The organism is Paenibacillus allorhizoplanae (genome assembly GCF_927798215.1).
Lineage (GTDB): Bacteria > Bacillota > Bacilli > Paenibacillales > NBRC-103111 > Paenibacillus_E > Paenibacillus_E allorhizoplanae.
The window spans coordinates 1-57,671 of record NZ_CAKMMW010000002.1 but is presented as its reverse complement, the minus strand read 5'-3'; the positions used below and the strand labels follow the sequence as shown (position 1 = coordinate 57,671).

The 57,671-nt window shown below is 43.6% G+C and carries 48 protein-coding genes and 1 riboswitch; of the genes, 38 read left to right on the top strand and 10 right to left on the bottom strand.

Annotation, left to right across the window (positions count from 1 at the left end; genetic code table 11):
- Nucleotides 1–196 precede the first annotated feature (196 nt).
- The 7 genes from L6I86_RS02805 (at nucleotide 197) to L6I86_RS02775 (ending at nucleotide 6,924) form a co-directional block, all read left to right on the top strand.
- Nucleotides 197–1,591, top strand: coding sequence for a spore germination protein (locus L6I86_RS02805; RefSeq protein WP_236284411.1), 1,395 nt, complete (start codon nucleotides 197–199; stop codon nucleotides 1,589–1,591).
- The gene (locus tag L6I86_RS02800) at nucleotides 1,588–2,751 is read left to right on the top strand and encodes a Ger(x)C family spore germination protein (protein ID WP_236284410.1); all 1,164 of its coding nucleotides are present in this window, start codon (nucleotides 1,588–1,590) and stop codon (nucleotides 2,749–2,751) included. The genes L6I86_RS02805 and L6I86_RS02800 overlap by 4 nt, the downstream gene beginning before the upstream one ends.
- Complete coding sequence (locus tag L6I86_RS02795) at nucleotides 2,748–3,839, top strand: GerAB/ArcD/ProY family transporter (protein ID WP_236284409.1); 1,092 nt, start codon at nucleotides 2,748–2,750, stop codon at nucleotides 3,837–3,839. Before L6I86_RS02800 ends, L6I86_RS02795 begins: the two co-directional genes overlap by 4 nt.
- A 116-nt stretch (nucleotides 3,840–3,955) precedes the next feature.
- Nucleotides 3,956–4,633, top strand: coding sequence for a Crp/Fnr family transcriptional regulator (locus tag L6I86_RS02790; RefSeq protein WP_236284408.1), 678 nt, complete (start codon nucleotides 3,956–3,958; stop codon nucleotides 4,631–4,633).
- Between the two features lie 155 nt (nucleotides 4,634–4,788).
- Complete coding sequence (locus L6I86_RS02785) at nucleotides 4,789–4,980, top strand: YgaP family membrane protein (protein ID WP_236284407.1); 192 nt, start codon at nucleotides 4,789–4,791, stop codon at nucleotides 4,978–4,980.
- 177 nt (nucleotides 4,981–5,157) lie between these two features.
- Complete coding sequence (locus tag L6I86_RS02780) at nucleotides 5,158–5,661, top strand: hypothetical protein (protein WP_236284406.1); 504 nt, start codon at nucleotides 5,158–5,160, stop codon at nucleotides 5,659–5,661.
- Between the two features lie 138 nt (nucleotides 5,662–5,799).
- Nucleotides 5,800–6,924, top strand: a complete 1,125-nt coding sequence (locus L6I86_RS02775; protein ID WP_236284405.1) for an HD-GYP domain-containing protein — start codon at nucleotides 5,800–5,802, stop codon at nucleotides 6,922–6,924.
- Between the two features lie 76 nt (nucleotides 6,925–7,000).
- On the opposite strand, the gene L6I86_RS02770 is transcribed toward L6I86_RS02775, so the two are convergent.
- Nucleotides 7,001–7,405, bottom strand: coding sequence for a CBS domain-containing protein (locus L6I86_RS02770; RefSeq protein ID WP_056621611.1), 405 nt, complete (start codon nucleotides 7,403–7,405; stop codon nucleotides 7,001–7,003).
- Between the two features lie 383 nt (nucleotides 7,406–7,788).
- On the opposite strand from L6I86_RS02770, the gene L6I86_RS02765 reads away from it, so the two are divergent.
- Both L6I86_RS02765 and L6I86_RS02760 read left to right on the top strand, forming a co-directional pair.
- On the top strand, nucleotides 7,789–9,087 hold the full coding sequence (locus L6I86_RS02765; protein ID WP_236284404.1) for a DUF4309 domain-containing protein: 1,299 nt from the start codon (nucleotides 7,789–7,791) through the stop codon (nucleotides 9,085–9,087).
- A gap of 53 nt (nucleotides 9,088–9,140) precedes the next feature.
- Nucleotides 9,141–10,100 carry an NAD(P)-dependent alcohol dehydrogenase gene (locus L6I86_RS02760; protein ID WP_338113362.1) on the top strand — a complete coding sequence of 320 codons (960 nt, stop codon included), beginning with the start codon at nucleotides 9,141–9,143 and terminating at the stop codon, nucleotides 10,098–10,100.
- Nucleotides 10,101–10,199: 99 nt separating this feature from the next.
- Here the strand turns inward: L6I86_RS02760 and L6I86_RS02755 are convergent, their stop codons facing one another.
- Both L6I86_RS02755 and L6I86_RS02750 read right to left on the bottom strand, forming a co-directional pair.
- Entirely contained in the window at nucleotides 10,200–11,012 is an 813-nt protein-coding gene (locus L6I86_RS02755) for an ABC transporter permease (RefSeq protein ID WP_236284402.1), read from the bottom strand.
- On the bottom strand, nucleotides 11,009–12,031 hold the full coding sequence (locus tag L6I86_RS02750; protein WP_236284401.1) for an ATP-binding cassette domain-containing protein: 1,023 nt from the start codon (nucleotides 12,029–12,031) through the stop codon (nucleotides 11,009–11,011). Before L6I86_RS02750 ends, L6I86_RS02755 begins: the two co-directional genes overlap by 4 nt.
- 186 nt (nucleotides 12,032–12,217) lie before the next feature.
- On the opposite strand from L6I86_RS02750, the gene L6I86_RS02745 reads away from it, so the two are divergent.
- The 3 genes from L6I86_RS02745 (at nucleotide 12,218) to L6I86_RS02735 (ending at nucleotide 15,321) form a co-directional block, all read left to right on the top strand.
- The gene (locus L6I86_RS02745; RefSeq protein ID WP_236284400.1) at nucleotides 12,218–12,862 is read left to right on the top strand and encodes a peroxiredoxin-like family protein; all 645 of its coding nucleotides are present in this window, start codon (nucleotides 12,218–12,220) and stop codon (nucleotides 12,860–12,862) included.
- Between the two features lie 103 nt (nucleotides 12,863–12,965).
- Nucleotides 12,966–14,444: an Lsa family ABC-F type ribosomal protection protein gene (locus L6I86_RS02740; protein ID WP_236284399.1), complete on the top strand. Its 1,479-nt coding sequence runs from the start codon at nucleotides 12,966–12,968 to the stop codon at nucleotides 14,442–14,444.
- Nucleotides 14,445–14,610: 166 nt separating this feature from the next.
- Nucleotides 14,611–15,321: an AAA family ATPase gene (locus L6I86_RS02735; protein WP_236284398.1), complete on the top strand. Its 711-nt coding sequence runs from the start codon at nucleotides 14,611–14,613 to the stop codon at nucleotides 15,319–15,321.
- Between the two features lie 25 nt (nucleotides 15,322–15,346).
- On the opposite strand, the gene L6I86_RS02730 is transcribed toward L6I86_RS02735, so the two are convergent.
- Both L6I86_RS02730 and L6I86_RS02725 read right to left on the bottom strand, forming a co-directional pair.
- Complete coding sequence (locus L6I86_RS02730) at nucleotides 15,347–16,303, bottom strand: TIGR03943 family putative permease subunit (RefSeq protein WP_236285636.1); 957 nt, start codon at nucleotides 16,301–16,303, stop codon at nucleotides 15,347–15,349.
- A gap of 30 nt (nucleotides 16,304–16,333) precedes the next feature.
- Nucleotides 16,334–17,296 (bottom strand): permease, encoded by a 963-nt coding sequence (locus L6I86_RS02725; protein WP_236284397.1) that lies wholly within the window; start codon nucleotides 17,294–17,296, stop codon nucleotides 16,334–16,336.
- A gap of 264 nt (nucleotides 17,297–17,560) precedes the next feature.
- Here L6I86_RS02725 and L6I86_RS02720 point away from each other — a divergent pair, with 264 nt between their 5' ends.
- The 4 genes from L6I86_RS02720 (at nucleotide 17,561) to L6I86_RS02705 (ending at nucleotide 21,365) form a co-directional block, all read left to right on the top strand.
- Nucleotides 17,561–18,268 (top strand): metal ABC transporter ATP-binding protein, encoded by a 708-nt coding sequence (locus tag L6I86_RS02720; RefSeq protein ID WP_236284396.1) that lies wholly within the window; start codon nucleotides 17,561–17,563, stop codon nucleotides 18,266–18,268.
- Nucleotides 18,214–19,095: a metal ABC transporter permease gene (locus L6I86_RS02715; RefSeq protein WP_236284395.1), complete on the top strand. Its 882-nt coding sequence runs from the start codon at nucleotides 18,214–18,216 to the stop codon at nucleotides 19,093–19,095. The genes L6I86_RS02720 and L6I86_RS02715 overlap by 55 nt, the downstream gene beginning before the upstream one ends.
- Nucleotides 19,096–20,031 carry a metal ABC transporter substrate-binding protein gene (locus L6I86_RS02710; protein ID WP_236284394.1) on the top strand — a complete coding sequence of 312 codons (936 nt, stop codon included), beginning with the start codon at nucleotides 19,096–19,098 and terminating at the stop codon, nucleotides 20,029–20,031.
- 125 nt (nucleotides 20,032–20,156) lie between these two features.
- Nucleotides 20,157–21,365, top strand: coding sequence for a GTP-binding protein (locus L6I86_RS02705; protein WP_236284393.1), 1,209 nt, complete (start codon nucleotides 20,157–20,159; stop codon nucleotides 21,363–21,365).
- A gap of 216 nt (nucleotides 21,366–21,581) precedes the next feature.
- Here L6I86_RS02705 and L6I86_RS02700 read toward each other — a convergent pair whose 3' ends face one another.
- Complete coding sequence (locus L6I86_RS02700; protein WP_236284392.1) at nucleotides 21,582–22,619, bottom strand: stalk domain-containing protein; 1,038 nt, start codon at nucleotides 22,617–22,619, stop codon at nucleotides 21,582–21,584.
- 458 nt (nucleotides 22,620–23,077) lie between these two features.
- Between L6I86_RS02700 and rpoN the strand changes: the two genes are divergently transcribed.
- On the top strand, nucleotides 23,078–24,403 hold the full coding sequence (rpoN, locus tag L6I86_RS02695; RefSeq protein WP_236284391.1) for an RNA polymerase factor sigma-54: 1,326 nt from the start codon (nucleotides 23,078–23,080) through the stop codon (nucleotides 24,401–24,403).
- 29 nt (nucleotides 24,404–24,432) lie between these two features.
- On the opposite strand, the gene ablB is transcribed toward rpoN, so the two are convergent.
- Nucleotides 24,433–25,344, bottom strand: coding sequence for a putative beta-lysine N-acetyltransferase (gene ablB / locus L6I86_RS02690; RefSeq protein WP_236284390.1), 912 nt, complete (start codon nucleotides 25,342–25,344; stop codon nucleotides 24,433–24,435).
- A gap of 132 nt (nucleotides 25,345–25,476) precedes the next feature.
- Here ablB and L6I86_RS02685 point away from each other — a divergent pair, with 132 nt between their 5' ends.
- From L6I86_RS02685 to L6I86_RS02665, 5 genes are read left to right on the top strand one after another with little or no spacing between them, the layout of a single operon-like run.
- Complete coding sequence (locus tag L6I86_RS02685; protein ID WP_236284389.1) at nucleotides 25,477–25,740, top strand: YokU family protein; 264 nt, start codon at nucleotides 25,477–25,479, stop codon at nucleotides 25,738–25,740.
- Between the two features lie 30 nt (nucleotides 25,741–25,770).
- The gene (locus tag L6I86_RS02680) at nucleotides 25,771–27,123 is read left to right on the top strand and encodes an aspartate aminotransferase family protein (protein ID WP_236284388.1); all 1,353 of its coding nucleotides are present in this window, start codon (nucleotides 25,771–25,773) and stop codon (nucleotides 27,121–27,123) included.
- Nucleotides 27,123–27,854, top strand: coding sequence for a CoA transferase subunit A (locus L6I86_RS02675; RefSeq protein ID WP_236284387.1), 732 nt, complete (start codon nucleotides 27,123–27,125; stop codon nucleotides 27,852–27,854). Before L6I86_RS02680 ends, L6I86_RS02675 begins: the two co-directional genes overlap by 1 nt.
- Nucleotides 27,821–28,483, top strand: a complete 663-nt coding sequence (locus tag L6I86_RS02670) for a 3-oxoacid CoA-transferase subunit B (protein WP_236284386.1) — start codon at nucleotides 27,821–27,823, stop codon at nucleotides 28,481–28,483. The genes L6I86_RS02675 and L6I86_RS02670 overlap by 34 nt, the downstream gene beginning before the upstream one ends.
- A gap of 34 nt (nucleotides 28,484–28,517) precedes the next feature.
- Nucleotides 28,518–29,807 carry a peptidase gene (locus L6I86_RS02665; RefSeq protein WP_420851836.1) on the top strand — a complete coding sequence of 430 codons (1,290 nt, stop codon included), beginning with the start codon at nucleotides 28,518–28,520 and terminating at the stop codon, nucleotides 29,805–29,807.
- Nucleotides 29,808–29,955: 148 nt separating this feature from the next.
- Here L6I86_RS02665 and kamA read toward each other — a convergent pair whose 3' ends face one another.
- Nucleotides 29,956–31,350 (bottom strand): lysine 2,3-aminomutase, encoded by a 1,395-nt coding sequence (gene kamA / locus L6I86_RS02660; protein ID WP_236284385.1) that lies wholly within the window; start codon nucleotides 31,348–31,350, stop codon nucleotides 29,956–29,958.
- A 121-nt stretch (nucleotides 31,351–31,471) separates the two neighbouring features.
- Nucleotides 31,472–32,911 carry a sigma-54 interaction domain-containing protein gene (locus tag L6I86_RS02655; protein WP_236284384.1) on the bottom strand — a complete coding sequence of 480 codons (1,440 nt, stop codon included), beginning with the start codon at nucleotides 32,909–32,911 and terminating at the stop codon, nucleotides 31,472–31,474.
- Between the two features lie 175 nt (nucleotides 32,912–33,086).
- Here L6I86_RS02655 and icmF point away from each other — a divergent pair, with 175 nt between their 5' ends.
- The 7 genes from icmF (at nucleotide 33,087) to L6I86_RS02620 (ending at nucleotide 44,582) form a co-directional block, all read left to right on the top strand.
- Nucleotides 33,087–36,365 (top strand): fused isobutyryl-CoA mutase/GTPase IcmF, encoded by a 3,279-nt coding sequence (gene icmF, locus L6I86_RS02650; RefSeq protein WP_236284383.1) that lies wholly within the window; start codon nucleotides 33,087–33,089, stop codon nucleotides 36,363–36,365.
- 89 nt (nucleotides 36,366–36,454) lie between these two features.
- A complete protein-coding gene (locus L6I86_RS02645) occupies nucleotides 36,455–37,222 on the top strand; it encodes a sugar phosphate isomerase/epimerase family protein (RefSeq protein ID WP_236284382.1) in 768 nt (255 codons plus the stop codon).
- A 404-nt stretch (nucleotides 37,223–37,626) separates the two neighbouring features.
- The gene (locus L6I86_RS02640; protein WP_236284381.1) at nucleotides 37,627–38,709 is read left to right on the top strand and encodes an acyltransferase family protein; all 1,083 of its coding nucleotides are present in this window, start codon (nucleotides 37,627–37,629) and stop codon (nucleotides 38,707–38,709) included.
- A 265-nt stretch (nucleotides 38,710–38,974) separates the two neighbouring features.
- On the top strand, nucleotides 38,975–39,874 hold the full coding sequence (locus L6I86_RS02635) for a polysaccharide deacetylase family protein (RefSeq protein ID WP_236284380.1): 900 nt from the start codon (nucleotides 38,975–38,977) through the stop codon (nucleotides 39,872–39,874).
- Nucleotides 39,875–40,004: 130 nt separating this feature from the next.
- Nucleotides 40,005–40,102: riboswitch (guanidine-I (ykkC/yxkD leader) on the top strand.
- Between the two features lie 68 nt (nucleotides 40,103–40,170).
- On the top strand, nucleotides 40,171–41,859 hold the full coding sequence (locus L6I86_RS02630) for a methyl-accepting chemotaxis protein (protein ID WP_236284379.1): 1,689 nt from the start codon (nucleotides 40,171–40,173) through the stop codon (nucleotides 41,857–41,859).
- 147 nt (nucleotides 41,860–42,006) lie between these two features.
- Nucleotides 42,007–42,963: a sensor domain-containing protein gene (locus tag L6I86_RS02625; RefSeq protein ID WP_338113349.1), complete on the top strand. Its 957-nt coding sequence runs from the start codon at nucleotides 42,007–42,009 to the stop codon at nucleotides 42,961–42,963.
- Nucleotides 42,964–43,301: 338 nt separating this feature from the next.
- The gene (locus L6I86_RS02620; protein WP_236284378.1) at nucleotides 43,302–44,582 is read left to right on the top strand and encodes a sensor histidine kinase; all 1,281 of its coding nucleotides are present in this window, start codon (nucleotides 43,302–43,304) and stop codon (nucleotides 44,580–44,582) included.
- A 49-nt stretch (nucleotides 44,583–44,631) separates the two neighbouring features.
- On the opposite strand, the gene mreB is transcribed toward L6I86_RS02620, so the two are convergent.
- The gene (gene mreB / locus L6I86_RS02615; RefSeq protein WP_236284377.1) at nucleotides 44,632–45,678 is read right to left on the bottom strand and encodes a rod shape-determining protein; all 1,047 of its coding nucleotides are present in this window, start codon (nucleotides 45,676–45,678) and stop codon (nucleotides 44,632–44,634) included.
- Nucleotides 45,679–46,039: 361 nt separating this feature from the next.
- On the opposite strand from mreB, the gene L6I86_RS02610 reads away from it, so the two are divergent.
- From L6I86_RS02610 to L6I86_RS02570, 9 genes are all read left to right on the top strand, one after another.
- The gene (locus L6I86_RS02610; protein WP_236284376.1) at nucleotides 46,040–46,834 is read left to right on the top strand and encodes a Nif3-like dinuclear metal center hexameric protein; all 795 of its coding nucleotides are present in this window, start codon (nucleotides 46,040–46,042) and stop codon (nucleotides 46,832–46,834) included.
- A gap of 36 nt (nucleotides 46,835–46,870) precedes the next feature.
- Nucleotides 46,871–47,386 (top strand): GrpB family protein, encoded by a 516-nt coding sequence (locus tag L6I86_RS02605; RefSeq protein ID WP_236284375.1) that lies wholly within the window; start codon nucleotides 46,871–46,873, stop codon nucleotides 47,384–47,386.
- Between the two features lie 45 nt (nucleotides 47,387–47,431).
- The gene (locus L6I86_RS02600) at nucleotides 47,432–48,415 is read left to right on the top strand and encodes a glycoside hydrolase family 43 protein (protein ID WP_236284374.1); all 984 of its coding nucleotides are present in this window, start codon (nucleotides 47,432–47,434) and stop codon (nucleotides 48,413–48,415) included.
- Nucleotides 48,416–48,433: 18 nt separating this feature from the next.
- Nucleotides 48,434–49,393: a D-2-hydroxyacid dehydrogenase family protein gene (locus tag L6I86_RS02595; RefSeq protein WP_236284373.1), complete on the top strand. Its 960-nt coding sequence runs from the start codon at nucleotides 48,434–48,436 to the stop codon at nucleotides 49,391–49,393.
- A gap of 163 nt (nucleotides 49,394–49,556) precedes the next feature.
- A complete protein-coding gene (locus L6I86_RS02590; protein WP_236284372.1) occupies nucleotides 49,557–50,993 on the top strand; it encodes an SWIM zinc finger family protein in 1,437 nt (478 codons plus the stop codon).
- A 24-nt stretch (nucleotides 50,994–51,017) separates the two neighbouring features.
- Nucleotides 51,018–52,856, top strand: coding sequence for a HEAT repeat domain-containing protein (locus L6I86_RS02585; RefSeq protein WP_236284371.1), 1,839 nt, complete (start codon nucleotides 51,018–51,020; stop codon nucleotides 52,854–52,856).
- A complete protein-coding gene (locus tag L6I86_RS02580; protein WP_236285624.1) occupies nucleotides 52,832–53,923 on the top strand; it encodes an ATP-binding protein in 1,092 nt (363 codons plus the stop codon). The genes L6I86_RS02585 and L6I86_RS02580 overlap by 25 nt, the downstream gene beginning before the upstream one ends.
- Complete coding sequence (locus tag L6I86_RS02575) at nucleotides 53,881–56,247, top strand: DUF5682 family protein (protein ID WP_236284370.1); 2,367 nt, start codon at nucleotides 53,881–53,883, stop codon at nucleotides 56,245–56,247. Before L6I86_RS02580 ends, L6I86_RS02575 begins: the two co-directional genes overlap by 43 nt.
- 3 nt (nucleotides 56,248–56,250) lie before the next feature.
- Complete coding sequence (locus L6I86_RS02570) at nucleotides 56,251–57,462, top strand: VWA domain-containing protein (protein ID WP_236284369.1); 1,212 nt, start codon at nucleotides 56,251–56,253, stop codon at nucleotides 57,460–57,462.
- The last annotated feature ends 209 nt before the right edge of the window (nucleotides 57,463–57,671 follow it).

The following is a 57,671-nucleotide window of genomic DNA, read 5'->3' as shown; positions in this document are numbered from 1 at the left end:
GTTTAATATTATATTATTGTTGTTATTGAAATATTATTTTGTTTTTTACAAAGAAAAAACATTTCTCATTACTAAGAAATACGCTTCCTAGGAAGCACAGTCGCGCGCAGTGCTTCTACTCGTTCTTAGTCGAATAAGGCAATACCTAATCGCACATAATATGCAATGAAATTTATGGAAAGGGGGAGACGAAGAGATGCCAAGTATTCCTGTTAGTGTGAGCGAGTGCCTTCAAATCAATCATAATGCGATGCAAGACGTTTTCCATAACTGCGCAGATGTTGTATTTAGACCGCTAAACTTATCTGATCACGCCAACATTTTACTTGTTTATATTGAAGCATTAACGGATTCTAGCAAATTAGAACAGATTATTACAGCATGTATGATAAGTCGAGATGTTGGTCGACTGACACAGTATGAAATCGCTATAAACTTCTCGGAAATCGTAGCAAAAGTCCTCAAAGGATGTACGGCCATCTTTTTAGACGGTGAGCCATTTGCCTACTTGGCAGATATTACTGCATTTAAACAACGTGCGATCAATGAACCTTCAAATGAGGCATCTATTCGCGGCCCGCGTGAAGGATTCACCGAAGATTTGAAGACGAATTTAAGTATGATTCGAAGAAAAATAAGCAATTCGAAACTTAAATTTGAATATCATCAAGCAGGAGAGATGACCAATACATCTTTTGTCGTAGCGTACATTGAAGATATAGTCAAGCCAGAGTTGCTTGAAGAAGTTAGGGCAAGACTTCAATCTTTCAAAACAGATCAACTACTGGATTCAGGTTATATTGAGGAATTTATTGAGGATAAGTCATTTTCTCTCTTTCCGCAAATTCAAAATTCAGAACGTCCAGATAGTGTATCCGCCAGCTTATTATCAGGTAGAGTGGCCATTATTGTCGACGGATCCCCGAATGCACTACTGTTACCAATGACATTCTGGGCAGGCTTTCAAGCAGCAGAAGACCATTATGAACGCTTTTTATATGTTTCATCAGTTAGGCTTTTACGTTTCCTACTAGCCATTATGTCTTGTCTAGTTCCGTCCATCTATGTTGCGCTAACGACGTTCCATCCACAGATGATTCCACTTGCGCTGATGCTTAGCATTTCAGCGGCTAGAGAAGGAATTCCGTTTCCATCGGTAATTGAAACTTTATTGATGGAACTTATGTTCGAAGGTTTAAGAGAAGCCGGTCTTCGATTACCTAAAGCCATCGGGTCAGCAGTAAGTATCGTAGGTGCACTGGTTATTGGGGAAGCTGCTGTCCAAGCCGGATTTATCTCTGCTCCCATCGTAATGATTGTGGCAGGTACTGGGATTGCCTCGTTCGCTTTTCCTAGCTATAGTCTTGCATTACCTTTTCGTATGCTGCGGTTTCCGCTGCTAATCTTAGGCGGAGTCCTCGGCCTGTATGGTATTGCAATTGGCATTATATTTATCATGATTCATCTTGTGACACTCAAATCGTTCGGATTACCGTATTTATCACCGTTAGCGCCAATCGGGCCAAATTTCTGGAAGGATACGCTTGTACGAATGAATAAACGGTACGTATCAGCAATACGAAAACAATGAAAAAAAAACGGAATTCCATCATTTGTTTGATACTGGTACTGATCCTCTCTGGATGCTGGGACAGAAATGAAATTAACGATTATGCATTCTGGATTGGAACAGCCTTAGATATAGCGGAAAACGGTAAACTTCAAAAAAGCGCCCAAATCGCGGTTCCCGCTGATTTCAGGAGTATCCGAGGCGGTGGGGGAAAGAGTGAAAGAGCAAACATTGTATTAACGGTTACGGGATTATCAATGGTAGATTTGACGCAACAAATTCAAGACAAGCTACCCCGTAAAGTTTTCCTAGGGCATCGTAGATCCATATTTATCGGAGAAAAGCTAGCGCGCCAAGGGCTAATCGATATCATGGATCAATTCACAAGAAATACGGATACGCGTCTGCGGACAGATATTTTTGTTGTGAATAACGCTGAAGGAAAGGAAGTATTGAATATTAACTCTCCGTTCAATCAATTTTCAGCGATTGTGGCTGTTGATCAAGACCGTTATTGTCGATTAGGAGACACTGCTTTACGAGATGTCTTAATTGATGCGCGGCGGGATGGTATTCGCCCTGCTATGCCAATGGTTGAGATTTCACCAATGAATAAGCAAGAGAAAGACAAAGTATTTAATGTCAGATCAGTTGCCATATTCAATAAAAATTTGGAAATGGTTGGAGAAGTGAGTGGTAGAGAATCTCTAGAATTATTTTGGGTGAAAGGTGTATTGAAAAATCAATTCGTGACGGAAGAGTTAGAGGAAGGAAGCATAGCTTTATATGAATCTAATTTAAAACAAACCATCCGAACTAGATATGATGGTAATAAACTAAAGGCTTATATAAAACTAATGGGAACAGGAAGAGTGCTTGAAAATAACACGGATATTGATCTTTCTGAATCTGCTGAACGCATACACGTAGAAAAAAAATTAAACACAATTAAAGCAAAGAGAGTAGAAGAAACAATAAAGAATATTCAGTCTCAGTTTGGACAGGACGTTTTCGGAATCGGCGAAGAATTTCATAGAGAACATCCGTATCAATGGAAAGAAATACGAGATCGGTGGGATGACATATTCCCGACCATTGAAGTAACCGTTGATGTCAAGTTGAATATTCAGAGTACGGGAGATATCCGCAAGCGAATCATTAGGAAAGGAGGGAAAGAATGAAAATTTCAACATGGCAGTTATTTTGGATGTTTACAACATTAGAAATCTCGATGTCGATCTGGTTAACCATATCACCAACGATTGAAATCGCGAAACAAGACGCTTGGATCTCACTTGCAGTAGCGGGTTTGATTGGTCTGGTCGTAACGTTTGTTTTAGTTCGAGTGAGTCAGCGACATGCTTCCCAAACGCTGGTAGAGTTTGCTCAAAAGCTTTTCGGAAAGTGGGTTGGAAAGTTAATTGGTCTGTTGTATATTCTGGTATGGTATTCTGTATCTGCCGATATTTTACGAATATTCTCATTGTTTATTAAGCAAATTCTTTTTCACGATACACCGGTCTGGAGTATCTCGGCTTTAATGATGGCGGCAATGATTTACATAACCATTGCTGGCAGCGTTGAAGCCATTGCGCGGTTCAGTGAATTGGCTGGTCCTTTAATTCTTATTGGCATTTTGATTACTTTTGCATTAAATATACCCAATTTACATCTAGCGCTCATTCTTCCGATTTACGCTGATTCAGGTGTCATACCAATAGTAAAGGGATCATTGGTAAATGCTTCCTTTCTTGGTGAATCCATGATGATCATGATGTTAACGCCATTCATCGCCAAGCCGGAAAAGCTGCTTAAACCGATTCTATTGTCAATATGCATTCCATCCTTGCTAGCCATTATTGCGACGATGATGGTTATTTCAACATTCGGCATACATATCGGATCTAGCATGTACTTTCCCTATTTTGCTATGGTACGATTTATTAATTATTTAGATTTTGTACAAAATATGGATGTCTGGATCGTGTTCATCTGGATTTTTTGCGTATTAGTAAAGTTATCTATGTACTTGTTCATCAATAGTTATGGAACAGCACAATTATTTGGGGTCAAGAAATGGCGGGGAATGATCGCAATAACTGCACCCGTCATTTTCGCTATTTCCTTAATACCTGCAAACATTTTTGGGATATTGGATTATGCCAACCTAGTCTGGACTGCGTATATTTTCCCGATTTTCATCGTCGGTATTCCATTAGTTCTTCTTCTTGTTAGTTTTATTAGAGGAAAACATGTGCAAGAGGCGTGACTGCTGCAATTGATAACAAAGACAACTCGGAATGCGTCTGTGACTTTATCACAGATTTCCATTAGCTTTTGTGCTAAGATGTTACGGAAAAAGCATTTTCTAAGGAGCTGAATCCGTTGATTCTCGCTGAACATCTAGCACGAATCATTACAATATTTCCTAGTTTGACAGACATCTCCGAACAGGATTGGAATCAGGATGGCATAAAGGTCATTGAAATGGTACCTAATTATATCATTGAAGAAGGACATTTTCTGGAGCACGTCGTGTTGATTTTGGATGGTACAGTCAGAATGTATAAAATAAGCACGAGCGGTCGGGAAATCACGATGTACAGGATTCAGAGCGGTGAATGTTGTCCATTGATGACCTCAAGTATTTTAGGTGAGAGTGAATATGAAGCTACCGCCTGCGTGGAAACAGCTGGTTCGGTGCTCATCATTCCTTCGGTGATATTTCGCGAATGGGTAGATCGCTATCGGAATTTCCGACAATTCATCTTTAAATCATTCGCCCAACGGATTGTTGTTATGTCCAATTTGTTGGACAGCGTCAACTTTAAATCCATTCGGGGACGAATTTCAGAATTCTTGATTCACATGACAGAAAAAAACGGGAACACCGATACTTTATATATCACCCATGACAGCTTATCAGTTGAGCTCGGCACAGCTAGAGAAGTGATCAGCAGAACGTTGAAAGGGCTTGAGAAGGAAGAAATTATTAAACTTAAGCGCGGAAAGATTACGATTACAAATCGAGGGGCTCTTCAACGATATATTGAATTCAATTGAAATTTTATTGATAAACCAAACCACCCATTGGGTGGTTTTTTCATTGAATGTTTACTATGTGACAAAGTTACGGTTCGATTTCAGTAACCCTGATATCATCGTACTTGTAAGAAAGAAATAACAACAGCTTAGATCAAAAAAAGGAGAGATATATGATGAAAAACGTTGGAGGTACAGACCGCGCCATCCGCATTATTTTAGGAATCGCATTATTATCTTTGTTCTTCCTGCTTCCAGGGTATTGGAAATTAGTCGGACTGTTTGCCTTGCCATTTTTAATAACAGGTTTGGCACAGAAATGTGGTATCAATAAATTATTGGGTCGTAATACATGCAGGCTTAGGTAAATATGGTTTGAACAATATAAAGAGTGGGGTGGCCTAGAGCTGCCCCTTTCTTGTTTTATGATGATATAGTTGAAATTACGTGGATCAGTTTATGAATATTTAAGAATTGTTTTAGAAGGAGTTAACTTCAATTGATTATCTTAGAGGTAAGAAGATATCAAGGGAGATACTAACAGAATGAAAAACTTTTCGATGACCAAGAAAAAATGGATGCTGAGCTTACATATCTTATTCGCAGCCATCATGTTAGGGACAAGTGTGACGTTTCTCATTCTGAGCATTACAGTCGCGAGCACAAATGATTCGGGGTTAATACTCTCGTGTTACAAAGCCATGCACGTATTAGCCGGAACTTCTGTACGAGCATCAGTAATCGGAACCATCGTGACAGGAGTGCTATTATCGCTGGGGACTCACTGGGGTTTGGTAAAATACTATTGGATCATCGCCAAAGAAGTGCTTACAGTTGTCGCGGTTATCGTAGGTCCCATAGGTATGTACATTTGGACGTTGAAAGGAATATCCATGTTAACTGAAGTTGGAGGACAGAGTGCAAACCAAGGTGCATACGTTTCCAACATGCTATGGTTATTTATAGGCATAGGACTTCAGTTACTCTCATTAATCGCGATGTATCTACTATCGGTATTTAAGCCTTGGGGGAAGCGGAAAAGAAGTTAGAAATAAAGTTTTAAAATGGATAGGACTTTGAGAATATTTTTTTCAAAACTTGCAGTGTTCGACAGTTTATTTATGATTGACTCCGTATACTAAAAAAGAATACAGATAAATATGTATCTTTTGGCGGAGGTAATATTCATGATTATAGTTCCTACGGCCCTATGCCAACCGGGTATGCGGATTGGTAAAGCCGTTATGTCCGAACATGGACGAGTCATGCTTGGACATCGCGTTGAACTTACACAATTTATGATAAAAAAATTAGTCCAAATGGGACTTGATTTCTTGTATATCGAAGATAGGGAAACGGAAGATATCCCCATTGAAGATTCGATTCATGAGGATACCCGCGCTTTGCTGCGGATGGCGTTGTCTAAAATTTATACAAAATTCAGCGCAACCTCAACATTGGGAGGAATGACAAACGCCGCAGAAATATCGCGGCTACTATTCGAGGGTATTTCAAGAGTGCTTGATGATATGAATAAAGGGAGAAAAGATCTCGTCTCCATCACCACATTAAATATGGCTCCAGCAACTACGTTGGAACAGCACTTCTGCCAGAATGCGATCAATGTCTGTGTCTATGCGACTAAACTTGGCATGCTTCAGGGGTACTCACACAAAGAGTTAATTGAATTAGGATTAGGAGCATTGCTCCATGATGTAGGGAACATCCAGATTCCTTCCAAGTTATTATTAAGTAGTTCAAAACTGTCTGCGAGCGAGTATATAGAAATTCAGCGACATACAGAATTAGGATTTAACATGCTCAAGCAGGATATAGGGATTCCTTTGCTGAGTGCCATCTGTGCGTTACAGCATCACGAGCGGATTGATGGGAGCGGTTATCCTAACCATCTCAAGGGGGCGGAGATACATGAGTATGCTCGGTGGATTGGCATGCTCGATTCGTATGATGCCATGACCCATCCAAGGGCTTATCGGAATTCTATTGCACCTCACTATGCTTTGGAAATTCTTTATGCGAATGCCGGAAGTTTATATGATATTAAAAAAGTAACCCAATTTCGAAATAAGGTGGCCATATTCCCGGTAGGACAAGGTGTGAAGTTAAGCACAGGAGAAATTGGCGTCGTATGTCGACAAAATTCCTTCATACCATCTAGACCTGTGGTCAGGGTCCTTAAAAATGAGCGTGGAGAAAAGTTGAAAACACATTATGAAATTGATTTATCGCTTGCACTTCATGTAATGATCGATAATTGTAGTGAGCGTGCCATATACTCTCGGGATAAATGACTGCGGATATATGAAAAAGCAGAGGATAGGAAAGGGATACGTCCCTAATCCTACCTCTGCTTTTTGGTATAACCGATTAATCCGTAATATTTCTCGTATAGTATTCAATAATGTCCTTGCGTCGAATGATACCTAAGAAAACGCGATCCTTATCTACAACGGGAACAAAGTTCTGGTCAGCAGCTAGTGCTAACATATCTTCCATATGCGCATCGATGGCGACGCACTCGTTATAAATTCGTTTTCGAATGTTGGTGACAGATACTTCATCCATGTTAACGAAGGACAGGCCGGGCGTGCACTTCAGTTTCCATAATAAATCTCCTTCGGATAAAGTGCCCACATATTTCCCTTCCTCATCGATAATTGGAATCGCTGTATAATGGCAAGCTTCCAGCCGCTCCATCGCTTCTTTCATCGAAGCCGACGTCGTCAGGTAAGATACTTTGTCTTTAGGTAGTAAAAACGATTTAATTTCCACTTTGTTTCGCTCCTTTTCATCCCGAATTAGTTTCACTATTTAATTAAAACATAAATCCGACCAAAAGAGTGAACAATTGACGAGTGTAATAAATGGAAATATGAGAATATTTGATATTTTGTAACATTGATGATCTTCGATTTGAGTCAAATTTTATGAAAAATGGGAAGGGGCTACCCAGCGACAATTGAATTCGAAATAAATAGTAAATGACATTAAAAAGGAAGCTAACTAAATAGAATTAATTTCCAAAAAATCCAATTCACACAGAACATTCTAAAGCTGCACACGTCTAATTGAATAGGAATGAGCTAGGGGATGAATTGAGAAAATGGTGACTAATCACAACCCCGTAGAATGAATGTAACCATGAGGAGTGAGAAATGAATCCGATGACCCCAAAATATGTAGTGATCCTTATCAGTGTGTTGATCGTAGGTTTAGGGTGTGGTTATTCAATAGCTAGTTCCACGACAAAGCCTGATACAGAGATAAGTCTGGAACCGACCCCCACTCCTAAAGAAGAGAGTAAACCTACGCCAAATGTTGCACAAATAAGTGCGAATTTAAAGGATAGGGATACCTTATTGCGCATATTATCAAGAGTTCATGATAGCACAGAAGGATTCGAATATACGGAGAATCAGCTAAAGGAGCTTCAGGCAAATCCCGAAAACAAGGTGTACAGCAAGGTTCTGCAGAAGTTCGTCCAATCAAGACTAAACCAAGAAGTCGCGTCATTTCAAACGATCAGTGACTCCGTAAATCCCCGTTCATTGCTCATAACGACTGACGATCAACATGCATACATGGTTTATATGAAAAAAGATTATTCTCATGATGGGATTTGGATTGTTAGTGGTTTTATGGATTATATGCCACAAGAGAATCAAATTAATGAGGTCTATACCTCAATCCCCCTAACGGAAGCGCCTGGCGATGTAAAGGAGTGGGCACAATCCTTATTGAAACAGCCAGAGTGGAGAAAAGAATTTCGCACATTCGGAGATCGCACATATGCATTGATCAAGTCATCCTCGTCTTTTTCTGATTCGGTGGAGTTGGAGGAAGTCATGAATTCGGCCGGTGAAGTGTATATTTCTTACCAGTCGTATCAATATGCCGCGAATAGTAATATGGATCTGATCAATGATTATTTGTTGTTGGAATTAAAAGGACCAGGTATAAGGGACGTTATCTTTCAGAATACCTATTCCAATTTCCCGCTTTTGGAGGGTAAGGAGCCTGTGCCTGGCGATGAGGGAACGATCTCACATTTGAAGGACAGTATTGTGTTGGATCAGAAATTCATGGAACTAGCTGCAATGGGTAAAATTCGCGGAGTCGAATATGGCATCGGTGCCCCTGAGGCTGAAGTAGTCGCAAAATGGGGGAAGCCTCATGAAGTCGGTTCTAGGCAAGTCGAATTCCAACGATGGTATAATTATCAATTAAGCTTTTGGCCGCCAGACCACAAGATCGGTGCCATACGTATTCTAGGAGCTTCGGTGCCTTACACGTTGGCCCAAATTAAGAAGACACTAGGAAACCCAAAAAGTGAAGTGAATGGCGTAGATGGCGTTTGGAGCTTATTGTACCAAGCAGGTGATTATGAATTGTATGTTAATGCTTCAACCCCAACTGGGCAAATTGAATCCGTGATGTTAAAAAAGAAAGAGTAGCTGAACTGAATAGAAAAGAGTTAGAACCGTGAGGAGGTGCATCCTTGAAGGCAGTGATCTACACGAAATACGGTAGTCCGAATGAACTAATTTATACAGAAGTGGAAAAACCACAGCCAAAAGATCACGAAGTATTAATTAACGTACATGCGGCATCCATCAATTCATGGGACTGGGATCTGCTGCGAGGCACTCCGTTCTTAGTGCGAATCGGAGGCGTTCTAAAGCCCAAATACACGATACTTGGAGCAGATATTGCGGGGCGTGTCGAAGCGGTGGGCAAAGAAGTAAAGCAGTTTGTTCCAGGAGATCACGTATTCGGAGATATTTCCGGCTGTAGTTGGGGCGGATTTGCGGAGTATGTGTGTGCTTCAGAAAAGGCATTGTCGCTGAAACCAGCTACGATCACCTTTGAAGATGCCGCGGCTATACCCCAAGCAGCTGTCCTCGCCTTGCAGGGTTTACAGGTCAAAGGACTTATACGGAATGGCAATAAGGTATTAATCAATGGTGCGGGTGGCGGTGTGGGGACATTTGCGATACAATTAGCCAAATTATTTGGAGCAGAAGTGACTGCAGTCGACAGTGTCACGAAACTGCCAAAACTTCAAGCACTTGGTGCAGATTATGTGATGGATTATAGGAAAGAGGATTACACCATAAGTGGGAAAAAGTATGACGTTATTCTTGATGTTGTGGGTAATCGGTCGATATTCGACTGTAAACGTGCCTTAAGCTCGGATGGACGTTATGTGATGGTGGGAGGCACCATGCCTCGGATTTTTCAAATGATGTTCCTTGGATCCCTGATTTCATGGATAGGAACGAAGAAAATGGGACTTTTAATGCATAAACCAAATCATACAGATCAAAATGAATTGATGGCGCTCTGGGAGACCGGCAAACTAGTACCTGTGATTGATCGTCAATATCCATTAGGTGATGTTGCAGAAGCTTTAAGATACTTTGGAGAAGGGCAGCACACCGGGAAAGTTATGATTCGTGTACAATGAATAGACAATTGTTTAGCTTGCAATAATCCTATGATTCATGAGAAAAAGGCTGATCTCAGTAGATACCCTACTTGAGAACAGCCTCTTTATGTTGGAATGTTACGTACGGCGCATATAAGCAATAACCGTAATGGGTGCAAATATAGCCACAATGACGATAGCCCCGAAGAGTGAAATGGTGAGATCCCAACCTACCGTACCTTGATTCGCAAGCTGACGAACGGCAGAGACGAGGTGTGAGATGGGATTGATTTTAACAAACCATTGAAGCCAGTTCGGCATGGTATCAACCGGAACGAACGCATTAGAAAGGAACGTAAGAGGGAACAGGACGAGCATCGAGATCCCTTGAACACTGGATGCTGTGCGAGCAATAACGCCGAAGAAAGCAAAGATCCAGCTGATCGCCCATGAGCAGAAAATGACAAGCAACGCGGCTATTGCGACATTGGCCAAGCCGCCTTCAGGTCGGTATCCCATGATGAATCCCATGGAGAACGTTAGTACGGTTGCAATGGTATACCGAATGGTATCGGCCAATAAGGCCCCTGCAAGTGGTGCTATACGCGCAATTGGCAGCGATTTGAACCGGTCGAAGACGCCTTTATCCATATCCTCTCGTAATTGGACGCCAGTCACGATGGAGGTTGTTATTACGGTCTGAACCAGAATACCTGGAATAATAACGGGTAAGTAACTTACGACATCACCTGATATGGCTCCGCCGAAAATATAAGTAAACATCAGGGTGAAGATGATCGGTTGAAGTGTAACATCGAACAATTGCTCTGGTGTACGTCGAATCTTCAGGAGACCGCGATAAGCCATTGTAAGGGAATTGCGTACGGACTGACGAAAGCTTGTGTGGTTTCTCAGATGGCGTTCGGAAACGGGTTTAATCGATGCACTCATACTCTTGCCTCCTGCTTGTTACTTGTTGGCGTAGACGTCTCTGTATCGTTCTCTTGTACGCCATGACCTGTAATCGTTAAAAATACTTCATCCAATGTTGGCTTCTGTACACTCATCTCAGCCAAGTGAATGCCTGCTTCGCGCAGGGAGATAAGAAGGTCAGTCACACGATCTGCATTCGCCATCGGAGCGGAGATCTTACCAGCAACAACTGTTGAAGCTGCATTCAGCACTTGCTCAACGGTTCTGCGAGCTTGTTCTATATCTAACGGATTTTGGACGCTAAGCTGCAAGGAGGAGGTACCGACAGAAGCTTTAAGCTCATCTACAGTTCCCTCAGCGACGACGCGCCCACGATCGATGACGGCGATTCGGTCTGCGAGTTGGTCAGCCTCTTCCAGGTATTGTGTTGTAAGCAATATTGTTGATCCTGTGTCGACCAGTCGACGGATTGTATCCCACATCTGAGAACGTGTCCGAGGGTCTAACCCCGTCGTAGGTTCGTCTAAGAAGATGAGTGGAGGCTGTGCAATAAGACTCGCGGCAAGATCTAATCGGCGTCTCATACCGCCCGAGAAATTTTTCAATGGCCGTTTCGCAGCTTCAGTTAGTCCAAATTCTTCTAGTAATTCGTCTGACTTTTGACGCGCCTCTTTGCGGCTTAACCCAAGAAGACGGGAGAAGATTATTAAGTTCTCAGTTGCGCTTAACGATTCATCGACAGATGCGTATTGTCCAGTCACCCCGATCAATTGACGAACGATCTGTGACTCTTTCACAACATCGTAGCCGAAGATTTTGGCTGAACCTGCATCAGGTCTGAGAAGGGTTGCTAGCATATTGATTGTCGTCGTTTTCCCAGCACCATTCGGGCCTAGAACACCGTAAATTGTTCCTGCCTTCACATTCAAATTGACACCATCTACCGCGCGATTTTCTCCAAAAGTTTTGACAAGCCCATGCGCTTCAACGGCCCAATCACCTTGTTGCGCTAATCCTTTTCTTTGCAAAGAATCCAAAGCAATACCTCCTAAATAACAATTGATGACGTGATTGTATCGCACATTTTTAAACTGAATGTAAACAAATGTATGTAAGGAAAATCCGCCTCATTTTTTGCATGCTCACTTGTAAATAATTGGCTATATGCTACAATTAAAGATACCAATCGGTATCTTTTTGACCAAAAAAAGGAGAGATGCAGCATGTCAATGAAAGAGCAATTGGAACAAGCCAAGTCGGGATTTATAGCTAGGGTGCCTGTTGAAGCACAGTCACAAATTTTCCGTCACATAGCAGAGCAACAGCAATCTGGGCGTGTTTACGGATTAAAAGTAGGAGACATCGCTCCGAATTTTGTTTTGACCAACCCGCTAGGCGAGCAAATAACATTATACGATGAGCTGATCAAAGGTCCAGTAATCCTCACCTTTTACCGCGGCAGTTGGTGTCCTTATTGCAATATTCAGTTAAGAGCTTATCAAGAAATTATGCCAAAGATTCATGAGTATGGTGCCCAGTTGCTAGCGATTACCCCGCAAAGTCCTGACAATTCGTTAACGCAGAAAGAGAAAGAACAGTTAACTTTCCAGGTGCTGAGCGATCCACATGGACTTGTCGCTGAGCGTTATCACCTGTTATTCGAAATGCCTGACTATCTTCAACATACATTCAAACATATCCTCGGTAGAGATCTCACAGCGTTCAATAAGACTGATCGTTGGATATTGCCGATTCCGGGTATTTATTTGTTAGATAGGGAGAGGGTAGTCCGTTTCACTCATGCAAACCCCGATTTCATGACACGAATGGAGCCACAGGATCTCATCACACAATTGAAAAAGCTATAAAGGACAGGAGAATTTATCTATAGTTATCCTTTCCTTCGAATTGGTAAATCCTAATATGCTATGATGAGTTCATGCATTGCGCATGGTATAGGAGGATCCCAACATGTCATTAATCAATGTTTCAAACCTAACGTTTGCCTATGATGGCAGCTATGATCATATATTCGAGGACGTTAATTTTCAAATCGATACCGATTGGAAGTTAGGTTTTACAGGAAGAAACGGGAGAGGGAAGACAACTTTTCTCAGCTTGCTGCTAGGTAAATACGAATATAGCGGACATATTTCTGCGAATGTCAGCTTTGAATATTTCCCTTTTCAAGTCAACAACAAACAAGAACAAACGCTTGATATCATCAATACGATTTTGCCAGATTATCAACATTGGGAATTAATGCGCGAGCTCACCTTACTTAAGGTTACTGAGGACGTTCTTTATCGACCCTTCGAGTCATTGTCAAACGGTGAGCAAACGAAAGTATTGTTAGCTGCTTTATTTCTGAAGGAAAATAGCTTCTTGTTAATTGATGAACCCACCAATCATCTCGACATGAATGCAAGAAAGCTGGTCAGTGAGTATCTTAATACGAAGAAGGGCTATATCTTAGTGTCTCACGACAGATCATTTCTGGATCATTGTGTAGACCACATCCTATCCATTAATAAGACCAATATCGAAATTCAAAAGGGTAATTTCTCCGATTGGTGGGAAAATAAACAAAAGCAAGATCACTATGAGCTCGCTGAGAATGAGAAGCTGAGGAAGGATATCAAACGATTATCCGATGCGGCTAAACGAACGAGCAATTGGTCTCACGAAGTCGAGAAAACGAAGAACGGCACTAGAAATTCGGGTTCCAAGGTAGATAAGGGGTATATTGGTCACAAGGCTGCGAAGATGATGAAACGTTCTAAATCCATTGAGCAAAGACAAGAATCTGCCATCGACGAAAGGTCTAAGCTGCTCAAAAATATTGAAAGTGCTGAAGACCTCAAGATAACCCAACTTGCCTACCACAAAAACCAGCTTGCTGCACTTGAACATGTCTCGATACATTACGGCGAGAAAATAGTATGCCAAGATGTTAGTTTTACGATCGAACAAGGTGAACGCATTGCGCTTTCAGGTAAAAATGGTTCTGGCAAATCAAGTATAATCAAGCTGCTATGTGGTGAGCATATCGACTATACAGGAACTTTCCGAAAGGGAAGCCAACTTCAAATATCCTATGTTTCCCAGGATACCTCGCATTTACATGGTAATTTAACCGACTACGCGAAGAACAATGGAATTGATGAGAGCCTGTTTAAGGCGATATTAAGGAAGCTGGATTTTGCTAGAGTGCAATTTGAAAAAGATATATCTTCCTTTAGCGGCGGCCAGAAGAAGAAAGTGCTGATCGCCAAAAGTTTGAGCGAGAAAGTACATCTGCATATTTGGGATGAACCGCTTAACTTTATTGATGTGATCTCAAGAATGCAGATCGAAGAACTATTGCTTGAACATGCACCAACTCTTCTATTTGTAGAGCATGACAGGGAATTTTGCGATAATGTAGCGACGAAGATTATTGAGCTTTAAGGAGATATAAGAATGTGGAGGAGCCTGAGAAATCAGGCTTTTTTCGTATTTAATGCAATGAATGATTAATGTCATTAATTATTGTGATTTCCCGTGAAACTTTACTTCGACTTAGAAACACTTAGAATAGAAGTATACTTAATAATTCTAATGGAGTTGACGTTTTATGTATCTGAGAAAACTGGAAATTCAAAAGCAAGGGACTATCGACGCTGAGAAATATCCGTTTACGATCCCATCTATCCAATCATTGACTTCCATTACTTTCGAGAAAAATGTCACTTTCCTGGTCGGAGAGAATGGTTCAGGCAAATCAACCATCCTTGAAGCCATCGCTTACCAATGTGGGTTTAACACAGCGAGTGGTGGGAGAAACAATGTGTATGACGTCGACGCAGCGCATTCCATTCTGGGGGAGCACTTACGGCTTTCATGGATGCCGAAGATTACGAATGGGTTCTTTCTCCGAGCAGAGACTTTTTATAACTTTGCTAGCTATTTAGATACGGTGCCTGAAAGTTTACCCTATTACGGTGGCCGCTCCTTACACGAGCAATCGCACGGTGAAGCATTTCTCTCTCTTTTTAAACATCGATTCGGTAAAAAAGCAATATATCTCCTAGATGAACCAGAAGCAGCCTTATCGCCAGCAAGACAATTGGCCTTAATGCGTGTTATCAAAGATTTGGAGAAGGAAGCTCAATTCATTATTGCTACGCATTCTCCCATACTGCTTGGATATCCCGATGCCCAGATTCTTACTTTTGATGATCAACCTATAAGTGACATCCAATACGAGGAAACGCTCCACTACATGATTACCAAACGGTTTCTAGACAATAGAAAAATGATTCTAGATGAGCTGTTCAAAGATTGATTTTGATCAGCTCATTGTCATTTAACTATTTTAGAATGGTCAGTGGTTCGAAATTCGGATAGACATACGGCGAACTTGGAGCTTCGATTTTTTCGATTTTAGTGGCGTCTATTTTGAAAATATCGTTTCCATTGTAATGAGCATTTTGAATGGTTCCAGTGACTTTAACCCACATATCTTGGGGGTAATTTGACGCTGTGGGGAACTCCACCAAGACCCCGTAAGGAGAAGCATCCGCTGAGCAGCAACTAACCGCGAATCGGCCAACAACCAATTGATTCATCCTCATTTTGTCCTCCTCACGATACACAAAGCCTGTTAACTCTATTTCCTTGCCTATAAAGATATCCTTGAATAGGTCAATCGTCGACAATATCTCCATGTAAATTTCTGGCTGTACGAGAATACGATCCTTTTTATAAAGAATGACTCCCATCTTGGCAAAGTCTTCGTTCCACTCATCAGGGGACTGAAATAGTTGCTCGATATCAGTTTCTGGCTGAGCAGCTTGTGCAGCTTCAGGCTGACTAGCTCGCAAAGTTTGACTGCTTGTGGCTGGTTTAGGGAAGCTAGGTAAATTATATGATTCAGGACGGGGAGTCGTCATATTGGTTGTGGCAGCAGAAAGATTTATCCCTTTGGCAGCAACCAGCGTGCTATTTAAGGCGGTATCTGGTAGCAGGAAGCCGATCATCAGTGGTAGGATGAGTAGCCCATATGCCCCGATATTTTGCAGGAAGGGACGCGGAGCTGGCTGACCACAGTCGCAGGCTACTGGTTTCCCCCAATAGGATCGTAGCGCCATGAAACCTTGAAAACATGCGATGATATACAATACGACAGCAGCTATTTTAACGTAAATCATCATACGCGGGGCGATATAGAACTGTAGTGAATCTGATTTCGTTAGGATAACTATATAGCTAGAGAACCCAAGTAAAATCAGTGTGCGAAGAAAATGATGGTAGCTTGTTTTACGCATGTGATTCAAACGAATCCCTCCTAAAATGAATTAGATAATTTGTTCCCAAAGCAGTGAGCAGATAAGAACTGTGCATGAGATTAATAGTACCAGAAGTAAGACGAATCTGATCTTAAACACCGAAAGCAACATTAGCGTACTTTTGAAATCCAACATAGGTCCGAAGACAAGGAAAGTTAGTAAGGAACCGGATGTAAATGAGGTTTGGAAAGAGGAAGCTACGAAAGCGTCTGATGTCGAACAAATGGAAAGAATATACGCTAAGCCCATCATAAAGAAGTGAGATGAGAGCGGGCCTTGCCCAATGGCAAGCAGGCTCTCGCGTTGCATAAACACTTGAATGAGTGCGGTGAGTAGTGCGCCAAAGACAAGAAATTTCCCCATTTCAAAAAACTCGCTTGAACTATGTACGAAAAATGTCATTACTTTATTGGGGTTATCACTATGGTGGTAATGATGATTATCGTGGAGGTGATGTACGTCATGCAGAGGCGACTTAGACTCATGATTTTGACCTAGTCTTAATGGGCTTCTTTTTACTAGTCGATAGAGTATCAGTCCAATAATGATGACGACGATGAAGGCAAGTACCATCCGAGAGTAGGCGATGGAAGGATGATTGCGAAACGCCATAAGGGTAGCCGCGAAGACAATTGGATTAAGGATGGGGCCAGCGATAATAAAAACGACAGCGATATAAACGGGCATTCCTTTTAAGATGAGTCTACGAACGATTGGAATCATACCACATTCACACATGGGGAAAAGTATACCTAGTAGGCAAGCGAATAGAATGCCAAGAACGGGGTTCCGAGGTGTGAACCGACGTATCGTGGACTCGGGCACGAATGTTTGCAGTAAGGACGAAAGCAGGACACCAAGTAAAATAAACGGTAAAGCTTCAAGGATCAGGCTGATGAAAATCGTTTTAAAGGATTGCAAATGGTCAATTGTAAAAAAACTGTTTAGGAAGATAACTGAATTACTTTGCATGTTGTAGACTCCTTCATTTACTTATACTTGCCTTTAAATGTAATCTTTACGAATAAAATCATAAGCGAATTAGGTATATCTTGCAAGCACGATATTGACAGCGCAGGAAAAGCAAGATATATTACTCGTTGTAATACGTAAACTTTACGATTAGTTGAACGGTTTGTTTAGGAATTGGTGGAGTTCCTAGCAGGCGAACGGACTTCCATTCATTCCATGATGTATTCGTAAAAATTACGCATAAAATTCGAGGAGTTGAGAGGAATGCTAATTGCCTCTATGCAGCAGGTGGAGTTTGGATATGCGGATATTCCTTGTATTCAAGATGCACAATTGGACATTCAGTCTGGCGAATTCGTCGCTGTCATCGGACCCAATGGTGCGGCAAAATCAACTTTACTTAAGCTCATGTTGGGTTTAATTGTGCCATGGAAAGGTCAGCTGTTCTTATCACAGACGAATTCGAGAGGAGAGAAGCTGCGAGTAGGCTACGTATCCCAGCAGATCGCGGGTTTCAACAGCGGGTTTCCGAGTAACATTTGGGAGTTTGTACGCTCGGGTAGATTTTCTCGGGTTCCTTTATTTAGCAAACTTCGCAAAGAGGATGAAGACGTAACCGAAACCGCCCTTCGGCAACTGGGAATGTGGGAGTTGCGCAAACGTAGAATCGGCGATTTATCGGGAGGTCAGAAGCAGCGGATTTGCATAGCTAGAGCGCTAGCGCAAGAGCCAGATCTGCTTGTATTGGATGAACCAACGACAGGTATGGATGATGAAAGCCGAATTGGATTTTATGAACTGATGCATGATCAAGCCAAGACGCTCGGAAGAACAGTTGTCATGGTCACACATAATCTGGAAGAGGTCTCTCCGTACATAGACAGAGTCATTGCATTAGAAAGAAAGGAGGAAGGCGGATGGAAATGCTGCACTACGACTTCATGCAACGGGCATTTTGTGCCGGTGGGCTAATTGCGATCATCGCTTCGTTATTAGGTATGTATCTTATGCTTCGCCGACAAGCGTTAATGGCCGATATGCTCTCTCACGTTTCGTTAGCTGGTGTAGCTGGTGGCGCTTTTATCCATATTCATCCAACATTAGGTGGCTTTGTCGTAGCAACGGTAGGTGCCGTCCTTGTGGAATATGTCAGACGGTCGTATAAATCCTTTAGTGAAATTTCAGTCGCCATTATTATGATTGGGGGGCTATCTTCAGCCGTTATTATCATGAGCTTCAGTCCCAGTATGAATAAGGGTTTGTCTGCCTATTTATTCGGGTCAGTTGTGGCTGTGAATGAAACAGAACTTTCACTCATGCTTATCGTGGCAGCCATCGGCGGTTTATTTTTCTTCCTGTTCCGTCGGCAACTGTACCAAATCACCTTTGATGAAGAAACCGCGAGAACGAATGGAATCCCTGTGAAATGGATTTCACTTGGATTCAGCGTCTTAACAGGGATGATAGTTTCGGCCGCAATGCCAATCGTTGGGGTGCTGCTTGTTTCATCACTCATTGTTCTTCCGGCTGCCTTAGCCATACGGATTGCGCACAGTTTTACAGCTTCACTTTTAATCGCAATGGGAGTGGGGTTACTAGGGGTGTTTTCAGGTCTTACAGCTTCCTATTCCTTCAGTACACCACCGGGTGGAACGATCGCGATCTTACTTTTGCTCTTACTTATCTTAGGCTTAGGTATCCAGAAGGCTGTGGTGCGATTTCGTAAGACGACTAACAAAAATATCATGGAAGATAAGGTTCCCGTACCTTTCATTCAAACCATTAGGAGGAATTTTTAAATGAAAACGTTATGGATGACAAAATCACTGATGCTTACTGGACTATCAACTATCCTGTTGACAGGATGCGCAACTGACACGGTCTCAAGCGATGGTAAACTTGATGTCGTTACAAGCTTTTATCCGATGTATGAATTCACCAAGCAAGTTGCTGGCGAGCATGCGAATGTTATCGCGTTAATACCAGTGGGTTCAGAGCCACATGATTGGGAGCCGAGTGCCAAAGATATGAAAAAAGTGAAGGAGGCTGATGTATTTATTTACAATGGCATCGTAGAAGGGTGGGCTGAGCAAGCCTTGCAAAGCACTGCGAATACGAAGCGTGTTGTCGTTGAGGCAAGTAACGGAATAGATCTCATAGAAGGTTTACATCAAGAAGAGGAAGAGGAGGAAGAAGAAGGTCATAGTCATGAGTTGGATCCTCACGTATGGTTATCACCGGTGTTAGCTCAACGTGAAGTAGAAGCGATCGCACAAGGATTGATAGCGGTTGATCCCACACATAAAGATGATTATCGGAATAACGCGGATAGGTATATCGCTAAGCTCAAAGCGCTGGATGGAACGTTCCGAGAAGCACTTGCATCTGTGAAACATAAAGAGTTCGTAACCCAACATGCGGCATTTGGTTATTTGGCCAAGGAATACGGGTTAACACAAGTTCCCATCGCTGGTCTTTCACCGGAAGAAGAGCCTGCACCAGACAAAATGGCGGATATCATTGAGTTTGTGAAGGAGAAGCAAGTCAAAACGATCTTTTTTGAAACGTTAGTGGATCCTAAGGTTGCAACAACGATTGCCAAGGAAATCAATGCACATACAGATGTCCTTAATCCGCTTGAAGGTTTAACTGCTGAGGATAAGAAGAATAACCTGGATTACATAAGTATCATGACGAACAATCTCCATGCATTGAAGAAAGCGTTAGATGAATAACAATTCAGGGTTAGCGAGTTTAGCGAGATTAGCAAGAATAGCGAGATGTGATGCAAACTGAAGTTTGCTTTTTATTTGTGGTGTATACGTAAAATTTACGATTAAATAAAAGGGGGACATTGTCCATGCAGACAATACCTGTGACAGTACTGAGCGGTTATTTGGGAGCCGGTAAAACAACCTTATTAAACCATATTCTCCATAATCGAAATGGCTTGAAAGTAGCCGTCATTGTGAATGATTTAAGCGATGTTAATATTGATGCTGATCTCATCAGACAAGGCAACGGATTCTCTCGAACAGAAGAAAGCTTAATTGAGATGTCTAATGGTTGCATATGTTGCACCTTGCGCGACGATCTATTGAAGGAAGTTGAACGACTTGCCAAGGAAAACAAATTTGATTATATTCTGATCGAATCGACAGGTGTTGGTGAACCGTTGCCCGTTGCTCAAACGTTCACCTATTCGGACGAAGAACAAGGTATTGATCTTTCCCGAATGTGTCGTTTGGACTGTATGGTGACCGTTGTTGATGCTTTCCGATTCTGGACAGATTATTTCTCGGGAGAAACACTTCTTGAACGTAGTCAAGCTGTTGGTGAAGACGACACGCGCGAAGTTGTTGATCTGCTGATTGATCAGATTGAATTTTGCGATGTGCTTATTTTGAATAAGTGTGATCGGTTGGAAGCCGAGGAATTGAATGAGCTTGAAGGTGTGCTCCGGCTATTACAACCGAAAGCAAAGTTTATTCGTGCCATACACGGTCAGGTAGATCCTGCTGAAATTTTGAATACTCGGCTGTTTAACTTCGATGAAGCTAGTAGGTCACCTGAATGGATGCGCGAATTGGAAAAAGAATCACACACACCTGAAACGGAAGAGTATGGGATTATTTCGTTCGTGTATGAAAGAGCTCGCCCCTTCGAGCCCTCGCGACTGATGGCATGGATGGCCGATTGGCCAGCAGAAATCGTCAGATCCAAAGGGATTATGTGGTTGGCAACTCGTGATAATTACGCGCAAAGCCTCAGCCAAGCTGGGCCCTCTATTCGGTTTGGCCCTTCGGGCTTTTGGATTGCAGCTCTCCCTGAAGAGGAAAGATCGGCTGTTCTGGCAGAAGATTCCGAGGCAATCACACATTGGGATGACATCCATGGGGATCGAATCAATCAAATTGTGTTCATAGGCATTGATATGGATCGTGATGGAATCATGGCATCCCTGGATACCTGTTTGCTGACGGATGCTGAGATGCTAGCAGATTGGAAAGAGTTCCGCGATGAGCTCCCTAATATCATTATGGAAATCGAGGAAGAGTGTGTCCTGTAGTTCTATTGAGCTGAATGTTATGTAGCACTATGGACAAGGTCGTTTGGGCTGTGAAGCACTGGCTGATGCGTTGCAAGAGGCGACGACAGCACTTATGGATCAAGAAGCACTTCAGCCGTACATGTGGAGTTCGACTCCCGTGGCCACACGCGAACGGACAATAGCGCCCATAAGGGCGCTATTTGTCTCGGTTCGCTGCGTTGGCTGCGTTATGTGTTAGAACAATCTCCTAGCTGTAACAAAACGCTTCTTCCACTTCTCATCGAATGCTGTGAAGTGAACGCCATCCTCTTTGGAATACGTTTGAAGGATCCGTCCATTGCCTGCATAAATACCTACGTGACCGATATCTAGCCCGCGTGCCGTGAAAAAGAGGAGATCTCCTTTGCGGAGGTCGTTAATCCCGACTTCTTTCCCTTGCAGCGCTTGGTCATAGGAAACACGTGGTAAATCCTTCGACAATACGTGGTCAAAAACATATTGAACAAAAGACGAACAATCGAAGGTATTCGTTTGTCCCGAAGCAGCACCAAACTCGTAAGGTGTTCCTATAAATTTGGACCCGAAAGTGATTAAAGCATCCGCTTGTTTCATCGCTATCGACGTGTTCGTGTAATCCGAATACTGCGGAGCAGAGGAGATGAAACCGATTGTGCCGTCTTGTGCTTGTACCTCTAACCAATCCGGATTGATTTCACGAATGACGTGGATTTTTTCGGTTTTTGCAAGCATACGAAGAATGTGGGTATCGTCATTTTTATCTGGCGTATCGCGCAAATTGACACCATATTGGATCGTGGTTTCATTGTCGTGTACAGATGAGATTGTAATCGAGCGGGAGTAGTCATGCCATTTCACGAGATTACCTAGCGTCTCACTAATAAATCGCAATGGCATCATCGTGAAGCCATCAATAATTTTGCCAGGTAGGGGCAGCTCCAACCGTTCTTTATTTTTATATGCAAATGAGTCTCCAATTTGATAAGTTACTGTCGCGCCATCTTTTACAGCTGTCACCGTTCGCGTGTTCTCATCCCATGAAATTGTAGCACCTTCCGCTTCAAAAAGGGCTCTCATAGGCACGAGGCTATAGCCTGCTTCAATCACAGGAGGTGTTTGAAAGGACAGAGGAAGCCCATCCAAAAATACTGTAGGCGACGCATTCTCCGCAGCCTTTACAGATGTTGCATGGAGCAGCATCATGCTTAATAACGCAATATGGGCACATCGAAAGATTTGTTTTCTAATTCGCATAGTTGTCGTCCTCAACTTTCTGTTAATGCCTATATATTTCGTTAAGCAGAATTTCCTTGAGTCCGTATGGGATGGTGGTAAAGAATGGGAGGATTCTCAATAGTATGTATAAATAAAGAAGACTGCCCTAGAGTAGACGAATCTACTTGTCGGACAGCCTCTTTGACGGTGCGTTAATTGATGGAGCTCTTGCCTTGAACCTTACTTCGCTCGGTAACTACCTCATCACATCATTGCAGTAAAGATACTACAGTAAGTGGTATGCGGCACATCTCCTCGCCTCCATATGGATTCAATAACAAATTCCCTTGTGTAAATTGTCTGCGACACAACACCTCACCACTGCGTCACCGTCATAAAATATTATGTCCGCTCTCATCAGACAATATACACAGATCTGGTTAAAAGTTATCCATAATGAATACATATAGAAGCAACAAGGAAAAGGGGTGATGCACATGCGCCCAGGCTACGGAATGTTCCAACAGCAAACGACGAAGATGCAGATAACCCCCCAACTACGTAAGGCGATTACGATCCTCAAACTCTCGACACCGGAATTGCTGGAAGTGATTCAACAAGAAGTTACTGAAAACCCAGTATTGGAAATAGCTGAGAATAAAAGGGACCCTTACAACCTCACACCAACATTTTTCCGTGGAGCTAAAAGAACTGATCCCAATAACGACCCCTTCCTTTACATCGCATCGAATGAGGTATCCCTTGAGAAGCACTTAAAGGAGCAATTAGGCTTTATTCAAAAAATACCGCCACTCATTCGACATACTGTCTCATTTATGATTGGAAATCTAGACCATAATGGCTTTCTAAGATCTACTTTACCCGAAATTTCTGAGGTATGTAAGATCGATCTTGCTCAAGTTGAGCGTGCTTTAAGGATCTTGCAGAGCCTTGAACCCCGCGGTATTGGGGCAAGAGATTTGAGGGAATGTTTACTACTTCAAGTCCAGTCACTAGCGGATAGCTTTCCATTAGTCTCTTTATTAATTAAGAAACATTTGAATGATATTGCCAATTACCACATTCATAAATTAACGACGTTGCTCCATGTGTCTACACAGGAAATTCAGGCTGCGATCGATGTCATCAAAGGATTGAACCCAAGACCTGGAGCAGCCTTTCATATAGAAACGGTTCATTATATCATTCCGGAAGTTAGTATTGAGAAAGCAGGTGAACAACTCGTAGTGCTGCTGCATCAAGCAGCTTCGTCTGGACTTTCGGTTAGTGGTTATTACGAACGAATGGCATCTGAGCATAGTGACAATAACGAGTTATCCAAGTTTCTCTCTGGTAAATTACATGCCGCGAAGTTCTTCCTGAAGTGCTTAGAACAAAGACGAAGAACGATATTCCGAGTAACGCAAGCCATCGTAGAGGAGCAAAGTGATTTTTTCTGGCATGGAAACGCCCATCTCAAACCTATGACCTTAAAGCAAATTGCTGTTAAATTGGGTGTACATGAATCAACGGTAAGTCGCGCTACAGTTGGGAAATACGCCCAAACCCCTTGGGGCATCTACGAACTGAAGTATTTCTTTCCCTCCGGTCTGCAAATGGACATAGGGGAGTCTGCTTCTTCCGAACATGTTAAATCGAGAATCAAGACATGGATTAGTGAAGAGAATCCCAGAAAACCTTATTCCGATCAAAAGTTATCAGATTTCATGAAGAAGGAGGGCATCTCCATTTCCCGCCGTACCATAACCAAGTATCGGGAAGAACTCGGTATTTCTTCTTCTGTGAGAAGGAAACGCATATAGTTTGAAGGGAGGAACGTATTGCTAGCACATTACTTCAATGATTTGGCCCATAAATTCATGTCCTCAAATTTGTCATATATGTCGCAATTTTTCGTAAGCCTGCCGTAATATCCGTACCCCATTTGGTAGAAAACGGCATTCATACCGAATGAAAGGGCCCTAGATAATGAATAAGCGCTGGTGATTTGCCGAGCAACTAATTCAGCTTCTAATGCATGTATAAGCAGTCGCATAAGACCCTGATTACGATAAGCTGCGAGCGTTGCGCAATCTGTCATTTCGGCATTTGCATAGACGGAATTGATTTCTGCCGAAGCGGCACTTATCAGTTGCCCTTGCATTTCAACGAGGTAATAAATCGTTCCTTCCCGCATGGTTTTCGCCACATATATAGCATCATTCATCGGCGTAGGGTAGGTTTGGAAAATGTGGCTGTATAACTGAGAGAGCTGTTCAGCATCCTCTAATCGAGCGAGACGCATCGTCATGTTGCTCGGAACCAAGGGATGATCGGGCTTAATCGGGAGAGAAAGTACCTGCTGTAAAATCTGATCTTCTTCCAGCCAATAGTCACTAGTCCGACGCTTAAGGTCATCATACATGGCCATACAGTAGGCATCACTTCCATTGAAATATCCTTTATAAATACCTTCCAACATACATCCCTTGGATAAAAAAGTCTGCCAATCCACTTCTCGTGATTTGATAAACACCTTGGTCAGAGTATGGGTTTTGGCAATTTCAACCACTCGCCTGTAAATGACATCTATTTTTCCCGAATAGTCATCCACCCGCAACCTTTTATTCGTAAAATCAAGGCAAAACATAATCGTGTAATCGGTACCGTTCTCAACTTGATTCGTATAGGTTGGCAGATCACTTGGCATCCAGCATCCCCCTTTACCCTCAATTTGCTGCAAAATAATAATAACTGCCAACATTTTTGCGGCTTAACCTATATATTCAGCCTATGAATTGGTCAAATACTTACAGTGGAAAGTTGGCATCTATCTTGCATGATTACCTGTTAGGCGCAAGAATGTTCTATACCATATGATGGAGGTTGAACGCATATGAATTGCATGTGGTGTGAAACGGAAGATATCCGTGAAAGTGTGAAAGATTGCTATTGGATTATGCCCGATGGGAGACTAGCGGTGCAAATACTTGACATTCCTGCGCTTGAATGTGCCAACTGCCAGACATATGTCTTAGAGAGCACAGCACAGCAAATTGAAGAAACCTTATATTGGCATGATGTTTCTGCACTTGGAACGGCATTTCGCTATGAAGATCTGTTAAAGGCTCCGCGGGTAAAGAATATGTTTCTAAAATAGCACTTAGCTGCAAATCTGTGGGGGTGCCCTATGAAGCGGGAGCATGTCATCAAGCCGGTTTTGGATCACCATTATCCCACGATTCAATATGGGAAGGGTGTATATCTCTACGATGAACAAGGCAAAGCCTATATCGACGGTTGCTCTGGGGCCGTGACAGCTGGCCTAGGGCATGGGGTGCAAGAAATTATCGATGCGATGATGGAGCAAGCGAACAAAGTGTCTTTCGTCTATCGTTCACAGTTTACAAGTGAGCCCGCTGAGCAACTAGCAGAAAAGTTAAGTGATCTAGCACCTGGCAACGATTACTGGACCTTCTTTGTGAACAGCGGATCAGAAGCCACGGAAACGGCAATGAAAATTGCCATCCAACACTGGCAGGAGAAAGGGAGACCAGGTAAAAATAAAGTGATCTCTAGGCGAATGAGCTATCACGGTATCACGCTAGGTGCACTTTCGATGTCAGGTCACGTTCTGAGAAGAAGGAGATTCATCCCCTTATTAGAAGATTTCCCGGTAGTCATGCCGCCTTATTGCTACCGCTGTCCATTGGGTAAAACTGTAGGGAATTGCCAAGTGGCATGTGCAGACGATTTAGCAACGGCGATCAAGCGGATCGGAGCAGAACATATCGCCGCGTTCATCGCGGAGCCGATCATTGGAGCTGCAGGGGGAGCCATTGTTCCGCCAGAAGGCTACTATAAGAAGATCAAAGCCATTTGCGAGCAGTATGACATCTTGTTCATCGCAGATGAGGTCATGACAGGTATTGCTCGAACGGGAGCGATGTTCGGTATGCAGCACGATGAGGTTGAACCCGATCTCATGGCATTGGGCAAAGGGATGAGCGCTGGCTATACACCGATGGCAGCGACGCTTGTCAAAGATCATGTGATGGAGCCTATTCTGAAGGGCACCAAAAGTATCATGTCTGGTCATACGTACAGCGCCAATCCCCAATCGGCGGCGATATCGTTAGCGGTACTTACGTATATCGACAAACATCAATTAGTCAGCGCAGCAGCAAATAAAGGCCGTTATTTATTGAACGCGCTGCACCTATTGGCTGATGGGATCAAGATCATCGGTGATGTGAGAGGCAAGGGGCTGCTTCTGGCAATCGAATTTGTTGCGGATCGGACTAACAAGCAACCATTTGCACCTGGATTAGGTGTTACGTCTCGGATCATCGAGAATGCCTTTCAGAAAGGGTTGCTTGTATACCCTGCTGCTGGCGCGATCGACGGGGAAGGGGATGCGATTATCATTGCACCACCTTTGATTATCTCTGAAGAGGAAATGAACCAACTTGTGCGGATATTGGCTGAATCCATTCGGGAAGTCATGGCAGAGCTTACCCCATCCACATTGGAGGAGATATGATGGTGCCAAGAGCGGATACTCTTGTGAACGAAGGCGAAGGCAAAGTGAGGAGCTTGGAAGAAGCGCTTCAATCGATATCCAATGGGTGTACGTTGATGTTCGGTGGGTTTGGAGGGATTGGAACGCCGCCTACATTAGTTGAGGGCATCCTTCAAAAGGGTGCTAGGGACTTAACCATTATTGGCAATGATACGGGATTTCCCCACATTGGCATCGGACGTTTAGTTACGGCAGGACGTGTGAAGAAAGTCATTGCTTCCCATATTGGATCTAATCCTAACGCTGGTCAAATGATGGAGCAAGGCACTATGGAAGTCGTTTTTTACCCGCAAGGAACGCTATGTGAAAAAATTCGGGCCGGTGGTGTTGGGCTAGGCGGGATCTTGGTGGATGTCGGCGTCGGAACGATCATGGAGAAGGGAAAGAATATCGTGTCTATCGACGAGAAAACGTATCTGGTAGAGCCGGCTTTGACGGCAGATGTTGCCATCGTACATGCGAGAAAAGCCGATCCATACGGGAATCTCATCTACGATAAAAGCGGAAGAAATCTGAATCCGCTCGTTGCCATGGCTGGTCAAATCACAATAGCCGAAGTCGATGAGATTGTACCACTCGGTGAACTGGACCCTGAAAGTATAGTCACGCCAGGTATTTTCGTGGATATGGTGATCTTGAGCAGAGGGGTGACTTGGGAATGGGTATGGGAAAAGAAACCCGCGACCGAATAGCAAAGCGGGCTGCTCAAGAATTGAAGAATGGCATGGCTGTCAATTTAGGGATTGGTATTCCGACGAAAGTTGCTGATTATGTGCCAGAAGATATTCATGTTGTTTTTCATGCGGAAAATGGGATATTGAGCGCAGGCGGCGCGCCACTTCCAGGGGAGGAAGATGCTTTCCTGTGCAACGCAGGCGGATACCCAATCACGATTCATCCTGGCGCTTCCTACTGTGATAGTGCGATTGCTTTTGCCATGATACGAAGAGGCTGTATCGATATTACGATCCTTGGGGCGTTAGAGGTGAGTGAGCGAGGAGATCTCGCGAATTGGATTGTACCTGGGAAACGTGTGGCGGGAATCGGAGGGGCCATGGAGCTTGCGCAAAAAGCCAAAAAAGTCATCGTTCTGATGAACCATGTCAACCGAAATGGGGAGTCTAAGGTTAAAAAGCAATGCGACTTGCCCCTAACTGCAGTGGCCTGTGTGAAATTGATCATAACGGAAATGGCTGTCATGGAAGTTTCGGAGCAAGGGTTGATTTTAAAAGAAGTCATGCTGCCCTATACGGTAGAAGAGGTTGTTCGACATACGGAAGCTGCCTTGCTTATTCCTGAAACCGTTCTATACATCCCGTAATAAGTCAGAGAAAGGCTTGAAGGAGGGAATTCCTTTGCCTAATAAACGTGTAGAGCTGCAAAAGCAAATTCATGATTGGATAAATCTTCATCGTGAGGACTGCACAGATTTTCTTCGGAATCTGGTAAGAATGCCCAGCACACAAGGAAATGAGCAGAGGGCTCAATTCCTCATCGCCGACAAATTGCTGGAGCTATCGCTCGACGTTGATCTATGGGAACCAGATGGTGCGGCACTGGCGACACATCCGTATTTTTGTTCCCCAAGAAACCAATTTACAGGGAGTCCGAATGTGGTTGGTGTTTTGAAAGGTGTCGGAGGCGGACGTTCTCTCTTACTAAATGGTCACATGGATGTCGTGCCAGAAGGAAATCGAGCACAATGGCATGATGATCCATTTAGCGGTCATGTGGTGGATGGTATGCTGTATGGTCGCGGGGCAACGGATATGAAAGGCGGGAATGTCTCTTTGCTCATGGCGATCGAGGCTGTTCAGAGTCTTGGAACTAAGCTGAAAGGCGATGTTATTTTCGAAAGTGTCATTGAAGAAGAAAGTGGAGGAGCGGGGACCTTAGCTGCCATTGTAAAAGGTTATAAGGCCGATGCGGCGCTCATTCCCGAGCCTACGAATATGCGTATTTTCCCGAAGCAGCAAGGCTCCATGTGGTTCCGTATTGAGGTGAAAGGGCGTTCGGCTCATGGTGGAACTCGTTATGAGGGTGTTAGCGCGATTGAGAAAAGCATCGCTGTCATTCAGCATATTAGGGAACTTGAGGTGGAACGTAATGCACGGATCACAGATCCGTTGTATGCCAATAACCCGATTCCGATCCCCATTAATATCGGCGTGATTCAGGGAGGCAATTGGCCATCCTCCGTTTCCGATACGGTTAAGTTGGAGGGGCGCATGGGCGTCGCTCCAGTGGAAACGCTTGCTGGCGCCAAAGAGGAAATGCACCGGTGGATGGCGAGGTTAAGCGAGAAAGATCCATGGTTCGAAGATCATCCACCAACCGTGGAATGGTTCGGCGCGCAATGGGTACCAGGCAATGTCGATCCCGAACATGCTTTCATGCAGGTGCTTATGGAGCAATTCCGTGCGGTTAAACAGGAAGAACCCGTGATCGAAGCCTCCCCTTGGGGGACAGACGGCGGATTGCTCACCCAGGTTGGAGATACTCCTTGTATCGTTTTCGGCCCAGGGATTACACAAGTTGCCCATTATCCGAATGAGCACATTGAGCTGGAACGTGTGTTTGAGGCTGCAGAGATTATCGCCTTGACCATCATTCAGTGGTGTGGTTTGGCTGATACGGAGACATAGCGATGTTGCGTTTGAGGGCGCAGGAGGTTTGGCAGAACAAAAAGCACCTATAATAGGTGCTTTTTGTGTATAAGGATGTTTTCAAGCGCTCCTAGCAGGTGCGCCTCATGCAAGCAGAAACAATATATGGAAAACATAAGTATATCTTTTATTCAATCGTCAACTCTGTTGTACTCACTTTCTTCTCTTTCTGCTGAGCTTTCATCAATTTATCCTTCATCTCATCCCGCATTGGACGTCGATCCTTCAGTGACAGGTGATCTGGTGTTTCCTGATATGTTTTTCTTCTACCAATTCGGCGCAAATTTTCTGGCACTAAGTTGAATTTTTCATCTTTCATGAGGGCAATAATGCCGGTGCTTTCCGGCTGTTTTTGGATGCCGTATATTTCATTGAAATATTCGTCGGCACGGCCTGGTATATAGTTTTTCGGCTCGGGGTAACCCACGATAACGCCTTCGTAATTGCGCAGAATTACTTTATCCTGACTTTGTGAGATGAGATAGTTGGGTTGAAGCGCGATTTTTCCACCACCGCCAGGTGCATCAACGACGAAGGTAGGCACCGCATACCCCGAGGTGTGACCGCGAAGCGATTCAATTATCTCAAGTCCCTTGGACACTGGTGCACGGAAATGACCGATGCCCTCGGATAAATCACACTGATAAATGTAGTAGGGACGCACACGAATTTTCACCAGATCATGCATGAGCTTCTTCATAATATAGGTGCTATCGTTGATGCCCGCGAGAATTACGGATTGATTGCCAAGTGGAACGCCAGCGTTCGCAAGCATTTCGCAGGACTTTTTCGCTTCTTCCGTTATTTCTAGAGGATGATTAAAGTGCGTATTTAACCATACGGGGTGATATTTTCGGATAATATTGCACAGATGCTCTGTAATTCGCTGCGGGAAAACAACAGGAGCCCTAGTGCCGATCCGAATAATTTCAACGTGAGGGATCGCTCGCAAATTTTTCAGAATATACTCCAAAATATTGTCGTTAATCAATAAGCCATCTCCACCAGACAGCAGTACGTCCCGCACTTCCGGGGTTTTTCGAATATAAGCAATCGCATCATCCAACTGCTTTTTCGGAACGCCCATACCCACCTGACCAGAGAAACGGCGGCGCGTGCAGTATCTGCAGTACATGGAGCATTGATTCGTTACCAAGAACAGCACTCTATCCGGGTATCGATGTGTTAATCCGGGGGTAGGGGAATCTTCATCTTCGAAAAGAGGATCTTCAAGATCGTACTTGGTTTTCAATAATTCAGCGGAAATGGGAACAGATTGCATACGAATCGGGCATCGCGGGTCATCTGGATTCATCAAAGAGGCATAGTAAGGCGTAATATTTAAAGGAATCGTTTGCGTTGAAATGCGAACGCCTTCCTCTTCTTCAGGAGTTAAATTCACGACCTTCTTCAGGTCATCTAACGTTCGAATGGTATGTGTCAGCTGCCACAGCCAATCATTCCATTGCTCATCTGTCACATGTTTCCATAGCTCAACTTGCTTCCAGTCACGTCGTTCCATCATTGCACCTCCAGCATGGATGTCTTCTCACGAATAGTAAGATGCAAGAAGGATGCCAACATTCACTTTTCATGACAAAAAGAAAAAGACTCCTCTCGGAGTCGTGCTCATCCTAGGATGTTTAAGGCTTTCTAACGATGCCGTAGCGGTTTAGCTTATACTGTAAAGCCTGACGCTTGATCCCAAGCGCCTGAGCGGTCAGCGTGATGTTGTATTGATGAAATGCTAGCGCATCCGTGATCGTTTCCTTTTCCAGTTGCTTCACTTTGTCGGTTAACCGACTGGTCGAGAAATCTGCTATGTTGTCACTCTGCGGATTGGATCGATGCACTGTTGTTCGTGTATGTCCCAAGAGATACGCGGGCAGATGATGATCATCAATCCTTTCACACTCCAGCTCCATCATATTATAGGTAGATTCGATCGCATGACTTAATTCACGTATATTACCAGGCCAATGGTAGTTCTCTAAGGCCGCCAAAGCGGATGGGGATACGCCATTTATTTTCATGCCGAATAGGTGATTGAATTTGTCAATAAAATGAGAAGTGAGAAGGGGGATATCGTCTGTTCTTTGTACGAGAGGAGGTAGGTGCAAATTTACGACATTGAGCCGGTAATACAGATCGCTTCTAAGCAAACCTTTGCTTAAGGCTTCTTTCGGATCAATATTCATGGCGGTAATAATGCGAACGTCGACTTGCTGCTCATGCGTACCTCCGACGCGACGAACGATGCCGTCTTGTAGGACTCGTAATAATTTGGCTTGCAGAAATAAATCTAAGCTATTTAATTCATCTAGAAAAAGCGTTCCGCCGTTAGCTTGCTCGAATAATCCTGCACGATCAATCGCGCCAGTAAACGCGCCTCTCGCAGTTCCGAACATAATCCCTTCCATCAGCTCGTTAGGCACTGCTGCACAATTCTGAGCAATAAACAGTCGGTTCCGACGAGCTCCAGCATTGTGAATGCTCTGGGCAAACAATTCCTTTCCGGTGCCTGTAGGGCCTGATATCAGAACCGGCGAGCTCGTGCGCGATGCCTTTTTGGCAAAGGCGATAGTTTGCAAGAAGGTTTCACTTTTTCCAATTAAATCACTGAAATGGTACCGAGCAGCGCTCGCATTTTTTTTATCCTTGGATGGGGATTCATAGATTTGATGCCTGAGATCCAGAATTTGATCATGCAGATGAACGATACTCGTGATATCTTTGGCAACTTCTAAAGCTCCGATGATTTCCCCATTTTCCACTAGAGGATAGGTACTATTAATGGTTGTGATCCTTTTTCCCGTCACATTCACGTATGTTTGAATTTTTTCGCGGATTTCAATCCCAGTTTGCAGTACTTTCATGAAAGTACTCGTTTCGTTCGTAAGGGAAGGGAAGAGTTCGAAGAAGTTTTTTCCGACAACCTGTTCTCTTTTTAATCCATCCGTTTCAGCCATCTTTTCGTTATAAAAAATCGTGATTCCCTTGTTATCAATCAGGTGAACACCGACATCAATGATCGTCAGCATCTGCTCAAAATATTTAGATCCATGATCGTTCTGTTCGGACATTGGGTTCACCCGCCTCGCGAAGTATGGTTCAGTGGTTCAATTAATAGCTTATGATTGTAGGCATTGGAACATGACGCGGACATGATTTGCGGCTCATCTGCATAGAAATCGAGTGAAACGCGATAACAACGCTTGGATGCTTCTGCGACGACTATCCTATAAAGGTGGGTTTCCTGTGAACACACAAGTCTATCGGCCCAAGAATCCAGTACGATTTGTTACGGCGGCAGCTTTGTTTGATGGACATGATGCGACTATTCATATCATACGAAGGATTTTGCAAGCATCGGGGGTTGAAGTGATCCATCTGGGTCATAACCGATCCGCCAAGGAAGTCGTCCATGCCGCTATCCAAGAAGATGTGCAAGGCATTGCAATAAGCTCGTATCAAGGGGGACATGTTGAATATTTAACGTACATGTTTGATCTTCTCCAGCAAAAAGGTGCTGGGCACATTAAGATATTCGCTGGCGGAGGAGGGGTCATCGTTCCTTCCGAGATCCATCAATTACACCAATATGGTATTGCCAAAATCTTTTCACCTGACGATGGACGCGAACTTGGTTTACAAGGCATGATCAATCACATGATTCGAGAAGTTGACTACCCAACACCAAGGAAGCTTCCACATGACATAGATGACCTACACATTTCAAAAGAAAACCATTGGAGCTTGGTAGCAAGCGTGATAACTACAGCTGAAGAAGTCGCTGGAAGTGGACAGTGGGAGCAAGTAGTACCTATTTTAGCTAATAAACAATCTTCTCAGTCACCGGTGCTTGGCATCACGGGAACAGGAGGAGCAGGGAAGAGTACGCTGACGGATGAGCTGGTCAGGCGATTTCTCGCCCAATATCCAGACAGAAACATCGCAATTATTTCAATCGACCCTTCCAAAATGAAAACAGGCGGTGCACTTCTCGGAGATCGGATCCGTATGAATGCTATCAACAGTCCTAATGTGTATATGCGCAGCTTAGCGACACGAGGGGCGAAGTCTGAACTAAGCCTTGCCACCAAGGAAGCCATACAAGTGGTTCAGGCTGCTGGCTATCAGTTGGTGATTGTGGAGACAAGTGGGATTGGACAAGGCGACTCTGCGATCGTAAAGCTATGTGATGTGGCGATATATGTAATGACAAGTGAATTTGGCGCAGCAACGCAGCTGGAGAAAATAGATATGATCGATTACGCCGATATGGTTGTTATCAATAAGTTCGATCGACGTGGCTCCGAGGACGCTTTGCGTGATGTGCGAAAACAATTCCAAAGAAGTCATGGCTTATTTGATACACCTGTTCAGGAAATGCCTGTATTTGGCACGATTGCTAGTCAATTTAACGATAGTGGAACAAATGTTCTATTCGAGAAGATTATGAAACTCGTTGCGGACAAAACAGGTGGAGATTGGCCAATTGATGAGCAGGAGATTTTGCAACCGGTAACAACCAAGAATGTGATCATACCGTCCAACCGCACCGGTTACCTCGGGGACATTGTACAAACGATTCGACAGTATAAGAAATTTACATCGGAGCAGGTCGGGATCGCGCGTAAACTGTATCAACTTCGGGGTACGAAAGCGCTGATGCTGTCCGAGCATCCTAGTTTGTTTAATTCCAAGGGAGAAACAGATGCGATGATAGGCAAAATCGATGACATGATCGCGCATTATCAGAGGAATCTTCACCCAACATGTCTCAAGCTGCTACAAGAATGGCCAACAATTCGTGAAGCCTACACACAAGATGAACTCGTTACTCGCGTTCGCGATCGAGAGATCAGATCTGCTCTATTTACGGAATCGCTGTCTGGGAGTAAGATTCCTAAGATCAGTTTGCCGAGATACGAGGATGATGGGGAAATTCTTCACTGGCTGTTGAAAGAAAATTTGCCAGGCTACTTTCCTTACACCGCAGGTGTGTTTCCTTTTAAGCGAACGAATGAAGAGCCTAAGCGCCAATTTGCCGGAGAAGGAACACCAGAGCGTACCAACCGACGATTCCACTATTTATGCCAAAATGAGGAAGCGAAACGATTGTCAACGGCATTTGACAGTGTCACCTTGTACGGCCATGATCCCGACTATCGACCCGATATTTATGGGAAAATAGGGAATAGTGGAGTAAATGTATGCACATTAACGGATATGAATAAGCTTTATGCTGGATTCGATTTATGTCATCCATCTACAAGCGTTTCCATGACCATTAACGGACCTGCGCCTATGATTTTGGCCATGTTCATGAACACGGCGATTCAGCAGCAAGTCGAGAAATTTGTTCAGAGAACTGGGGAGCAACCTACAGATGATGAGTATGTGCAATTGAAAGCCTGGACACTACAAACCGTTCGTGGAACGGTGCAAGCGGATATTTTGAAAGAGGATCAAGGGCAAAACACGTGCATATTCTCAACGGAATTTGCGTTGAAAATGATGGGTGACATGCAGCAATATTTCATTGATCATCAGGTGCGAAACTATTATTCCGTCAGTATTAGCGGGTATCATATTGCGGAAGCGGGGGCAAACCCTATTACGCAGTTGGCTTTTACATTAGCAAATGGTTTCACGTTTCTAGAATATTATTTGAGCCGCGGTATGCATGTCGACGATTTTGCGCCGAATTTATCTTATTTTTTCAGTAATGGACTCGATCCTGAGTATACCGTCATGGGCAGAGTTGCCCGCCGCATCTGGTCTACTGTCATTCGAAATCAATATGGCGGCAATGAGCGAAGTCAGAAGTTAAAGTATCATATTCAAACATCAGGCCGCTCTTTACATGCTCAGGAGATGGACTTTAATGATATTCGTACCAGCCTGCAGGCACTCATGGCGATCTATGATAATTGCAATTCCTTGCACACGAACGCATACGATGAAGCGATTACGACACCGACAGAGAATTCCGTGCGCAGGGCGATGGCGATTCAATTGATCATTAACAAGGAATTGGGTTTGACGAAGAATGAGAATCCACTGCAAGGTGCTTTTATCATCGATGATTTAACGGATCTTGTGGAAGAAGCTGTGTTGGCTGAATTCGAGCGAATTCATGAACGAGGCGGAGTGTTAGGGGCAATGGAAACGCAATATCAACGTGGAAAGATTCAAGAAGAATCCCTTTTGTATGAACATAAAAAGCATGCAGGAGAGCTGCCGATTATCGGTGTGAATACATTCATTAAGCCGAGTGATCATCAGCCTGCCGTTGATATCGAGCTGGCACGTTCGACCTTTGAGGAGAAAGAAACTCAAATTGCTGGACTGAAAGCCTTTCATGAACAACACAAGTTGGCATGTCCTGCGGCTCTTGAACGTTTAAAGCAGACAGCCCGCAATAACGGGAACCTTTTCGAAGAACTGATGGAAACGGTTAAAGTAGCATCGCTCGGGCAAATTACAAATGCCTTATATGAAGTAGGCGGACAGTATCGTAGAAATATGTAAATTTGAAAAGTTAATAGAATCATATAGCTCATCCGCCCATTTCATGATATATATGTAAAGAGCCAATTATGTTGAATGGAGTGAGATGAATGAGAATCGCCACGCAATTGTATACTGTTCGTAACTTTCTGCAAACCCCACAGGACATTAGCGACAGCTTGAAGAAAGTGAAGCAGCTGGGGTACAACTCCGTGCAAGCTTCAGGTGTTGGTCCTATTGGTATTCATGAATTTAAAGCGCTTACGGATCAAGAAGGCTTGAGCATTTGTGCTACGCACATCGGGTATAACGATTTGTTAAACGATATGGATTCTGTCATTGAGAAACATTTGGCCTGGGATTGCAAGTATGTTGGATTAGGTGGGCTTCCGCCAGAATTCCGTGAAACGAGCCAAGGTTATGCAACCTTTGCCAAGCAAGCTTCCGATTTTGGCAGACAATTGAAAAGTGCTGGATTACAGTTCATTTATCATAATCATGATTTCGAATTTGCTAAATATGATGGGAAAACAGGTATGGAGATATTATTTGACGAGTCTGATCCTGAAGCCGTAGATTTTGAGTTGGACGTTTATTGGGTGCAAGCTGGCGGAGCCGATCCTATCGAGTGGATTCGCAAGGTTGACGGACGAATGAAAGTCGTTCATTTCAAGGATATGTGCATAACGCCAGATCGGAAACAGCGTTTCGCCGAAGTCGGTGAAGGGAATATGAATTTCAAAGGCATTATTCAAGCCTGCGAGGAAATCGGCGTGGAGTGGGCGGCTGTCGAGCAGGATGACTGCTACGGACGTAATCCTTTCGAAAGCTTGGAGATTAGCTTCGCTAATCTTGCTCGCTTAGGATTGAAGGGGTAGATTGACTTGAATGACAAAGGAGCTAGGCGCATGTGTGCGCTTGGCTCCTTTTTTTTGTGCTCGATAGAACCACGCTGCGCACCGCTTAGTCGAAAAAATCGGCTTACCACCCTCCAAGTTCCGTGCCACGCACAGAATTAGTCAATTTTAGCTAGTTTTCACGATTTTTCTCCGTGACTTGCTCCTAGTACTCCAGCAGAGGTTGTTGTTACAGCTTGTTGAGTGGTTGATATACATATTAAGTCATTTTTTAGTTTATTGTACATGTTGTTGTTCACGCGCCTCTCTAGAAATAAATTAAACCCAATTACAAAACATCGAACAAACACTTGTAATAATTTGGAATGAGCTGTAAAATCAAATTGTCGTTCTTTATAAAGAACAACGTATAAGGAGGGGCCCTTTTGTTAAAACCGCTAACGTCTTTTAGATTTTTTGCCGCACTAATGGTTTTCATGTGGCATATTGGATTTTTGGAGAAATTCCAACTTGGACCTGTAGGTGTCTCGTTTTTCTTTGTCTTATCTGGCTTCATATTAGCTGCCAATTATCATTCAAAAATAGAAAAACTAAATACAGGAAATATAAAAAGGTTTTACATTGCACGATTGGCAAAAATTTACCCTGTCCATGTATTAACATTTTTCCTTGCAACACCTCTCGTGCTTATCGGATTTCATCCAAAAAACCTGTATTTAATAAAGCTTGGTGTGATCTCTGCAATTAATCTATTTCTACTCCAAAGCTACATACCTGGTTACACATTGGACTTTAACCTGGTATCATGGAGCTTGTCAGCCGAATTGTTATTTTACTTGTTGTGCCCTTTTATTATTTGGATTTTCATGAAGATGAAAATTAAGTCAACTCCCAAAGCTGTTTCTTTATTAACACTCGTTTGGTTAGTAGCGGTTTACGCGACTATTTTCTCACCGATTAGTGATATTCACTTGAGTTGGTGGTTTTACAATGTGTTCCCTTTTTTCAGGGTTCTTGATTTTATAAGCGGTATTCTCCTTGGGCTAACTTATGTTTATCAAACAAAAAGAAGCACATTAAAGAGCTCAACTTTTAGTGTCATTGAAATAAGCGCCTTAATATTGCTTGTTGTTTGGATATTTCTATCTCCAAACATTACTCAAACACTAAGGTATAGTGTTTATTACATTCCAGTATGGTGCTTATTAATTTACACTTTCGCATTTCAGCGAGGAGTATTTTCAAAAGCATTCTCCAACAGTAGACTTGTATATCTTGGTGAAATAAGCTTTTCTTTTTATATGGTTCACGATTTAGTTATTCGTTACTTAGACTTCTTCGTTCTCGGATCTGTGTCACGGGCATTCATTGCATTTGTTATCTCAATTAGCTTAAGTGCAGTAATTTACACTTACTTTGAAGAGCCGTTAAGAAAGAGAATACGCTTCGGAATAACTACGCGCAGAGAAACGATTAAAAGTAATGCAATGCCTAATCCTAATGCATAGCTGAATTGCCTAACCGCCTCCCTAAAAAGGGAGGCTTTTTATGTGGTAACACTTACTTAGCTACCAAACCAGTATTGCTAGTACCAGATTCCTTATCCCACGCAAAAGCGAACAAAAGCTACTTTCAGCCAAATCCATGCGTGAACCGTATAGTTGTAATGAGGTGAAATAGTAATAGTAGACTTGTTGCCTTCCCGTTCTAACTGTTATCTCCGTGAGTATATTGTAGGGATAGTTCAGGAGTTGTTAGGGAGGTTGATCACAATTGCCTGTATACTTCATGCTTATGCTTCTTCTCACAGGGGGTTGGACACAGACAGGACATCAAGCAAATCCATTGGATTCCTATTGTTCCGCTTCTAAAATGAGTTCTGCTTCAACCCCCAACACAGATGCCACTTCCATTCATTATAAAAATAAGGCGTTATTTCTAACCTATCATCATCTCGATGATCAGGAGTCTTTCATCACAATTACTCCGGCCAAATTTAAACAGCACCTGCAGGCTCTTAAAGATAAGCACTATAATGTTGTTTCTATCGAGGACTACGCTTGTTTCCATGCGTATCGGACCCCATTACCTCCGAACGCAGTGGTGATAACATTTGACGATGGCTACCGATCATTTTATGACAAAGCTTATCCTCTGCTGAAGCAGGTGGGATATACGGCGACGAATTTCCTTATCCTGAGCGATGTAGATTCCGATAATCCATCTTTGCCCTTTCTGACCTGGAGTCAAATCATTGAAATGAGACGTGATGGATTTAGCTTTTACTCACATACCTATGATCTACATCAGAAAAAACGAGATGAATCTGGTAACCTAGTACCACCTCTGACGAATCGAATCTGGTTGTCTAAAGAGAAAAGATCGGAGACGGAAGAAGAGAGGAAGCAGCGTGTGAGAGAAGATTTGTTATTGGGTGAGTTGTTTCTGAAGACAAAGCTTCACAATCAGTTTTCATTCCTTTGTTTCCCATTAGGGGAATATAATCAGTCAGTTGTTGAGGAAGCGACACGGCAAGGATTTTCGTTGTTTTTTACGACGAAGGAAGACATTAACACAGGGAACAATGAGGAAATTTCACGCATAAGTGCAGGAATGCCCTATGTTTCTTCCGATATTTTACTTAAAAAGATGCAATTGTACGATCAGAAATAGTCTGTATTCAGAGAAAATAAAGATATCTGGTGAAAAATCTCGGAATAATGTAAGAATAAATAACGTTAAGGGCGTTCTATAAATTTTTTTGTTTGATAATGTTGAATTATATGTTATATTATCTAACATATTAAAAGTTTTCTAGGGTTCCGCGGCCTATTCGCCGGTCAGGTCCGAGAGAAAACACACAGCGCACTGTGTTCACGGAGGGATAAAAGCCCGGGAGGTTATCGATTCTGATACCTTTCGGGCTTTTATTTTATCTTTGGATAAAGTGACTTATTGGAGGGGTTCAGATGACGATTAGAAGAAAGCTTTTGTTAGGATTTGGAGTTATTGTTGGATTATTTTTAATTTCGCTTTCCATTCTATATGCGTCACTTCGTCAGACGTCTTCCTCATTTGAACGATTTGCGCATGATGACGTTCATTTACTAAACTTGGCTAATCAAATACGATACGAAGATATCCGGTTAACGGATTCGGTTAGAGGGATTATTATTGATCCTCGAAACAAATCAGAAAGTGATACTTATAACAATTATGCCATACAAATCGATAACCATATCAAGGAAACGGTGAGCCTCCTACAGTCAGAAGAAGAGAAACAGATCTTCCGTGATTTGGATGCAGGTAATGTGAAATTGGTTGAGTTGGAAACCAAAATGATGGAACTCGCTGCTAGCGATAAAACGCAGACGTTGCGCATTTTTGCAGGTGATTATGCAGAACTTCGAGTACACTTTGCTGAATTATTAAACCGATTTCAACACTTGCAGGAGCAGCATATCGAGAAACGTTCCCTTCAAACGGCAACTCTCGTGAAGCAACGATCCGCAATTGCAATGGTGGTGCTTGCATGTTCTATACTAATTGCTGTGCTTATCGCATTGGGGGTAACTAGGCATATCCTTTCTCGAATGAACCGAGTGAAATCGAAGCTGGACGAGCTGTCTGGAAGTTCAGGTGATTTACGTGAACGCATTCAAATCCAAGGCAAAGATGAAATTGCCCAGTTAGCTCAATCTTTTAATAAAATGATGGATATGATTCAAGGACTCATTCATCAAGTTAGGGAATCCGCTGACAGAGTTAACTTAGCAACAAAGTATCTAGTCACGTCTTCCGAACAAACTGCTAAGATTACACGTGATATTGATCAGAAAGCCGTGAATATGGCGGATGGGGCGAATTCGCAAGCCAAAGGGATCGAAGAGAGCTCGTTTGCCATGGGGGAAATTGCATCAGACATCCAACGTGTCGCTGATCATATGTCGACGATGGCCATGCAATCGGAACAATCTGTTTCACTAGCAACGATGGGGAGCAAGTCTATTGCCTCAGCGGTAGCTGGTATGTATGCACTTACGGAATCGGTGCAGCACGCGAATCAAGCTGTGAAGAAAGTGAACGCGAAATCACAAGCCATCTATCAGGTGGTTGCATGGATGCGAGAGGTAGCCGACCAGACGAATCTTTTGGCACTTAATGCAGCTATAGAAGCTGCCCATGCTGGCGAGCACGGTAGAGGATTCGCAGTTGTAGCTGATGAGGTTAGGAAGCTTGCTAGTCAGAGCACACAATCGGCTGAACATATCACGCAGTTGATTGGGCAAATTCAAGCAGACTTATCGGAGGCAGATGTTGCAATGGATCAAGGCGGGGTAGAGGTTGGCGCGGGTCTGACTAGCATGGAGCATGCGGGAGAAATGTTTGAGAAAATTCGAACAGATATCCAGCTAATCTTTCAGAATACACTGGAAGTATCCGGCGTTTCACAACAGATGGCCGCGGGATCAGAGCAAATCTATGCATCATTCAGCGAGGCAGCTGAAATTAGTAAGCATACTGGCAGAGACACGAAGTTTGTATCCGATATGGTGCAAAAACAATTAGAAACGGTAGAACTCGCAATGGAACATGCGGCAACACTAACACAGGTAGCGGATGAATTACATATCCAGATTCAACGTTTTCACATTTAATTGAAGTATATGAGCTAACGCTTATTGCGTTGGCTCGTTTTTTATTGCATCCGATTGTTAGGCAAGATTGTTTCAAGCAGGTGTAAAGTCTTTTACTGTTGAATACAACGAAATATCGGATATGTGCTTAATTTCAAATTTTGGAGTGTGATTACGATTCTAATACCACTTAATGAATTGCAATTTTATAAAAACTTTGATGAACTTGCGAAAGATATTCTAGAGATGGCCAAAGAAACGATGCCTGACCGTTTAATTTATTTGACTTCTCTTACCAAAAAACAACAAATCATATTAAAGCTTTCCGAATCTAATGAAAAGATCGCTATTAATGAGGGTATGGTTATTAAGATTAACGAGACGGTTTGTAACCGAATTGATTTTGAGAACAATGCACCTTTAGTTTTTGAAGATATGAGTAGAGAAGCGAACTTAGATGATTTAAGACAAGCACTCGTTGCGGCTAATATTAATTCCTATTTAGGGATTCCTATTATTCTGTCAAATGGAGATACATTTGGGACATTGTGTGCGGTACATACAAATGCCAAAAAAATTAACAAGAAGAGCATAACCATGCTCCAAAGAATAGCTAAGTTATTCTCCTATTACTTAGATTTGGAACGACTTGCCTACAGGGATTCCTTAACGGGACTCTATAATCGGCAGTTTCTTTATAAATATTTCGAAGAAAGCTCTACCACTGGAGGCGCTTTGTTGTTTCTAGATTTGGATGGTTTTAAGAAGATAAATGACTTGTATGGACACGAAACTGGGGATTTAGTATTGAGGGAAGTCGCATTAAGACTTGAGAATTTCGTGCAGCTGCATCAAGGTTTTGCGGTTAGATTAGGGGGAGATGAATTCGTTATTAATCTAGTTGATCTCACGAGCCGAGTAGAAATTAGTAAACTAGCTGATTTATTGCTTTCACGGTTATCAACGTGGGATACTCAGTTAGAAGCGTTCAATTTATCAGTTAGCATAGGCATTGTGCTTTATCCGGCAGGTGAAAACAATCTGTTAAAAGTTTTACTTAAAAATGCGGATAATGCCTTGTACCGGGCTAAAGCAAATGGAAAGAACGGATATCAATTTTTTTAAAAGGGAAGTCACACAGTTCAGCATTCATTTTCCATAAATATGTGTAATAACTCCTATTCCATGAGATGTGAGATATATGCTATAATTCACGGAGTCCTAACAACTGGCTTACAACCACCGATGGTTGTAGGTCTTTTTTTAAGGAATGTGCTAGATATCGCAATAACAACTTTGGCGTATGCGGAAATTATCAAACAATTGTGATATTGAAAGTAGGTTCATTTATGAATTTTATTCTAATGGCTGCTATGTCCTTGGTACCTCTATTTTTAGGTATGTCGTGCAAAATGTTATTTAAAACGAAACTAACCAATGCCATGGTACTTTTCATGTTCTTCATGAGTGTATGGCAATTAGATGTCAGTGTGTTATATAGCAACGACGTCATAAAAACGGATTCTATCTTATTTCTGTTTCAGCTCCTGCGAATTGGTTCGATTATGCTGCCTCCAGCATTTTTGTATGTTGGCTATATTTCACTAAAACATCTATCCAAAGATGAAGCGAAATGGATGAATCTACTCATAAATAAGTATACGCTTAGCGCGTATGTTTTGTGGTCTGTCTTTATTTATATCATCAATTGGACAGATCTTGGTGTACTAGGATTAAAGTCGATTCAAGGCATCGGTAATCAGGTTACCGTCTTGTACCCCATTTATGGCGCATGGGGCAGCTTATTTGTTAACCACATTAAATTATTAGTAGTAAGCATTCTATTAACGTTAGTTGCAAGTAGAAAAGTAACAGATAAATATGTGAGAAATTTCCTTACTTTATTTAGTCTTACTTTTCTTTTAACGTATATGATCGGCGTATTGAATTTACAAGCAGGGACTTTCATTTATTCAAGCCAAATTGCCGTCATGTTGTTTTCTATCATTATTTTCTTTATTTTTGTTCATATGAGTACAAGAATGATAAGAGACACCTCTCAAATTTTGAAAAGGAAAGAGAAAGAAGAACAAATTGAAATATCGACTTCTGGACTCATTCATGAAATTAATAATCCGCTTACGGTTGTGAAAGGTTATTCCGACCTCTTATCACGCAATGAGGAATTGGATGGCAGCGCCAAAGGAATGATTAATCATATTGGCATTGCTGGCGACCATATGAACAGTATCCTTACGAACTATAATCATTTTATCAAAAGTGGCAAAATTCAAACGGAGGAAGCTGACATTCTGGATGTTCTTAACGAATCCATTGCCTTGACTTCCATACGTACGAAAGAAAAGAACGTAAACATTGAATTCAATTCGCATAAAAATATCATCGTTTCGATAGATCGAGATAAAGTCAGACAAGTCCTCATTAATTTAATTAATAATAGTATTGATGCCATGGAGAAATCAGCTCGTAAAGTTCTCAAGATTGACTACTATACGAAGAATAATGAGATTCATATCCTAATAACAGACACTGGCTCTGGTATTCATCCAGATGAATGGGATCACATTTTCACACCATTCCATACAACCAAAAAAACAGGTATGGGTTTGGGATTGTCGATTTCGCAACGCATTATTAACTCACATGGCGGTTATATTGAAATCGTAAATAGTACGGCAGAAGGTACGGAACTGAAGGTGATCATGCCACTCTGGTCCGTATAACCAAAAAGCTTAGTCTGAGGGCCATCGCCTCGCAGACTAAGCTTTTTTATTAACTAACAGCGATTTGTTCTTGAGTCGAGTCTTGCTGCATGAGTGGTTTGCTTTTCGTTCTGTACACGCCAAGCATTAATCCTGTTCCTAGCGCTGTGCATTCGAGTGGATGTTCCGCGATATGTACTGCAACCCCAGTTTCCGCACGAATACGTTCATCGATTCCCTCAAGCAATGCACCGCCTCCACAAAGCAAGATGCCTTGTTCCATGACATCGCCCGCCAGCTCTGGTGGACAAAGCTCTAACGTTGCTCTGATCGCCTCGATCAAGGCATCCAAGAATTCATTAACCACCGTATAGATTTCACTTGAGACCAAGCGGATAGAGCGAGGTAATCCATGAACCAAATCACGTCCACGGATCTCTATAGAGCGTTCTTCCGCTGAAAGGGTGGCAGTTCCGATTTGCATTTTTATAAGCTCCGCGGTTCGTTCACCGATTTCCATGTTATATTGACGTTTCACATAATCCATAATATCGCGATCGATCGAAAGGCCACCTCGGTTGATCGTATGACTTGCGACGATGCCACCAAGTGACAATACGGCTACTTGACAGGTTCCGCCACCAATATCGAGGACTAGATGACCGATAGGTTCGTCTAGCATAAGTCCAGCGCCAAGCGCCGCTGCGATAGGTTCTTCGATTGCAATCGCTTTTTTGGCACCCCGATGAACGATGGTTTCTTCAATCGCTCGTTTTTGCACGTTCGTAATGCCACACGGCACCGTAATGTAAATTTGCGAACTACGAAGAAAAGAAGGTCTACCTTGAATTTTTTTTATAAAATAGTTCAGCATCGTGCTGGTCTTGTCAAAATTAGCGATGACACCATGTATTAATGGATACGTGATATCCACATGCGCAGGCGCTCGTCCAATCATCGCTTGCGCTTCGGATCCTGCAGCTATTAATTCACCTGTTTGGTGATCAAATGCGACGACGGAGGGTTCATTCAGCACAATACCTTTACCCTTTTCGAAAATAACGGTGTTGGAAGTACCTAAATCTATCCCAAATAACTTATCGAACTGTTTGAACATTACTTGTTTCCTCCTTTGAATTATAATCAGGCTTGGTGGGGAGGTGGCATTCACGTCTGTATAGTATTCTTGTTCAGTTGTCGATTTAAGGGGGCTGACGACAAAGGAAATATTTATAAGACAACGAATAGTTAACTAATCCCACTTAAGGAGATCATTCAACTTAGGTGTTTGTATGCAAACAACGAGAAATATAATTCGACATGGAGGATAAAATGAGCGTCTGATACATTTGATTCGTGAAGCAGAAAAAACAGATCGAGATCAACTATTCGGACTCTATCGGTTCAATTAGCAAGGGATTTAAAAAATATTTATTAATGAATCAGCACAAATCCATGAAGGAGTAGAGGGACAAACGATGCGTGTAAACATACAAACAGTTATCGATGCGTTAATCTCCCCGGTCGCAAGGCTTGAGCAAACTGTCGATACCCTGAAGTTTGGTCATCCTGACACCGAGGTGACCGGTATTGTGACGGCCTTCATGCCGACACAATTTGTTATTGAGCAAGCGATTAGCCTGGGAGCGAATCTTATTATTGCACACGAAGCACCCTTTTTTTCGCACCATGATGATACGTCCAAACTAAAAGACGATCCTGTCTATGAGGATAAGCGTCGACTTCTGGAATCATCGGGTATTGCGTTATTTCGATTCCACGATTACTTGCACCGCTATACACCAGATGGTGTCATGGAAGGATTGATTCAGACTCTCGATTGGATGCCTTACGTACAAGAGCATCATCCTGCATACTCTATCGTGCATATCCCCACTGAAACCGTATTCAATATCGCAGAGCATGTGAAGAAACGCCTTGGAATTAGCTTCGTACGCGCACATGGCGATCGTGAACTGCTGTGTTCAAAAATCGGCCTACTAGCAGGTTATCGTGGTGGTAGTCAGAATGCGCTTCCACTATTTGAAAGAGAGCAACTTGACCTAATTATTTATGGGGAAGGTCCTGAATGGGAAACGCCTGAATATGTAAGGGATGCTGTCTATCAAGGAAGACATAAGGCATTAATCGTGCTTGGTCATGCGGAGAGTGAAGAGCCTGGAATGGAATTCCTGGCAAATAAACTAAGAAACATATATCCAGAGATTCCTCTTCACTATGTGAAAGAAAGACCGGTTTTTCAAGTATTATAAGCAGAGCGAAGTCTTTGTTTCGAAAAGGAAAGGAGGATGCAAGTGGTACAAGAAGTTGTCATCGTAGCTTATAATTCAGATTGGATCCAAGAGTTCGAGAGTGAGAAAAAGAAGATATCGCAAATGTTACCGAGCAATGCCATTCAAATCGAGCATATCGGAAGCACCTCAATCATGGGGATGCCTTCCAAGCCGATCCTAGATATCGCGATTAGTGTGAAGAATCTGGACGAAACAGACCTGTTTGTAGAACCATTAAGAACACTAGAGTATGTATATGTTCCCAACTTAGAATTTCCCAATCGTAGGTTTTTTCGTAAGGGGGAGCGGAAGAAGGGCACACATCACCTTCATGTTTATGAACAAAGTAGTGATGAATGGCGCAATAATCTTCTATTCAGGAATTATCTTAGAAGCCATCCTGAGCAAGCAGCAGCTTATGCCGAGCTCAAAAAGCATCTTGCTTCCATGTATGTTGAAGATAGAGCGACGTATACGCAAATGAAAGCACCATTCATCCAATCTATGATTGAATTGGCCCAAAAAGAGTAGAGCATATCCTTACATGATCACACCTTATAACGGAGTTGATTTCATATGCCTGTATACAATTTAGCCTGTGATGTAAATAATCCACAAAAAGGACTACAACTATCCGACATTCCTGCACACGACCCTTTCGTTTTTGCCGATAAGGATAATGGCGTATATTATTTGTACACGGGAGGGTCTCCAAAGTTACATGGGATGGAAGGGTATGGTGTCCTCACGTATAAAAGCACGAATTTATCCGAATGGGAAGGTCCCTATATCGTATTCACCGTTCCTGAAGGATGTTGGGCTCATCCGCAGCATGGCGCTTGGGCACCAGAAGTGCATGCGTACAAGGGGCGCTTCTATCTGTTCGTCACCTTACATAATAATGACAGACAATTAGATGGAGAACCGATTCAAGGGTATTCCAAGCATTGGAGAGGGTCCGTAATTGCCGTTAGTGATTTACTGGAAGGGCCTTTTCAATTGTTAAATGACGAATCCCATGTTCTTCCAGAAACGATGATGACACTTGACGGAACTTTATATGTGGATGATGATGAAATACCTTGGATGGTATATTGTCATGAGTGGATTCAAACCATTGATGGTACGATTGAAGCTGTGCGGTTGAAGGACGATCTATCTGAAGCAGTTGGCGAACCGATTCATTTGTTCAACGGCTCGGAAGCGCTTTGGGATAACGAAGAGGCACTCCCCGAAGGCGACATTCGTGTTTATGTCACGGACGGTTGTCAATTGTATCGTACTTCAGGTGGTCAGTTGATAATGCTTTGGTCCAGTTATCAGGCAGGCAATTATGTGCAAACCATCGCCCGGTCGATTACCGGTTATTTGCAAGGTCCATGGGAACAGCTTCCTCCACTTGTGAAGGAGGACAGTGGTCACGGGATGATGTTCCAGACATTTGAAGGAATCTGGATGCTGATCCTTCATCAACCTTTTCAAATGCCTAAATCAAGGTGCAAATTGTTCGAAATGGCAGACACAGGAGATAGCTTCAAAGTGGTTCGCCAATTAGATTAATACGAAGGAGATATCGTTATGATGAAACTACGTTGTGCGATACTAGATGATTACCAGCAAGTAGCACTGACCTCTGCGGATTGGTCGCAGATTATGGATAAGGTGGAGGTCACTCGGATCGATCGACATATCGACCACATCGATGAGCTGGTTGAACAGATCGCAGACTGCGAAATTATCGTCATTATGCGTGAACGGACTCCTTTCCGCGCGGAGTTGCTCGCAAGGCTTCCTAAGTTGAAGCTGCTTATTACGACGGGGATGCGCAATGCTTCTGTAGATATGACCGCCGCTGCATCGCAAGGCATTATCGTTTGCGGCACGGGAGGAGCTGGCAATGCAACAGCCGAACTCACGTGGGCACTGTTATTAGGCCTTGCGCGTAACATTGTCACGGAACACAATGCGGTTCGCAATGGACAATGGCAAAGTACGGTTGGCGCAGATCTGTACGGCAAGACGCTTGGTGTCATTGGACTTGGTAATTTGGGTACGAAGATTGCCAAGTTTGGCCAGGCATTCGGCATGGATGTGATAGCTTGGAGCCAAAATTTAACGAAAGAGCGGGCCGATGAGGTCGGTGTAGGACTTGCGGCTTCTAAAGAGGAACTGCTGGCGATCAGTGATTTTGTGTCTATTCATCTGGTATTAAGTGACCGTACAAGAGGGTTAATTCGTGCGGAAGACCTGAAGCGAATGCGGCCATCGGCCTATTTGATCAATACGTCTCGAGCTCCAATCGTGGATCAAGCCGCACTCGCGGAAGCCTTGCAGGGTGGATGGATCGCTGGAGCGGCGGTAGATGTGTTCGAAGTGGAACCATTGCCCAAGGATGATATCTATCGGTCACTCCCGAATCTACTCACAACCCCACATATTGGCTATGTAGCAAAAGCGAATTATGAAGCCTTTTACAAACAAGTGGTAGAAGATATTGAAGCCTATTTATCCGGAACACCGATTCGGAGGTTGAATTAATTAATCTGTGTAGTGTGTTGATAAAAGAAACAGAAAATGGAACCTGAGACTATGTCTCAGGTTTTTTACATACACATGCATTATGGCAAGATTTGCCCATGAAAAAGGAAATTCAGGAATTCTGTGGAAAAGGGTTGTATGACCAAGTTATAAGGAGTACACGATGAACCATTTAACAGAAACCTATGTGGACAGCCTGGCACTCAATAGCAGTGCAATCAAGAATGGCAAAGATTTGGTGAAGAAAAACAGCTTTCCGCTGCTCTGTCAGTCAGAAGATGGAACGATCATTTTTGGGGAGTGCAAGGGAAGCGGCAAGGATCCCTATCAATGTTCAGTCGATGTCATAAAAGAAGGCAATCCGGTCTTCCGGTGCACATGTCCAAGCCGACAATTCCCTTGCAAGCACAACCTCGGATTGATGTATGCATTCACCTCAGGTAAGACATTTACGATTGCCCCCATACCTCAAGATATTGCTGATAAGAGAGAAAAAGCTGAAAAACGGGAAGAGAAGCAAAAGGAAGCTACTGCCACTGATGCTCCTGCTCCTAAGCGTAAACCGAACAAGTCGTCGCTATTCAAAAAAATCACGGCACAGCTTGAGGGTATAAGTATAGCTGAGAAATTGATTCTCCAACTGGTTACTTCTGGGCTTGGCAGCTTGGATAAAAAAGCACTTCAAACGGCTGATGAGCAAGCGAAACAGTTAGGTAACTACTTCATTCCAGGCATCCAATCAGCACTTAGGGAGTTCATCCTGTTATTCAGAAGCGAGTTAGAACGAGAGAAAGTGTATCCGGTAAGCATTGAACAGCTTACAATCTTACATCCTTTGCTAAAGAAAAGTAAAGAGTACCTGAGCAGTCGATTGGAAAATCCGGAGATGACTATCGATGCAGTAACAACATTGGAAGAATGGATCGGACATGCCTGGCAAATCGCCGAGCTTAGAGAACTTTCCCGTGTACGCAACGACATTGATCTGCTGCAGTTATCGTTCCGATCATACTCGGACCCTGCGCGCGGTGAGTTCATCGATGAGGGGTATTGGGCTGATCTTCAAACTGGACAAATCCATATAACACGAACGTACAGACCTTTTCGAGCTGCCAAATATATTCGTGAAGAAGACTCTGTTTTTCAGGTCGTACATGCGAAAGAACTTGCTGTTTACCCTGGTGAACTGAACACAAGGGTGCGATTTGAGGAAGCGACATACCGGGAAGCGGGACCGCAAGATTTTCAGAACATCCGGCAAGCAGCTTCGAAATCATTCACAGATGTCATCAAACAAGTGAAAAATCTCATCAAAAACCCACTTTCTGACAAGCATCCGATTGTATTGCTTCGTTATGCAGAAATAAAAAAGACAGCAACTTGCTATGTATTAATAGATGAACAGGGTAAACAACTACCCCTTGCCAACATTCCGTATCTTCATGAAGCAACAACTTCCTTGATTACCATGTTAGCGAAACCTCATCTCGAGAATCAGGTAATGCTTGTCATGTTTGAACATAATTGGGCGAATAATCGGCTTGAAGCACAGCCACTGAGTATTATTTCTGCCAATGAAATCATTCGCCTGCTGTATTGATGAATAGAATTAGGAGACGATTCCATGAGTATAGACATATTGTTTGAGTTGCAGCATGAAGTGCGGCGTTTGTTTATCGCGGGGAGCGGGATGGCGGCGGGCGATCTACGTTTGCAGAAAATGCTTCCCCAATTAAACAAACTGGCCGAATCAGCACCGGTTTTTAAGCGAATCGCACAGTCAGTTAGCCTAGTTCTAGAAACGGAAACGAGCCATTCAGCTGAGAAGCTGTTGGAGCTGGGCATATTGCTGAACTCGGTCCTGTACACACAAGGGAAGACGGAGTCCCAAGATGAGCCCACCCCTGTATTGGCAGATGATATTGCAAGTACACCTCCCACAACGTTTCCTTATCGCAAAGTCTATCCGCTGATTGAAGCGTTGACGCAAAAGGGTCAAGGACGCATGGAGCAGCTGCGACTTGGTCAAGAAGAGTTGTTGTATCATGATCTGCGCGTAATTCCAGCAGCCGTTTCTGCATTAGAAGACAGCTATGCGGAGATCCCTGATTTTCTTCAAAATCAGGTAATACCAGAACTTGGAGCGGCAGCACTTCCTGCTCTGAAGCAGCAATTTATGTTGGAGGGTGGGAAAGGGGATGCTCGACGGCTGGAGCTTCTTCATCGTTTACAACCTGTACCAGATTTAGAACTGATTCTGCAAGCTGCAAAGGATGGGTCGACAGAAGTCCGCTCTATGGCCATTGAGCTGTTGAGTGACTTTCCAGAGCAAGAAGCTTTCATTTTGGAGCAGGCCGATGATAAGAAAAAGGAGATTCGTAGAGCCGCACTGTTCGCCTTGTCTCGTCTTGGAACAGAGGAAGCCATTGCTCGCTTATATAAAGCGCTAAATTCCAAGGATCAAGATATCGCCATTGAGCCGATCCAATTGTGTAAGGCAAATGAGCTGACACAAAGTATTATTGATCATGCCACTACGATGATTAACCACATTAACCTTCGCACGAATGTCGTGGAATCCACACAACAATTGATGGCCGATATCCGCAGTTTACATGGTAAAAGAGTGCCTGAAGTCGCTAACTTATTAGTGCATATGCTGGCTTCGCCCAGCTTTATCGTTCCAGAAACGGAAGCTCTACAAGAGGCAGCTGCGAATTTATTGCTGGAATTGGATCTGCCGGAATCGAATCAGTTCGCTGTAACCTTACACGAGGTCCACAACCGTAAATTCATTGCGTACAGCTTTAGAGCGGCGCTTCGAATACTCTCTCCTGCGGATATTTATGAGCGTTATTGCCATGATCTCAAAGACAAAAAATCAACAGCAGCCAAGGATTTACTTCGTGTTGTGTATGAAGTGACGCCATCGTTGCATGCACAATTGTATGCCAATGACGCAGTCGTTTCTTCCAAACTTTGGAAATGGGATCCTAGATGGATAAACCTCTTCATAAAATTAGATGAGGAAGAGCTGGTAGTCAGATTTGCTCAAGAATCAGACCCGAAAGTAACAGCTTATCTCGTTAAAAAGTGTGAAGAACATCCTAACTTTACGCAAACGAAAATATCACATTCCTTGCTGATCTTATTCCGTCAGAACGTTCCAGAGGCACCTGAACTTCTCATGAACCTACTGGAGAAAGGCGGAAACAAGCAGTTCTACTACTTGGATCGTATCCAACTGTTGCTGCTTACACTGCTGCCTAAGCCCTATGCGGAAAGACTGCGACAATTCGCAGAAGGCTTATCCTATCAGGGCATGAAAAGTCAATTGCTGGATATCGCTGATACCATTGCGGCAAAGCAGGAATTCGAGCCAGAAACCGTATCTGAAGATCGTTCAAATTATGTAGAGAAGGGACAGGGATTATGGGGATGGATCAAAAGCAAGATGTCGTAAGATTGCCCTCTGAGAGGCTATATGTTGAAGAATTAGAGGCATTGAAAGCGTTAGATCAGGATGCTAAACCTGCTGGCTGGCAGCTTTCACCGAAAGCCGTCCTTACTTTTCTAACAGGCGGACAAGTGAAAGGGATTAACATCACACCCAAATATATCGGGAATAAACGATTAGTGGAAATGGCAATCGCTACGCTATTAACCGATCGAGCCTTGATGTTAATTGGGGAACCAGGGACGGCGAAGTCGTGGCTTTCGGAGAATTTGACCGCTGCGATTACTGGGGATTCCGGAAAGGTCATCCAAGGTACAGCCGGTACGAGCGAGGAGCAAATCCGATATTCGTGGAATTATGCGATGTTGCTAGCACAAGGACCTTCTGATCAGGCCATTATTAAAAGCCCTATATTCCGCGCGATGGAATCTGGCCAAATTGCACGATTCGAAGAGATTTCCCGCTGTGCTTCGGAAGTACAGGATGCCTTAATCTCGATTCTATCGGAGAAAACCATTTCGATTCCGGAATTGGGTAGAGAGCTATTCGCGTCCAGAGGGTTCTCCATCATCGCGACGGCCAATACGCGTGACCGTGGTGTAAATGAGATGTCAGCGGCATTGAAGCGCCGCTTTAACATCATTGTGCTTCCGTCTCCATCGGAAATCGAGACGGAAGTAGAGATTGTTCGCAAGCGGGTCAGCGAAATCTCGGCCAGCTATGAACTGAAAGCGACGCTTCCGGACGAGGAAGCGGTGCGGAAGGTTGTGACGATTTTCCGCGAGCTGCGAAGTGGCATGACGCTTGACGGCAAAGAGAAGGTGAAAGGGCCGAGCGGAGTTATCTCGACAGCAGAAGCGATTTCACTGCTGACCGGCAGTATGGCCCTTGCCGGAAGCTTTGGCAGCGGACGCATCAGTGAGGAAGATATCGCAGCAGGGCTTCAAGGCGCAATTGTCAAGGACGAAGAGAAGGATCGCGTCGTCTGGAAGGAATATCTTGAAAATGTGATGAAAAAGCGAGGATCGACATGGAGAAATCTGTACTTCGCGTGTTCGGAGATGAACAATTAGGCACAAGTCCGGGGGTTCATGTATTTGGAATACGACATCTATCGCCTGCTGGGGCGCATCACCTTCTAGCTTTTTTAGAAGAGATACAGCCTACGATTGTCCTCATTGAAGGGCCTAGCGATGCAAGTCATTTGATTCGGGAGATGACATCGCTTGGTGTTGTGCCGCCGATTGCGATTCTAGCCTACACGGATGGGCTGCCGGTAAGGACACTCCTCTATCCGTATGCCAATTATTCGCCAGAGTATCAGGCTTTTGTATGGGCTAGCCATAACCAGGCGCAAGCTGCATTTATTGATTTGCCGTCTGTGCATGCTTTGGCGCTATATGAACAGCGGCAGCTTAAGCGAATTGCAACCGATTCTCAGTCGCAAGAAGCTGATGACTTTCACTTATATGCAAAGGAACAAAGCACGCTATATCAACGGATTGCTGAACTTTCCGAGGAGCCGGACTATGAGGCGTATTGGGAACGGCATTATGAACATAACTTGAATCATGATGCGTATCGGCAAAGTATTCATCAGTATTCCAAGCAAATGCGTGAGCTTACTTCAAGGCAAGAGCTGCATCTTGCCCCCCAGGAAGCCGCATATAATGAAATCCGAGAAGCGTATATGAGACGTAAAATTCAAGATGCCATAGCTGAGGGTCATGATCCTGACAAAATTGTTGTCGTCACTGGTGCACATCACGCCTCAGCGATGAATCTGCAAGCCCCTGCAATGACAGATGAAGAATTAAAGGACCTGCCGAAAACAACAACCAAGTTGACGCTGATGCCTTACTCCTACTATAAGCTATCTTCGCATTCCGGCTATGGTGCTGGGAATGAGGCGCCTGCTTATTTTGAATTGTTTTGGCAGTGTCTGCAAAGCGGCGATCTTCACAAGCTTCCTGCGCTCTATTTCTCCCAAGTAGCGGCTCATCTAAGAGCGCATGGCACTTATCGGTCGACCGCTTCGCTGATTGAGGCTGTAAGGCTTGCGGAGGCGCTTGCTTCCATGCATAATGGAAGCTTGCCGACCTGGAAAGACTTACGCGACGCGGCGATTGTCTGCCTTGGTTTTGGCGAGCTCTCAACGATTGCGGAGGCATTGGCAAGAACGGATATTGGCACGGCCATTGGTCGTTTGCCCGAAGGCGTTAGCCAAACACCAATTCAAGACGATTTGAATAGAGAGCTTAAGAGACTTAAGCTTGATAAGTATAAAACAGCGGTAGCTACGACGCTAGAGCTGGACTTGCGGGAAAACCGAAGAGTAAAGTCCGAGGAAGCTGCGTATCTGGACTTAAAACGTTCTATTCTTTTACAGAGATTGGAACTGCTAGGTATTCAGTTTGCCAGGAAAGAGCGTGTCCACCAAGCTTCCGCCTCTTGGGCAGAGAATTGGGTGCTCCGTTGGACACCAGAGAGCGAGATTCAGGCGGTTGAATCCACCTTGAAAGGGGAGACGATCGAGCTGGCAGCCGCTTTCGTGCTAAAGGAAAAGCTTGAGGCGTGTGCAGACATTACGGAAGCTTCACACATGATTCGTATTGCTTGCGATTGCAATTTAACGGAGCTCATGGATCAAGCCATAACCACGCTGCAAGGTCTTGCCGTAGACGCTGGTAACTTTGAACAGATAGCTGGCGCTGCTTATGAACTATCCGTTCTGATCCGATATGGATCTATTCGCCGCATTGAAACGGAAACGTTAGTTCCGCTGCTACAGCAACTATTCCTTCGGGGAACGCTGTTGCTTGTGGATGCTTGTGGCTGCAACGATGATGCCGCTGGGGGCATGGTGAGGGGAATTCAGTCGCTCCATACCGTTGCCCAAGAACATTATAACCAGGTCGATGACAGGTTATGGTTCAACAAACTGCAGGATTTGGCTTCACGCGATGATCGGAATGCGATGTTGTCAGGCTTCGCCTTCGCCATTCTGCTTGAACGTAATGAGATTGCGGATGAACAGGTCGAACGAGAGGTTTCGCGCCGACTGTCTCCTGGAATCCCCGTCGACCTAGGTGCAGGATGGTTCGAAGGGATGTCCATGCGTAACCGATATGCCCTATTATCAAGGGTAACACTGTGGCAACAACTCGATGCGTATATCGGATCGTTGGAGAAGGACGCCTTCCATCGCTCACTTGTCTTTCTGCGCCGAGCTTTTAGCTCATTCGAGCCTAGGGAGAAGGCGGCAGTGGCTGAAATGATGGGTGATATTTGGGGTGTTGGTGCAGATACAGCTGGTGCTGCTTTACAGCAACCTTTAAGCGAGGAAGAGAAGGAGAAGCTGGATGAGCTCAATGAATTTGATTTTGGGGATTTGTAGCCTATGACAACGATCAATCAAGAGCAAATGAAACGTTGGCGGTTGATATTAGGCGCAGCTTCCGAAGAGAAGTTGCAGTCATATGGTGCAGGAGAAGCTATGCTCGACGAAGAGTCTCGGCTAATGGATGAGGCACTTGCAGCCATTTATGATGACACAGGCGGCATCAGCGCAGAGGATGCCACCCAGAGTGGCAATTCACGTAAAGCAGCCGGACTAGGGCCATCGTCACCCAAGCTAGCCAAGTGGCTTGGCGATATCCGTACCTTTTTCCCGCCAGATGTTGTCTTTGTCATCCAGTCTGATGCCATCGAGCGCAAAGGCTTGAAACAGCTGCTCTTTGAGCCAGAACTGCTGTCTCAAGTTAAGCCTGACATTCAGATGGTGGCGACGTTAATGGCGCTCAAAGGGAAAATACCCGAGAAAACAAAAGAAACCGCGAGGCAGCTCGTCAAAGCGGTTGTCGATGAAATCGTGAAGCGACTTTCGCATGATTTACGAAGAGCCGTTACTGGTGCGCTTAACCGCAGGCAGCATTCACCACTGCCGTCTGCTTCTGGTTTGGACTGGAACACAACCATCCGTAAGAATTTGAAGAACTACAACCAAGAGAGAGGACTCTTGCTGCCAGATAAGGTATATTTCTTCGATCGTGCTAGGCGGAGCAAGGAGTGGACAGTCATCCTCGATATCGATCAGAGCGGTTCCATGGCGGGTTCCGTCATTTACGCTTCAATCATCGGTTCGATCTTCGCCAGTATGCCTGCGTTAGATACGCATGTGGTGGCTTTTGATACGGAGGTTGTGGATTTAAGCGAACAATGTGCAACCGATCCCGTAGATATGTTGTTTGGGATTCAGCTGGGCGGGGGGACCGATATTAACAAATCCCTCGCGTATTGTTCTTCTTTTATAGCAGAGCCGAAGAAAACGTTATTTATCTTGGTCTCGGATCTCTATGAGGGCGGCAACCGAACAGAGATGATCCAACGATTGATCGACATGCATCAATCCGGTGTGAAAACGATCTGTTTACTTGCTTTAACAGACCAAGGCGTGCCTTCTTACGACGATGTTGTTGCGAAAAAGCTGGCTCAGCAGGGCATTCCATGTTTTGGCTGTTCACCAGATAAGCTGCCTGAGTTGATTGAAGGTGCTTTGAAAGGGCAAGACCTTTCCGTGCTTGCCGAGCGTGTGAAGCAGGGGCAGAAGTAATAGAATCAGTAGAGTTAGCGGAGGTAGTATAGGTAACAGAAGTAACAGAAGTAACAGAGGTATTAACTGGAAAATATACAGCTATTTTTGTGAAATTTCCTCGAAAAATCGATTTAACTGTAAAACTGCAACTAGAATAAAAAGTGGACACCTCGTTAACAGATTTAAGATAATAGATACAACGAGGAGGTGTTCACAATGGGTGAACA

Coding starts and splice junctions, on each gene's coding strand:
- L6I86_RS02580 (WP_236285624.1), top strand. CDS start 52,832: ATGGATCAAAAGCAAGATGTCGTAAGATTGCCCTCTGAGAGGCTATAT.
- L6I86_RS02675 (WP_236284387.1), top strand. CDS start 27,123: ATGGTGCCAAGAGCGGATACTCTTGTGAACGAAGGCGAAGGCAAAGTG.
- L6I86_RS02600 (WP_236284374.1), top strand. CDS start 47,432: ATGCCTGTATACAATTTAGCCTGTGATGTAAATAATCCACAAAAAGGA.
- L6I86_RS02655 (WP_236284384.1), bottom strand. CDS start 32,911: ATGTCCGAACAGAACGATCATGGATCTAAATATTTTGAGCAGATGCTG.
- L6I86_RS02735 (WP_236284398.1), top strand. CDS start 14,611: ATGTATCTGAGAAAACTGGAAATTCAAAAGCAAGGGACTATCGACGCT.
- L6I86_RS02605 (WP_236284375.1), top strand. CDS start 46,871: ATGCAAGTGGTACAAGAAGTTGTCATCGTAGCTTATAATTCAGATTGG.
- L6I86_RS02590 (WP_236284372.1), top strand. CDS start 49,557: ATGAACCATTTAACAGAAACCTATGTGGACAGCCTGGCACTCAATAGC.
- L6I86_RS02575 (WP_236284370.1), top strand. CDS start 53,881: ATGGAGAAATCTGTACTTCGCGTGTTCGGAGATGAACAATTAGGCACA.
- L6I86_RS02730 (WP_236285636.1), bottom strand. CDS start 16,303: ATGCGTAAAACAAGCTACCATCATTTTCTTCGCACACTGATTTTACTT.
- ablB (WP_236284390.1), bottom strand. CDS start 25,344: ATGTTGGCAGTTATTATTATTTTGCAGCAAATTGAGGGTAAAGGGGGA.
- L6I86_RS02715 (WP_236284395.1), top strand. CDS start 18,214: ATGGAAATGCTGCACTACGACTTCATGCAACGGGCATTTTGTGCCGGT.
- L6I86_RS02805 (WP_236284411.1), top strand. CDS start 197: ATGCCAAGTATTCCTGTTAGTGTGAGCGAGTGCCTTCAAATCAATCAT.
- mreB (WP_236284377.1), bottom strand. CDS start 45,678: ATGTTCAAACAGTTCGATAAGTTATTTGGGATAGATTTAGGTACTTCC.
- L6I86_RS02595 (WP_236284373.1), top strand. CDS start 48,434: ATGATGAAACTACGTTGTGCGATACTAGATGATTACCAGCAAGTAGCA.
- L6I86_RS02800 (WP_236284410.1), top strand. CDS start 1,588: ATGAAAAAAAAACGGAATTCCATCATTTGTTTGATACTGGTACTGATC.
- L6I86_RS02585 (WP_236284371.1), top strand. CDS start 51,018: ATGAGTATAGACATATTGTTTGAGTTGCAGCATGAAGTGCGGCGTTTG.
- L6I86_RS02645 (WP_236284382.1), top strand. CDS start 36,455: ATGAGAATCGCCACGCAATTGTATACTGTTCGTAACTTTCTGCAAACC.
- L6I86_RS02745 (WP_236284400.1), top strand. CDS start 12,218: ATGTCAATGAAAGAGCAATTGGAACAAGCCAAGTCGGGATTTATAGCT.
- L6I86_RS02705 (WP_236284393.1), top strand. CDS start 20,157: ATGCAGACAATACCTGTGACAGTACTGAGCGGTTATTTGGGAGCCGGT.
- L6I86_RS02740 (WP_236284399.1), top strand. CDS start 12,966: ATGTCATTAATCAATGTTTCAAACCTAACGTTTGCCTATGATGGCAGC.
- kamA (WP_236284385.1), bottom strand. CDS start 31,350: ATGGAACGACGTGACTGGAAGCAAGTTGAGCTATGGAAACATGTGACA.
- L6I86_RS02630 (WP_236284379.1), top strand. CDS start 40,171: ATGACGATTAGAAGAAAGCTTTTGTTAGGATTTGGAGTTATTGTTGGA.
- L6I86_RS02710 (WP_236284394.1), top strand. CDS start 19,096: ATGAAAACGTTATGGATGACAAAATCACTGATGCTTACTGGACTATCA.
- L6I86_RS02720 (WP_236284396.1), top strand. CDS start 17,561: ATGCTAATTGCCTCTATGCAGCAGGTGGAGTTTGGATATGCGGATATT.
- L6I86_RS02700 (WP_236284392.1), bottom strand. CDS start 22,619: ATGCGAATTAGAAAACAAATCTTTCGATGTGCCCATATTGCGTTATTA.
- L6I86_RS02775 (WP_236284405.1), top strand. CDS start 5,800: ATGATTATAGTTCCTACGGCCCTATGCCAACCGGGTATGCGGATTGGT.
- L6I86_RS02680 (WP_236284388.1), top strand. CDS start 25,771: ATGAAGCGGGAGCATGTCATCAAGCCGGTTTTGGATCACCATTATCCC.
- L6I86_RS02785 (WP_236284407.1), top strand. CDS start 4,789: ATGAAAAACGTTGGAGGTACAGACCGCGCCATCCGCATTATTTTAGGA.
- L6I86_RS02780 (WP_236284406.1), top strand. CDS start 5,158: ATGAAAAACTTTTCGATGACCAAGAAAAAATGGATGCTGAGCTTACAT.
- L6I86_RS02620 (WP_236284378.1), top strand. CDS start 43,302: ATGAGTGTATGGCAATTAGATGTCAGTGTGTTATATAGCAACGACGTC.
- L6I86_RS02725 (WP_236284397.1), bottom strand. CDS start 17,296: ATGCAAAGTAATTCAGTTATCTTCCTAAACAGTTTTTTTACAATTGAC.
- L6I86_RS02610 (WP_236284376.1), top strand. CDS start 46,040: ATGCGTGTAAACATACAAACAGTTATCGATGCGTTAATCTCCCCGGTC.
- L6I86_RS02765 (WP_236284404.1), top strand. CDS start 7,789: ATGAATCCGATGACCCCAAAATATGTAGTGATCCTTATCAGTGTGTTG.
- rpoN (WP_236284391.1), top strand. CDS start 23,078: ATGCGCCCAGGCTACGGAATGTTCCAACAGCAAACGACGAAGATGCAG.
- L6I86_RS02755 (WP_236284402.1), bottom strand. CDS start 11,012: ATGAGTGCATCGATTAAACCCGTTTCCGAACGCCATCTGAGAAACCAC.
- L6I86_RS02570 (WP_236284369.1), top strand. CDS start 56,251: ATGACAACGATCAATCAAGAGCAAATGAAACGTTGGCGGTTGATATTA.
- L6I86_RS02685 (WP_236284389.1), top strand. CDS start 25,477: ATGAATTGCATGTGGTGTGAAACGGAAGATATCCGTGAAAGTGTGAAA.
- L6I86_RS02795 (WP_236284409.1), top strand. CDS start 2,748: ATGAAAATTTCAACATGGCAGTTATTTTGGATGTTTACAACATTAGAA.
- L6I86_RS02670 (WP_236284386.1), top strand. CDS start 27,821: ATGGGTATGGGAAAAGAAACCCGCGACCGAATAGCAAAGCGGGCTGCT.